Source organism: Mumia xiangluensis (assembly GCF_010994095.1).
Classification (GTDB): Bacteria; Actinomycetota; Actinomycetes; order Propionibacteriales; family Nocardioidaceae; genus Mumia; species Mumia xiangluensis.
The window spans coordinates 1-56,595 of the sequence record NZ_WJYO01000006.1 but is presented as its reverse complement, the minus strand read 5'-3'; the positions used below and the strand labels follow the sequence as shown (position 1 = coordinate 56,595).

The following is a 56,595-nucleotide window of genomic DNA, read 5'->3' as shown; positions in this document are numbered from 1 at the left end:
CAGCGCCGCGGTGTGCGCGACGACGCCCAGGTGGCTCGCACCGTGCGCGACGACTTCCGGCATCCGTGCGAGGTCACTCTCCGCCGACTCGCCCGCGAGCACGATGGCTGCCTTCATCCCCGCGAGGTTCCAGGCCTTCGAGGCGGACATCACCGAGAAGGCGTCCTCCGCTCCGTCGACCGACAGGTACGGGGTGAAGCTCGATCCGTCCAGCACGACCGGGGCATGGATCTCGTCCGCCACCACCCGGACCCCGAAGGCGCGCGCCAGCCGGGCGACGCCCGCCAGCTCGGCGGGCGTGTGGGCGACGCCCGTCGGGTTGTGCGGGTTGCACAGCAGGTACGCAGCGGGTCGGCCGGACGCGGCCGCGCGCTCGAACGCGTCGCCCAGGGTCTCGAGGTCGAGCCGCGCGTCGGCGCCCAGCGGGGCCTCCACCACATCGCGGTCCGCCGCGGCCATGAATCCGTAGAACGGCGGGTACACGGGCGGACTCACGACCACCGGGGATCCCGGCTCTGTCACGAGCCTGACCACCTCCGTCAGTCCCGTCATGACGTCCGCCACCATCGCCGTCCGGGCGACCGTGATCCCGTCCCAGGTCCACCGCTTCGACGCGAAGGCGGCGAGCGCCTCGGCGTACCCGGTCCCGCTCGGATACCCCGTGTCGCCACGGCGTACGGCGTCGGTCACCGCGCGCACGACGGGCTCCGCGAGGGGCACGTCCATCTCCGCCACGAACGAAGGAAGCACGTCAGGCGGGTAGACCCGCCACTTCGCGCTCGTCCGGGTGCGCAGGTCGTCCAGGGTCAGCTGCTCGAGCGGGTTCACGGTGTCCATCACCGCCCATCCTCGTACAGGCGTCCGACAACCCGCTCGACCACCAGCCGCGCCGTCGGTGTCGGGAGCCGGCCCTCGCGCTCCCCCGCGCTCGCTCGATCAGGAAAGTCGAACACCCCGAGGATCAGCTGCATCGGGTAGGCAGGAGCCTGGGCGACCGTCCTCGCCACAGCGCCGTCGAGGAGGAAGTCGACGGCACCGGGCCGCCAGTCGACCCCGTACGTGTGACTCTGCGCGACGTCGAGCGCGACCGGCTCCGTCCGGAACTCCTCGACGAGCGCAGGGTCGCGGAACGCGTGGATCCCGGCGCCGTACGCGACCACGGGTCGCCCGTCCTCTCCCACGGTCACCGCGTCTCCGAACACCTCGACCAGGCAGATCTCGCCGCACCGCTCAGGCTCGTCCTCGACGCCGACCATCCACGCGGAGAACATCGAGCGCGGACCGATCTCCGCACGGCAGGTCACCTCGACCACCCCGTACGTGGGAGTGAACCCGGCCAGCGTCGGCTGCGCCTCCCGGACAACGAGTCCCTCGCGGAACGGCTGCTGACCGCGCGTGCTCCCGACCGGGCCCGACCAGCTCCCCGACTGCACCGCCGAGACACGGAGCGGGCCGTCGTGCAGGTCGGGGCACCACAGCGGGTGCGCCGGCGGGATCGACAGCGTCAGCGCGCCGTCGGCCACCGCGTACGTCGCCGCGGCCGCAGCACGGGAGCTCCACGCCGGCAGGTAGCTGGCGATCCAGACCGTCGGGTCCAGGTCGGCCCCCGCGAAGTCCTCGACGAAGTCGCCGGGGCGGATGCGGTCGCCTCCGCCGGCCGTGTCACGCTGCATGAGGCCAGCATCGACGCATCCGGGTCGCGCCGCAGACGGCCACGAACGAGGCGACGCAGATGATCGCAGGAGCTGACACGCCGGACCGTCGGGGACGTACGGGCCTGCACCTGACCGGACTCGACCTCGACGGCAACCCCGACATCTCCGTCCGCGAGGTCGAGCTGCTCGCCAGCGACTGGTTCGTGCTGCGCGCGACCACGTACGACCGGCGGCGTCCGGATGGAACGGTCACGACAGAGCGCCGAGAGACGTACGACCGCGGGAACGGCGCGACGATCCTCCTGTACGACCTGGAGCGCCGTACCGTCCTCCTGACACGGCAGTTCCGCTACCCCGTCTACGTCAACGGGCACCCCGACGGGATGCTCCTCGAGGCCGCCGCCGGCCTCCTCGACGAGGACGACCCCAAGACCGCCATCCGGCGCGAGGCCGCCGAGGAGACCGGCGTGGAGGTCGGCGAGGTGACGCACGTGTTCGACGTCTACATGAGCCCCGGCTCAGTCACCGAGAAGCTGCACTTCTTCGCCGCCCCGTACGAGGGCGACCGCTGGGCGGGGACCAGCGCCGGCATCGCCGAGGAGGGCGAGGACATCGAGGTCGTCGAGCTCGGGATCGATGACGCGATCGCGCGGATCGGACACGACGTCGTCGACGCCAAGACCATCATGCTTCTTCAGTGGGCGGTCCTGAGCGGCCCGTTCGCGCGCTGACGCGTCCCCGTTCGCTGCCACGGCTGTCGGCGCTCGAGGCAGCGCTCTGCCAGGGTCGAAAGATGGCCTCCACCGATAGCGCGACCGATCTCACCTCGAGCGAGACACGGCTCGACCGCCGGATCACGGGGCCGCTCCTGTTCGCCTTCATCCTCGGCGACGTCCTCGGAGCAGGGATCTACGCCCTCATCGGGGTGCTCGCGGGAGACGTGGGAGGGGTGGTGTGGCTGCCGCTCCTTGTCGCTCTCCTGCTCGCTCTTCTGACGGCCGGGTCGTACGCAGAGCTGGTGACCAAGTACCCCCGAGCGGGCGGTGCGGCGATCTACGCAGAGCGGGCCTTCGGGTCTCCATTGCTCGCGTTCCTCGTCGGGTTCTGCATGCTGGCCGCGGGTGTGACCAGCGCCGCAGGGCTCGCGCTCGCCTTCTCGGGTGACTACCTCGGCACCTTCGCCGACGTGCCGACGACGCTCGCCGCGATCGTCTTTCTCGCGGTCGTGGCCGCGCTGAACGCCCGCGGCATCCGTGAGTCCATGGGCACCAACCTGGTGATGACCGTGATCGAGGTGAGTGGCCTGGTCCTCGTGGTGGTCGCCGTCGCCATCATGGTCGGCGACGGCAGGGGCGACGCAGAACGGGTGCTCGAGTTTCCCGACGGCGCGACCCCGGTCACGGTGACGCTGAGCGCGGCGATCATCGCGTACTACTCCTTCGTCGGCTTCGAGACGTCGGCGAACATCGCCGAGGAGATCCGTGACCCTTCGCGTGTCTATCCGCGGGCGCTCTTCGGTGCACTCGTCGTCGCCGGCCTCGTGTACGTCGCCGTGGGCGTCGCGAGCGCGATCGCGCTGCCGCCTTCGGAGCTCGCCGCCTCGTCCGGCCCGCTGACGGCCGTGGTCGAGGCGACCGACCTGGGCATCCCCGACGAGCTCTTCAGCGCGATCGCGCTCGTGGCGGTCGCGAACGGCGCCTTGCTGACGATGATCATGGCGAGCCGCCTGACGTACGGGATGGCGGAACGAGGCCTGCTGCCGGCAGCGCTCGGAGCGGTCCTGCCGAACCGCCGTACGCCGTGGGCGGCGATCCTCGCCACGACGCTCGTCGCGATGGGACTCACCCTCGTCGGTGACCTCGGCACGCTGGCCGAGACGGTTGTGCTGCTCCTCCTGCTCGTCTTCATCAGCACCAACGTTGCGGTGCTGGTGCTTCGGCGAGACGAGGTGGGGCACGAGCACTTCCGCGTCTGGACCTTCGTCCCGGTCCTCGGTGTGCTGTCGTGCGTCCTCCTCCTCACGCAGCAGTCGTGGGAGGTGTGGCTGTACGGCGCCGGGCTTCTCCTCGTCGGTGTCGGCCTGCACCTGGTCGCCGGTGGTGTGACCAGGGACCCGCACGAGGGCGCCGGGGAGTGAACGGCTCTCGATCGCGCCGCACGCCGACGGTCAGACGACCTGGAGCCCCGCCACGCGACGCGGGTTGACGGCAGACCGGTACGACCCGCGTGCCGGTCGCACCTCCAGGTGCAGGTGAGGTCCGTCCGGCGCCCCGCGAGCTCCGCTCCGACCGATCAGGTCACCCTTGCGGACGCGGTCCCCGTGCTTCACGGCCCGCGAGCGCAGGTGACCGACGAGGACGTCACGGCCGCGGGACCTGATGATCACCGCCCGGCTGCCGTACGCCGTGCCGATCCCCCGCGTGACGATCCGGCCGGACACCCCCGCGTAGACAGGGGTGCGCCTCGGCATGTCGATGTCGAGCCCGTGGTGGAACCCCCTGCCGCCCGTGCAGCGCGACGAGGGCGCGTACCAAGGCGCGCGCGTGCATCCGTACGGGATCATCCGCCGGTGAGCGCCGGCGAACCAGACCGAGGTGTAGCAGCGCTTGTCCTTCGTCCAGAACCGCTTCACCCCTGACGGCGTACGGCGCGGCCCGACCTTGCACGCCGCTGCACGCGCCGTCGCGGACCCTGCTTCCCACGGCCCGACGCGCACGCGGGTACCGTTCCCGATGTCGAGGGACTCGGTGGTCCCCGCCACGACCGGCCGCTGCCCTCGCGCGAGCTGAAGGGCGAGGCCCGTGATCCGCTCGGTCTCCGCGCCGGCGAGCGCACCGCCCCACTCGACGTTCGCGTACGCCTCCCCCGCCGGCCGCAACGAGACCACAGCGACCTGGGTGGGCTCCCCCGTACGTTGCTGCTGCTCCGCCCTGAAGGCGAGCGGGTCGCCGCTCTCGCCGCGACCGCCGACACCGGGATAGCCCTCGACCGTGCAGGGCGCGGCCGAGACGTTGCGGAGCGACACCCGGGAGTAGCGGTGCCCGAGTGCCGCCTCGATCGGGGTGAGCGAGAGCGTCACGTCCTCCGGTCCGCACGAGCGCGTCGTCGGCCGCTGTGTCGCGCGGACGCGCAGCACCGACGCATCCACGGCGGACGGCGCCGTCGTCGGTGCCGTCGTCGAGGCGGGCGGAGTGGCTGCGCTCGGGACGGCCGCGCTCGGCACCGTCACGCTCGGGGAGTCAGAGCCCTCGGAGTCCGTGCCGTCGACGGTCGAGGACGCGCACGCGGACAGCAGCACCAGCGCGCTCACGAGGAGCGGGGCGTACGCACGTCGCATCCCAGCAACCTACGCCACCGCGTGCTCACCCCGGCGCGTCGAGCCGGACGATCAGCCGACCCTCACCACGACCTTGCCGCGCGTGTGGCCGGTCTCGACGGCGCGGTACGCGTCGGCGGCGTGCTCGAGGTCGAACACCTCCGCGACCTCGACCCGCAGGACGCCGTCGTCGACCAGCCGCGCGAGCTCGGCCAGATCGGCGGCGTCGGGACGGACCCACGCGTAGTCGCCTCCGAGCTCCGAACGAGCGCGTGGGTCGGTGATGGAGACGATCCTGCCGCCGGGCTTCAGCAGCGCTGCGGCCGTGTCGATCGCGTCGCCGCCGACGTAGTCGAGGATCACGTCGAACCCGTCCGGCGCGACGCGCAGCGCACGCTCGACGAGGCCGTCGTCGTACTCCACCGCCTCGGCGCCGAGCGAGCGTACGTAGTCGTGGTTGCCCTCGGAGGCGGTGCCGACCACGCGGGCACCGGCATGCACGGCGAGCTGGACGGCGAACGAGCCGACGCCACCGGCGGCGGCGTGCACCAGGACGGTCGACCCCTCGTCGAGTCCGGAGCGCCGGACGGTCTGGAGCGCCGTCAGCCCGGCCAGCGGGACCGCCGCTGCCTGCTCGAACGACACCGATTCCGGTTTCTTGGCAGCGGTCCGCACGGGGACCGCGACGTACTCGGCGAGCGTCCCTCCGCCGACCACGTCCTTGCGGGCGTACGCGAAGACCTCGTCACCGACCTCCAGCTCGGGCGTGTCGAGCCCGGCCTTCTCGACCACACCGGCGACGTCCCAGCCGGGGACCACCGGGAAGTCGACGTCGATCAGCCCCTGCAGGTAGCCCTCGCGGATCTTGTAGTCGACCGGGTTGACCCCGGCGGCGACGACCCTCACGACCACCGTGTCAGGGCCGATGTGCGGCTCGGGGAGGTCGCGGACCTCCAGGACGTCGGCGTTCCCGAACTTCTCGTACGCAACAGCTCTCATACCGGTCCAAACCGACCGCCGCCGGCGTGCATTCCGCGGGGTGGCCGGTGTGGGCGGCGCCACGCGAGGTCACACTTCGTACTGCGCGACCAGCTCGGCACCGATCCGCGTTAGCTCGGCGCGTACGGCGTCGCCCTCGACCACGCGCACGCGTGCCCCCCAACCCGCGAGCTGCTCGGCGACCGAGACCGCCGTGTGAGCCGCGACCCGCACCCGCACCACACCGTCGGAGCCGCTGGACGGCTCGGGGGTGCAGTGCCGCCCGAAGTGGTCGCGCAGGATCGGTACGAACCGTGCGTCCGCGAGCACCACCGCCGAGACCGGCGAACGCCGCTGCTCCATCGTGTCGACGACCTCCGCCCACGCCGTCTCCAGCGCCAGGTCGTCCGGGCGATCGAACGGCTCCTCGGTGATCTCGACCGCGCGCACACGGTCCACGCGGAAGGTCCGCCGCCCGGCCTCCGTCCCCGCGATCAGGTACCAGCGGTCGTCCTTGTCGACGAGGCCCCACGGATCGACGAGCCGCTCGCTCGTCCCGGTGCGTCCCGCGTACGACAGCCTCACCCGACGTCGGCGTACGACAGCGTCCTGGATCTCGTCGACCAGTGGCGGCCGCGGACGGTCGGCGCCGCCCCACGGCGTCGCGTCGACGTGCACCGCCTCTGCCGCGGCCTCAGCCTCGGACCGGAAGGTCTGAGGAAGGGCACGGACGAGCTTGCGCAGCGCCGACCGCAGCTCAGGTGTCCTCGCCGCCGCCGGCCCGGCGAGCAGGAACAGCGCGCGAGCCTCGGTCGAGGTCAGGCCGGAGAGGTCGGTGCGTGCGCCTCCGACCAGCGACCAACCGCCGTTGCGTCCGGGCTGCGGATAGACCGGCACGCCTGCTGCCGACAGCGCCTCGAGGTCTCGCCGCGCCGTCGCGACCGAGACCTCGAGCTCACCGGCGAGCTCGGCGGCCGTGACACGCCCGCGTGACTGCATGAGCAGGAGGGTGGCGACGAGCCGGTCTGCGCGCATGTCCCGAGTCTCGCAAAGAAAGTGATCAGTTGGTGAGCACTTTGAAGGGAATGATGGATCTCACCAACCCCACGAGAGGAACACGACATGCTTCGCGGACTGACCACCCTCAGCTTCTACGCCGACGACCTCACCGCCGCGCGATCCTGGTACGCCGAGGTTCTCGGCATCGACGCGTACTACGCCTTTCCCGCCGAGGGCACCCCGGCGTACGTCGAGTTCCGGATCGGCGACTACGAGCACGAGCTCGGGATCATCGACAGCCGGTACGCCCCCGCCGACCGTCCTGACCAGCCGGGCGGCGTCGTCGCCTACTGGCACGTCGACGACCTGCAGGCCTCGCTCGACCGGCTTCTCGCCCTCGGCGCCACGCTCCACCTCCCGGTCACCGAGCAGGGCGACGACTCCGGGTTCGTGACGGCGTCCGTGGTCGACCCGTTCGGCAACATCCTCGGGATCATGTCCAACCCGCACTACCTCGAGATCCTGGCGGCAAGGACGCAGGCAAGGACCGAGGCAACGGCACAGCACACGTCGTAGATTGCGGACCATGTCGTTCGACGTCGCTGCCACGTCGTACCAGCGGTTCATGGGCCGGTTCTCCGAGCCGCTCGCCGACGAGTTCGTCCGGCTCGCCGACCTCGAGAGAGGTCGGCGGGCGCTGGACGTCGGATGCGGACCGGGCGCGCTCACCTCCCGGCTCGCGGCGGTCGTCGGAGCGGCGTCGGTCGCCGCCGTGGACCCGTCGGCGCCGTTCATCGCGGCCGTCCGCGCGCGGCTTCCCGAGGTCGACGTGCGACGCGCCTCCGCGGAGAACCTCCCGTTCCCCGACGGCACCTTCGACGCGGTCCTCGCCCAGCTCGTCGTCCACTTCATGGCCGACCCGGTCGAGGGCCTGCGCGAGATGCGGCGGGTTGCGGCGCCGTACGCGTGGGTGGCCGCGTGCGTGTGGGACCACGAGGGCGGGACCGGTCCGCTCTCGCCGTTCTGGAGCGCCGTGCACGACGTCGACCCACATGCCCCGGACGAGTCCGGTCTCGCGGGCAGCCGCGAGGGCCACCTCGCCGAGCTGTTCGCTCAGGCCGGCTTCACCGACCCCGAGACGTCGGTCCTCACGGTCGCAGTGCCGTTCTCGACGTTCGAGGAGTGGTGGGAGCCGTTCACCCTCGGCGTGGGACCTGCAGGAGCGTACGTCGCGGGTCGTGACCCCGCGGGCGTCGCCGCGGTGCGCGAACGCTGTCGCGCGCGGCTCCCGGACGCACCGTTCACCCTCAGGGCCAGCGCGTGGGCAGCACGCGGGCGCGCACCCTCGTGACGTGTCCTCAGCGCAACGGCCGGTAGAACTCCCGGACGTCGTCGACCCACAGGTCCGGCACCTCCATCGCGGGGAAGTGTCCGCCGCGGTCGAAGTTCGACCAGTGCGCGATCTCCCCTGCCGGGTCGGCGAGCGAGCGCACCGTGGTGTCTGCCGCGAACACCGCGTACCCGGTGGGCGGCGCCTCGGGCGACTCCCACCCCTCGGATCCGTGACCCGAGTCCCCGGCCTGCGCCATCATCTGCTTCCACGCCTGGATGCCCTCGTAGGTGCCGTGCGCCGACGTGGCACCCGCCTGCCGGAACCAGCTCAACGACACGTTCGTGAGGAGTTGGTCACGGTCGACGGCCTCGTCGGGCAGCTCCACGGCGGGATCGGTCCACTCGTGGAACTTCTCGACGATCCACGCGAGCTGGCCCACGGGCGAGTCGGTCAACGCGTACGCGATCGTCTGCGGCCGCGTCGCCTGCAGCTGGAAGTAGCCGAGACCGTCGTCGCGGTACTCGTTGAACCGTACGATGCGGTCGCGGTCCTCACCCTCGAAGTCGTCGGGGTCCAGGGGTGGCCCGAACGGCGTCCCCGCGGCCGTGCCGGTCAGGTGCATGCCGATGACCTGCTGGGGAGCGACCATCGCGACCATCCCGGCGACGCCGGCGCCAGCATCGGTCGCCTGCAGGCCGTAGCGGTCGTAGCCGAGGCGCCGCATGAGCTCCGTCCACGCCTGCGCGACCTGGAAGAGGTTGCCCCACCCCGCGTGGAACGGTGTGGACAAGCCGTAGCCGGGCAGCGTCGGCACGACGACGTCGAACGCGTCCGCGGACTCGCCGCCCGAGGCCTTGGGGTCGGTCAGCGGGCCGATCACTTGGAGGAACTCGACAGAGGAGCTCGGCCAGCCGTGCGTCAGCACCAGCGGCATCGCGCCGGGCTCGGCCGCGCGCACGTGGAAGAAGTGCACGTCCTGCCCGTCGACGGTCGTGACGAACTGCGGGATCTCGTTGAGCCGGGCCTCCTGGGCCCGCCAGTCAAAGCCGTCGAGCCAGTAGTCGGCGAGCCCGTGGAGGTAGTCGGGCGGCACTCCCCTGCTCCAGTCGGAGCCCGCCGAGAAGTCGGGCCACCGCGTACGCCTCAGCCTGTCGTGGAGGTCGTCGAGGTCGCTCTGCGGGATGTCGAGACGGTACGGCCGGATTGCTGTGTTGTCGTCCATGTCGCGACCGTAGGAGGCCTTGCGGAAGGCTTGCTTCCGCGATCCGAGGCAGGATGGTGGGGTGCTCTCGACGTCGGCACGCCTGCTCCGCCTCCTGTCCCTGCTGCAGTCGCAGCGTGACTGGAACGGCCCCGCGCTGGCCGAGCGGCTCGAGGTCAGCACCCGCACGATCCGCAGCGACGTCGGGAGGCTGCGCAGCCTCGGCTATCCCGTGGAGGCAGCGCCGGGCGTCGCGGGCGGCTACCGCCTCGGTCACGGCGCCGCGATCCCGCCGCTGCTGCTCGACGACGAGGAGGCGCTCGCGGTCGCGATCGGGCTGCGGACGGCGGCTGCCGGCGTCGCCGGGTTCGAGGAGACGGCGCTGCGCGCACTCGTCAAGCTCGAGCAGTCCCTTCCCGCTCCGCTGCGCCACCGCCTCGAGGACCTCGTCGCTGCCACGGTGGCGATGCCGACGGAGTGCTCCGCCGTCCCGGTCGAGCGGCTCACCGCCATCGCCGACGCCGTCCGCTGCCGCGAGGGTGTGCGGTTCAGCTACGAGGCGGGTGACGGCACCTCCACCCGCCGTACGGCCGAGCCGCACCGGCTGGTGCACACCCGCGGCCGCTGGTACCTCGCCGCATGGGACGTCGAGCGGCACGCGTGGCGGACGTTCCGGGTCGACAGGATGCGTCTCCGCACCCCCAACGGGCCACGTTTCGTCCCCCGCGACGAGCCCGAGGGCGATCTGATCGGCTTCGTCGAGCGCTCGGTCGGCACGGCGACCTGGCAGGTCAGGGCACGTGCGTACGTCGACGCACCCGCGGCGGACATCATCGCCCGGGTGCCCCCGGCGGTGATCGTCGAGGAGGTCGACGCGACGCGCTGCGTCGCGCACGTGGGATCGGACTCCCCTGACCAGCTCGCCCTGTGGATCGGCCTGCTCGACGCCGACTTCACCGTCGACGGGCCTCCCGAGCTGGCGGCCGCGTTCCGTCGGATCAGCGGGAGGTACGCGCGCGCGGCGCACGCGCTTGACAGACTCGAGGAATGAGACGCGACGGAGAGTTCTCGTGGCAGGGACGGCGGATCGCCTGGCGTACTGCCGGAAGCGGACCGCCGGTGGTGATGTGCCACGGGACGCCTTGGTCCTCGTCGCTCTGGCGGCCGTACGCCGACGCGCTCGCGGCCGACTTCACGGTGCACCTGTGGGACATGCCGGGCTACGGCGCATCGTCGAAGGACGCCGGGCACGCCGTCGACCTCGGCGTTCAGGGCGAGGTCTTCGCCGCGCTGCTCCAGCACTGGAGCCTCGAACCGCCCGCACGTCGTCGCGCACGACTTCGGGGGCGCCGTGGCGCTGCGCGGGCACCTCCTGCACGGCGTGCCGTACGGGTCCCTCTGCCTGGTCGACGTCGTGGCGCTGCGCCCGTGGGGCTCGCCCTTCTTCCGACTGGTCAAGGAGCACGCCGACGTGTTCGCCCAGCTGCCTGCGGCCGTCCACCGTGGAGCGCTCGAGGCGTACGTCGCGACCGCCAGTCAGGTCGGACTGACGCCGGAAGCGCTGGCGATGCTCACCGACCCCTGGCTCGGTCCCATCGGCCAGGCCGCGTTCTACCGCCAGATCGCCCAGGCCGACGAGCGCTTCACGGCCGACCTCGAGCCGCTCCTGGGCGACGTTGCAGCCCCGACGCACATCGTGTGGGGAGCCGAGGACACCTGGATCCCGCCCGACCGCGCGGAGCGGCTCCACGCGGCGATCCCCGGGAGCACGGTGACCGTCGTCCCGGACGCCGGGCACCTCATCCAGCTCGACGCTCCGGTGGCGCTGGCGACGGAGCTCCGCCGCTGGCTCGACGACGCCGTGGGCCAGCGGACGGCGTGAGGCTCGGACATACTCCGAGCATGGATGCGAGGGCAGCGACGCACGATCGCACCGACTGGCGTGAGCTCGTCACCGTGCTCCTCCTCTCCGTCACCGCCATCCTCACCGCGTGGACCGGCTTCCAGGCGAGCAAGTGGGGCGGCGCGATGTCGATCTCGTTCAGCCAGGCGTCGTCGGCTCGGATCGAGGCCGCCCGCCTGGATGCGGACGCCAACCGCCGCCAGACCATCCAGGTCGGCCTGTTCACGCAGTGGCTCGCGGCCTACCAGGACGACGACCAGACGCTCACCGCCTTCCTGCAGGAGCGCTTTCCCGAGCCGCTCGCGACGGTGTTCCCGGAGTGGCTGGCGAGCCGGCCGCTCCAGGACCCGTCGGCGCCCGCCAGCCCGTTCGAGATGCCCGGGTACGTGATCCCGGAGGCCACCGAGTCCGCAGCGGCCGACGGTCGTGCTGACGCGAAGTTCCGCGAGGCGCTGCGCAACAACCAGCGTGGCGACAACTACACGATGATGACGATCGCGTTCGCGGTCGTGCTCTTCTTCGGAGCTCTCTCCGGACGGATGCGCGATCCGCGCAGCCAGTGGGCACTCCTCGGCCTCGGCATCGTGGGATGCATCATCCTCAGCGGGATCCTGCTGTCTTTCCCGAAGCTCGTCTGACAACCGCTCGCGACGGATCGTATATTCTCGCGTCCGTGGCGATGACCTTGAGCGAGAAGCTGTGGGACGAGCACGTCGTACGACGCGGCGAGGGCGAGGAGCCCGACCTGCTCTACGTCGATCTCCACCTCCTCCACGAGGTCACGTCCCCGCAGGCGTTCGAGGGCCTGCGGCTCGCAGGACGGCCGGTCCGACGTCCCGACCTGACGCTGGCCACGGAGGACCACAACGTCCCGACGCACGACCTCGACAAGCCCATCGCCGACCTGCTGTCACGGACGCAGGTCGAGACCCTGCGCCGCAACTGCGCCGACTTCGGCGTACGCCTCCACCCGATGGGCGACGTCGAGCAGGGCATCGTGCACGTCGTCGGCCCCCAGCTCGGACTCTCCCAGCCGGGCATGACGATCGTCTGCGGCGACTCCCACACCTCGACCCACGGCGCGTTCGGGGCGCTCGCCTTCGGCATCGGCACGAGCGAGGTCGAGCACGTGCTGGCCACTCAGACCGTGCCCCAGGCCCGCCCGCGGACGATGGCCGTGACCGTGACTGGTGCACTGCCGCCGGGGGTCACCGCGAAGGACCTCGCCCTCGGTCTCATCGCCCGCACCGGCACCGGCGGCGGGCAGGGCTACGTCGTCGAGTACCGGGGCCCGGTCGTCGAGGCGCTCTCGATGGAGGCGCGGATGACGCTGTGCAACATGTCGATCGAGTGGGGCGCGAAGGCGGGGATGATCGCCCCCGACGAGACCACGTTCGCCTACCTCCGCGGTCGTCCCGAGGCCCCGAGCGGCGAGGCGTGGGCGTCGGCGCTCGCCTACTGGCGGACGCTCAGGACCGACGACGGGGCAGTCTTCGACCGCGAGATCGTCGTGGACGCCTCCGAGCTGACGCCCTTCGTCACGTGGGGCACCAACCCCGCGCACGGCGTACCCCTCGGGTCCGTCGTGCCCTCCCCCGGCGACTTCGCCGACGCCGCCGCGCAGGCGGCTGCCGCTCGCGCGCTCGACTACATGGGCCTGGCAGCGGGCACGCCGTTGAGGGACATCGTGATCGACACGGTGTTCGTGGGCTCGTGCACCAACGGCCGGCTCGAGGACCTGCGCGCCGCGGCCGCCGTCCTGGACGGGCGCCGGGTCGCCGACGGGACCCGCCTCCTCGTGGTCCCCGGCTCCACCCGCATCCGGCTGGAGGCGGAGGCGGAGGGGCTCGACCGGGTGTTCACCGCGGCGGGTGGCGAGTGGCGTGGCGCGGGCTGCTCGATGTGCCAGGGGCTCAACGCCGACCGGCTCGCCCCCGGGGAGCGCAGCGCCTCGACGTCCAACCGCAACTTCGAGGGCCGGCAGGGCAAGGGCGGGCGCACCCACCTCGTGTCGCCGCTCGTCGCGGCGGCGACCGCCGTCGCCGGACGCCTGGCCTCACCCGCCGACCTGACTCCGCGCTGACTCCGCCCCGCCCTCGAAGGTCGAGGCGCGAAGCGGTCGAGGCCGCGTCACCGTGGCGGCAGGGTCACCCGTGCCACCGTCTCGTCGCCCTCGCGCACCAGCGCGATCGTCCCCCGGTGGCGCTCCTCCACGATCCGCCGCGCGATGTCGAGGCCGAGGCCGGTCCCCTTGCCGACGTCCTTCGTCGTGTAGAACGCGTCGAAGGCCCGCGCGAGCACCGCCTCCGGTGCGCCCGGTCCCGAGTCCGCGACCGCCACCTCGACGCCGCCGTCGTCCGTGGCGCGGGTGGAGATCCGCAGACTCCCGGCGCCGTCCATCGCATCGACGGCGTTGTCGACGAGGTTCGTCCAGACCTGGTTGAGCTCGCCGGCGTTCGCCTCGATCGTCGGGAGGTCGGCCGCGAAGTCCCGTGTCACGACGACGCCGGCGCGCAGCTGGTGACCGAGCACGAGCAGGCTGCTCTCGATGCCCTCGGTGACGTCGATCGCTCGCGTCTCGCCGCGGTCGACCTGCGAGTAGGACTTCACCGCCTTGACCAGAGCAGAGACACGACCCGTCGCGACCTTCACCTCGTTCAGCAGCTGAGCCGTCTCGGCGGTGGCCGCGAGCCAGGCGATGCCGGGCCCGAGTGCGGACGGCGCCACGGATCCCGCGACCCGCTCGCACCACGCGACGTCGGCGCCCGCAGCAGCCAGCGTCGTCGCGAGCCGCCATCTCCGCTCGACGTCGTGCGCCTCGAGCCAGTCGGTGAGCGCCTCCTCGGTGTCGGCGAGGTCGATCGGGTCAGCACCCGCCCCGAGGGGTGTGATCTCCCGTCGCAGCGCCTCGAGGGTGGCGACGTCCTGGGAGGAGACCTGCTGGTCGGCGAGCCCACCGACCGAGGCGAGGACGTTCGAGGCGGACGTCTCGAGGGCGTCGACGGCGCGTACGGCGGCAGCCGCGGGATTGTTGATCTCGTGGGCGAGCCCCGCTGCGAGCGTGCCGAGCGTGACGAGCGACTCGCGCTGCCTGACGGTCGACTCGATGCTCCGGGCGGTGCTGTACAGGCCTTCGATGAGGCGCACCGCGAACGGGAACCACTCCTGGGACAGGTCCCGCAGCGCCGGAGCCGGCACCCGCAGGAGCCGTCCGGGCCGCGCCCCACGTCCGGAGGCGAGGTAGCGGCCGTGCTCGTCCCACGCCCGGAACCCGCCCGCCCACTGCCCGGGCTGGTCCATCTGGCGTACAACGGTGTCCTCCCGCCCCACGTGGCGCAGGAGATCGAGCGCGCCGTCGATGAGCAGCCACCAGGCGTCGGCATCGTCGCCCTCGTGGAAGAGCTCCGCGCCGGGCTCGATCGCGACCTCCTCACCGACGGCGACGAGGTCGGCCAGCTGGTCGTCGCGCATCCCGTCGAACAACGGGAGGGCGCGCAGGTCATCGACGGTGATCACGTCGCCGCCAGGTAGCGGTGCACGAGCGCGACGGCCATCGCGCCCTCGCCGACCGCCGAGGCGACCCGCTTCATCGAGTCGTGGCGCGCGTCGCCGGCGGCGAACACGCCTGGGACGCTGGTCTCGAGTGCGTACGGGGCACGGGCGAGCGGCCACCCGCGTGACTCCTCGTCGCGCTGCAACCATCGCCCCGTCAGCAGATAGCCCTCGTCGTCGCGGACGACCTCGCCGCCGAGCCAGTCGGTGTGCGGCGTGGCGCCGATGAACACGAACAGCCAGCTGCTCGCCACCACCTCGCGGTCCCCGGTGTCGCGGTCGCCGATGACGAGCGACTCGACGTGGCCCTCTCCTTTCACCTCGAGCACCTCGGCGCGATACCGGACCTCGACGTTCGGTGCGGCCTCGATCCGCTCGACGAGGTAGCGCGACATCGAGTCGTCGAGCGATGTGCCGCGCGCCAGGACGACCACCCGTTTCGCGTACCGGGCGAGGTTGAGCACCGCCTGGCCCGCGGAGTTGGCGGCACCGACGACGTGCACGACATCGCCCTCGCACTGCGACGCCTCCCCTGCCCCGACGCCGTAGTAGAGACCCCTCCCGGTGAGGTCCGGGACGCCCTTCGCGGGCAGGAGCCGGTACGACATGCCGGTCGCGACGACGATCGCGCGCGCCTCGACGGAACCGCCGCCCGCGAGCGTCAGCGCGCGCACAGGTCCGCGGCGCTCGAGGCCGACGACGTCGCGCGCCACCACGAGCTCGGCACCGAAGCGGCCCACCTGGGCGATGGCGCGCTGCGCGAGATCCCCGCCGGTCAGGCCGCGCGGGAACCCGAGGTAGTTCTCGATCGCCGCGCTCTGACCCGCCTGTCCGCCAGGCGCCTCGCCCTCGATGACGACGGTGCTGAGTCCCTCGGACGCCGCGTACACGGCGGCCGCCAGACCTGCCGGACCGGCACCGACGATCGCGAGGTCGTACACGGGCTGCTCCGCCTGGGTGCGAAGGCCGAGCGCTGTCGCCAGGTCGTACGTCGACGGCGAGCGCAGCGTCACGCCCTCCGGCGTCAGGACGACCGGCACGTCGGCGACCGCCGCGCCGCCCAGCCCGAGCAGCCGGGCGGCCTCGTCGGCGTCGTCCTCGACGTCGTACCAGTGGTACGGGATGTGGTTGCGCGCGAGGAAGGTCTTGATGTCGTGCGTGCGGTCCGACCACCGGTGCCCGACCACGCGGATGTCGCTCGTGTGGTCGGGGTTGGCGCGCAGCCAGTCGTCGAGGAGCTCGTCGACCGCCGGATAGAGCCGTTCCTGGGGTGGGTCCCATGGTTTCAGGAGGAACTGGTCGAGCCCGATGTCGTTGATCCCGGCGATCGCGGCGTCCATGTCGGCGTATGCGGTGAGCAGCAGCAGCTTCGCGGTCGGCGCGTACTCACGCACCTGCGAGAGCATCTGGATGCCTGTCATTCCGGGCATCCGCTCGTCGGCGGCGACAAGCGCGACCGGCTGACCACGGCGCGCGAGCCGGCGCAGGACGTCGAGACCTCCGGCTCCCGACGTCGCCCGCACGACGCGGTAGTCGTCGCCGTATCGGGTCCGCAGGTCGCGAGCGATCGCGGTGGACACGCTCTCGTCGTCGTCGACGGTCACGATGGTGGGCTTGGCCATCAGCGCGACCCGCTCACCACCGCGGACTGAGCCCGCTCCGGAGCCACCGCCGCGTCCGCCGCGAGGAGCGAGGACGGGCCCTCACGCCGACGTCGTACGAGCTTGCCGACCTCGACGACCAGCGGGAGCAGCGCAGCGAGACCGAAGCAGACGAGCCACTCCCTCGGCGTCAGCGGCGTCGTCCCCAGGCCCTCGCGCAAGGTCGGCAGCTCGGTCGCGAGCAGCACCGCCACGAACGTCACGGACGCGATGCCCACAGCCTTCAGGACCGGCGGCTCGAGGCCGCTCGCCGGGTCGCGCCGGTTCACGACCGCGTTGAAGGCCGTCCCGAGACCCATCACGACGAACGTCATCGTCATCGACACCGACGCGGCGTCCGTACGCGGCTCGTCGGGGCCGGCGACGAGAGGAATGAGTCCGGCGACGAACAGCGCAGCGGCGTACACGAGCCACTGGATCACAGCCTTGCGGTTGGAGATCGTCAGCGCGGGGTCGCGTGGTGGGCGGTGCATCACGTCGGGATCGCCCGGGTCGACCGCGATCACGACGACACCGACGGCGGTCGCGAAGAACAGCAGGAACAGCACCATGGTCGGCTGCATGGCGACGCCGTCGTTGATGTCGAACACGGTCGCGGCAAGGAACAGGAGGACGAGCCCGAGCAGCTGGGTCATCTGGAACCGCACGTAGGCGACCACCTTGTCGTACGCGCGCCGCCCGATCTCGACGGCATGGACGAGCGTGCCGAAGTTGTCGTCGGTGAGGATCATCCGCCCGGCCTGCTTCGTGACCTCGCTGCCGCTACCCATCGCCACGCCGATGTCGGCCTGCTTGAGGGCGGCGGCGTCGTTCACCGCGTCGCCGGTCATCGCGACGATGAGGCCCTCCTCCTGCATCGCGCGGGCGAGCCGCAGCTTGTCCTCCGGGGTCACGCGCCCGAAGACGTGCAGCTGCGGGAGGCGCTCCTTCAGCTCGGTGTCGGTCATCGCCTGGAGCTCCGTACCGCTGATCGCTCCGGCGCCTAGGCCGAGATCCTCGCCGATCGCCCGTGCGGTCACGGCGTGGTCGCCGGTGATCATGCGTACGTCGATGCCGGCGGTCAGCGCGACGCGTACGGCGTCCTTGGCCTCGGCGCGCAGCGGGTCGATGATGCCGGCGAGCGCCACGAAGCCCAGATCCGTCACGAGCGACATCGGGTCGTCGGTCATCCGCTGCAGGTCGGCATCGTCGATGATCCTTGCGGCGAACGCGAGGACGCGCAGCCCCTTCTCGCCCATCCGCTCGTTCGCGGCGTCGATCCCCGCCTCCGCCTCCGCGATGGGGACGACCGATCTGCTCAGCGGCCCGCCGGCGCTGCTGCATCGGGCGAGGACGACGTCCGGCCCACCTTTCACGAGCGCCATCACGTGCTCGGCGCCGTCGACGTGGACGCGGTGGAACGTCGCCATGAACTTGTAGTCGGAGTCGAACGGGACCTCGGCCAGCCGCGGGTACGCACGCCGGGTCTCCTCGGCGTCGATCCCCAGCTTCGCGGCGAGGACGACGAGTGCCGCCTCGGTCGGGTCTCCGATCACCGTCTGGTCGTCGCCGACCACGGCGTCGCTGTCCAGGACGAGACCCAGCCCGAGCCTGGTGAAGTCCGGGGCCGGCGCACCGGCGACGGCACGGATCTCTCCCGTCTTGCGGTAGCCCTCGCCCTCGACGGTGAACCACTCGCCGGACGCGTACAGCATCGACACCATCATCTGGTTGAGCGTGAGGGTGCCGGTCTTGTCGGTGTTGATCGCGCTGGTGGCGCCGAGGGTCTCGACGTCGGTGAGGTTCTTCACGACCGCCTTCGCCTCCGCGAGCTGCTTCGCTCCGAGCGACAGCAGGCCCGACACGAAGGCGGGCATGCCGGTCGGGATCGCGGAGATCGCCATCGCCGTCCCCAGCAGCAGGAGGTCCTTCCCCGGGATGCCGCGGAGGAGACCGACGACCACGATGATCGCCACCGCCCCCCAGGCGACGAGGCCGAGCACCTTCGTCAGCGCGTCGAGCTCCTTCTGCAGCGGCGACCGGCTGCGGGTCACCGAGGTCAGCATCGTCGCGATCTGGCCCATCTGCGTCTGCATGCCCGTGGCGGTCACCACGAGCGCCCCGGTCCCGCGGGTCACCGACGTGTTCTGGAAGAGCATGTTCGTGCGGTCCCCCAGCGGCACCTCGGCCGACGGCAGCGCGTGCGCATCCTTCGGGATCGGCGCGCTCTCGCCGGTCAGCGCCGCCTCCTGCGCCTCGAGCGTCGCGGACCGGAGGATGCGGCCGTCGGCGGCGACGATGTCGCCGGCCTCGACCTGCAGCACGTCTCCGGGGACCACCTCGGTCGCGGGCACGAGCCGCTGCTCGCCGTCGCGGACCACGCGTGCCTGCGGGACCTGGATCTTCGCCAGGGCGTCGACGCTCGCCCGCGCGGTCAGCTCCTGGCGGGTCCCGAGCACGACGTTGAGGAGGATCAGGAAGGCGACGACGACACCGGTCGAGACCTCGCCGATGACCAGGCTGACGACGGCGACCGCGACGAGCATGATGTTCATCGGGTCGCGGAGCTGGAGCGCCGCGATCGCCCAGGCGGTCGGTGGTTTCTCGGCAGCGATCTGGTTGGGCCCGTACGACGCGAGCCGGGCTGCTGCCTCGGCGGCGGTGAGGCCTGTGGAGGCGTCCGACCCACCGGCGGCGACGGCCTCCTCGGCAGTGAGTGCGTACGGGGGTGGTGGTTCGTCGCTCACGGGTGCTCCCTTCGGCGGACGCGAGGTCCTCGGAGAGAACGTATGCCCTGGGGACCCTCGCCGCAGGACTCTTTCCCGCGGTTCGCGGCGCGAGGCGATCCCGACGTGGGCGCAGTAGCGTGACGGGTGACCGCCGCCCTCGAGCGAAGGAGTCCCCGTGTCGAAGCCACCGCTGCCGGACGAGGCCGTCACCATGCTGCGACGGCCGAACCCTGCCGTCATCGCCACCCTGCGCAAGGACGGCTCACCGGTCACCGCAGCCACCTGGTACCTCTGGGACGACGGCCGCGTGCTGGTCAACATGGACGAAGGACGCGTACGCCTCGCGCACCTCCGCCGTGACCCGCGCGTCAGCCTCACCGCTCTCGCGGAGGACGGCTGGTCGACGCACCTGACGGTGATCGGCCGGGTCGTCGAGCTGTACGACGACGACGGGCTCGCCGACATCGACCGGCTCTCGACCCACTACACCGGGCACGCGTACACGAACCGTGACCGTGCCCGGGTGAGCGCCTGGATCGAGGTCGACCGGTGGCACGGCTGGGGTGCGATGAAGGACTCCGGCCAGACCGGGTGAACGGAGAGCCCCGACCCCTCCGTTAGCGTGTGCGCATGACCGACGTCGCCGCTGTCCGGCATCCTGCCCCCGCGCTCGTGCGACGTCTCGACATCGCAGGCAAGGCCCTGCTGGTGCTGATGCTCGGCACCGCGCTCGCGTTCCCTGAGCTCGGCAACCTCGAGGGCAAGGGCGCCGTGGCACGCGCCGTCGCCTACCCGGCGCTCGCGTTCACGGTCCCGGTGGTGTGGCACGTGTGGTGGCGCGAGCGCGCGTCCTTCCCGTGGCTCGCGGACCTTCTCATCACGATCACCTGCTTCACGGACATCCTGGGCAACCGCATCGACCTGTACGACACCGTCGTGTGGTTCGACGACTGGATGCACTTCATGAACACCGGCCTCCTCGCGGCTGCGGTGATCCTCCTGACGCTGCCGCGCAGCGCGGGCCTCGGCGCAACGCTCGAGCGGGCTCTCGCCTTCGGTGCGACCGCCGCGATCGGGTGGGAGCTCGCCGAGTACTTCGCCTTCATCAGCGAGTCCACCGAGCGCCGCAGCGCCTACACGGACACCTTGGGCGATCTCACGCTCGGGCTGCTGGGGTGCGTCGTCGCCGCGCTCGCGATCCACACCGCCTGGCGTCGCGGGAAGCTCCGGACGACGGCGCCTCAGCTCGAGGGCACCGTCGTCACGACCTGACGTCGCCGGCCGCAGGGACGTCGATCTTTCCCGCCCCGGTTGGGACATCTGCACCATGCGCGGGCGCGGCTCGCGCATCGATCCTCGTGTCATGACCGACACCACGCTCTCCACCGTAGGGACCGTACGCCCCGTCCCGCCCCTGTCCCGAGCGATCCAGCTCGGAGTCGCGACCTGCCTGATCCTGGGCGGTCTTCTCAACGGCGGTCTCCAGTACGCCGACCATCTCCTCGCCGGCGACCCGGAGCGGCGCGAGCTGCTCGTCTGGGGACTCGAGCACCACGCCGTCTACCAGGCGGTGTGGTTCGGCGTGATGCTCTCGAGCGTCTGCCTCCTGCTCGGCCTCCTCGGCCTCGCACAGATCACGCGATGGCGCGCGCCCCGGCTCACCGCCGTCGCGACCGTTCTCACCGTCCTCGGGATGTGGGGCTTCGGCAACGTCCTGGCAGGGACGTACGTCGCTCATGTCGTCGTGCCGGACGTGCTCGGCGTCGACGCTGCCGTCACCCTGGTCGAGGACGGCTACCTGAAGGACTGGGGCATGGTGGCTGGATCGCTCGTGCCTCACCTGGTCGGTTCGTTCTTCGGCGTGCTCCTGCTCGCCGTCGCCTGCTGGCGGGCTGGGCTCCCCAAGGTTCCGGCCGTCCTCCTGATCGTCTTCCTCGTCTGGGACTTCGCCCTCTCACCGATCGGGATCGTCGAACCGCATGTGCTCCTCCTCGTCGCGCTCGTGTGGCTCGGGGTGGCCGTGGCACGGATGCCTCAGCGGGAGTGGCTCGGTCAATCCGCGCTGCCTGCCGACCCGCTCCGGTGATACTGGGACCGTGAGAGCACGCACCGCTCCCGCCATGCGTCGCCGACCCTCGTGGGTCGCATGGTCGCTCGCCGCGACGTCGGTCGCCTCGGCGGCGCTCGCCGTCGTCATCGGTGCGGGCGAGACGGTCGCCTCCGGTGCGGTGGCCTTCGCGATGGTGTTCGGGCCTCCCGGAGGCCTCATCGCCGCCCGACTGCCTCGTAACCCTGTCGGGTGGCTGATGGTGCTTGTCGGCGTCGCGTTCGGTGGGACCGCTCTGGCCCTCGCCTGGCTCTCGGCGGGCGGTGGATGGGGCGCACCGTGGGCCGCGTGGTGGGTGGATCGCGGCAGCGCCGTGATCGTCCCTGCGACGTTCCTGCTCGTGGTGCTCCTCCCTGACGGACGGCTGCCGTCGGTGCGCTGGCGACCGCTCGTCGCGACGGTGGTCGCCGCCCAGCTGCTCGTGATCGCCGGCTGGTGCCTGGTCAGCGGTTCCGCGACCGTCGGGAGCCCGTCGAGCGGCAGCCTCGAGAACCCGATCGGCGTGTTGCCCGAGACCTGGGCCACTGCCTTCGAGGCCCTCGAGCCTGTCCTCGTCGTCCCCTTCGTGCTCGGCCTCCCGGCTGTCGTCCACCGCCTCAGAGTCCCGCAGGAGCGGGCACCAGCGGTGAGCATTCTGGCCGGGGTCGTGGTCTTCGTCCTGATGCTGACGGTTCCCGACCTGGTGTGGCCCGCTGCCGCTGAGTGGTTCCACCTCGCCGGTGCGCTGATTCTCACCGGATCGATCGTGGCAGCGGTGCTGCGCGGCAGGGTCGACCACGTCCAGGTCGTCGTCTCGCACGCCGTGGTCTACAGCCTCCTCACCGTGACGCTTCTCGTGGCCTACGCGTCTCTCGTCGCTGCGTCGACCGCGGTCGGAGCGTCGGAGCAGCTGACGGCGCTCCTGACCGCTGGCGTCGCGTTGGCGCTGCTGCCCGCCCGATCGCTCCTCCAGCGGATGCTGAGCAGGGCGATGTACGGCGACGGCTCGGAGCCGCAGCGCGCGCTCCGTCGCCTCAGCGCGTCAGTGGCGACGTCGGACGATCTCGACGGGCTCCTCCAGGGCCTCGCGCACACGGTGCGGTTGTCGGTCCGTGCGCGGTGGGTGGTCGTCGAGTTCCGGGGCAGCACCGTGCTCGACGGCCGGCCGCCCACGCCGGCCACCCCCGCCGAGGTCGTCGTGCTGGACGGCGGCGAAGGAGACGCGGGAAGCCTGTCCGTGGGGCTCGCGCCCGGGCGATCGCTGCGGACGAGCGAGCGCGAGCTGGTCCACGACCTCGCGGAGCACGGCGCCAGGGCGGCTCGGGTGATGTGCATGGCAGCCGACCTGGCAGCGGCGCGCCAGACGTTGGTGGCGAGCCGCGAGGACGAACGCGCGCGCCTTCGCCAGGAGCTCCACGACGACCTGGGCCCGATTCTTGCGGGGCTCGCGATGCAGCTCGGATCGTTGCCAGCCCTCGTCGCCACCGATTCCGACCTGGCAAGCACGCGGCTCCAGCGCCTCGAGGCAGAGGCCCGGACCGCACTGGAACGGACCCGCAGGATCAGCCGGGACCTGCGACCACCGGCGCTCGACGAGCTCGGCTTCATCGGTGCCCTCGTCGATGCCGGCCGGTCGCTCGGAGTCCGGGTGCAGGTCACCGGCGACCGACCCGCCCTGCTGTCCGCTGCGGTCGAGGTGGCGGCGTACCGGATCGCGTGCGAGGCGATCCTGAATGCCCGACGGCACGCCGGTAGCGAGCAGGTCGACGTGGTTCTCCGTCACGAGGTCGACGGGTTGGTCCTGGAGGTGAGCGACACCGGGCCCGGGATGTCGGGCACCGAGGCGGGCACCGGGCTCACCTCGATGCGTCAGCGGGCGGCTGAGCTCGGTGGCACCCTCGCGCTGTGTCCGACACCCGGCGGCGGCCTCACCGTCGTCGCCGTGCTCCCCGACGGGGACTCGTCGGTGGCGCCGCGATGATCCGGGTGCTCGTGGTGGACGACCATCCCTGGTTCCGTGAGGGCGTCGTGTTCGAGCTCGCCCGCGCCGAAGGGATCGCGGTCGTGGGCGAGGCGAGCGACGGTCGCGAGGCGCTCTCGCAGGCGCGAAGGCACAAGCCCGACGTCGTCCTCCTCGATCTCGCGATGCCGGTCGTGGACGGTGCGACGGCGCTCCCGGACCTGCTCGGCCTAGGAGCACGGGTCCTTGTCCTGACCCTCGCCGAGGAGGACGCCACGGTTCTGGCGTGCATCCGCGCCGGCGCCGACGGATACCTGGTCAAGGGGGTTCCGCCGACCGTCTCGTCAACGCCGTGCGTGCGGTGGCGGACGGCCACGCGGTGCTCGGTCCCGGGCTGGCAGCCCGGCTCCTCGCTCCCCACGAGGTAGACCTGCCCGAGCTCTCCGGCCGCGAGCGTGAGGTCCTCGAGTGCGTGGCTCGTGGGATGACCAATGCCGAGATCGCGGCGTCGCTGGTGATCTCGCCGGTCACGGTTCGCAACCACGTCAGCGCCATCTTGGCGAAGCTCCAGGTGAAGAACCGGACGCAGGCGGTGATCCGCTTCCGCGGCGAGGACGTCACCGGTTGACATCGGCTACGGGAGCGGCTGGCTGGTCTCGCGCCCAGCGGCGGCGGCTGCGTCACGCAGCGCGTCGGCGACCGCAGCGACCGCCGCCGTACGACTCCGTCGGGTGAGCATGAACACCTCGCGGCCGACCAGGCCCTCAGCGGGACGGCGTACGGCGACTCCGGGGGCCCCGTGGTGGAGCACCAGATCAGGCAGGAGCGCCGCGGCACCCGCGGTTCTGACCAGCTCCAGCAGGATCAGGAAGTCGTCGGAGCTGTAGCGCAGGTCCGGCTCGAACCCGCCGAGCTCGCGGCAGACCCGCACCTGCATCTCACGGTGCCCGGTGCCCGGTTGGCACGCCGCCCACGCGATGTCGGACAACCGCGCCACCGGCACCGGGTCCACCGCCGCCGCCGGATGGTCGAGCGGCAGCAGGACGTAGATGTCCTCGCGGAGCAGGTGCTCGCGCTCGAGGTCCGCGTGGACGGCGCGGGGCTGGCCGTCGTACTCGTCCCCGACGACGACATCCAGCTGGTGCAGGCGTAGCGCGGGTGCCGCCTGCTCGACCTCGAGCTCGGTCGCCTCGACCCGGACGGCGGGATGGCTGGTGGCCAGCGACCGGATCGCCGGTGCCACGACGCTCAGGAACGCCGACTGGAACGACGCGATCCGTACGACCCCGGCAGCGCGTCCGGCGGCGACCATCGCGAGCTCGGCCTCGGCGGCCTCCATGCCGTCGAGGAGGCGGGTCGCGTGCTCCACGAGGACCTGCCCGGCCTCGGTGAGGCGGACGTTGCGCCCGATCCGTTCCAGGAGCGGGGTCCCCGCCTCCCGCTCGAGCACGGCGAGCTGCTGCGAGATAGCGCTCGGTGTGTATCCGAGCGCACGCGCGGCGGCGTGCACCGTGCCACGGCTGTCCACCTCGCGGAGGAGGCGCAGGCGGTGTAGATCCAGCATCTGTTCAGAATACCTACACGATGATGTGCGAGAAGTCGTGATAGACGTGAACGGTTCCCTGACCCGACGATGGACGGGTGGGTCGCCTCTTCTGCATGCTCTCCGCCACCGCCTTCGGCGCGATGGCTGTCTTCGGCAAGCTCGCGTACGAGTCCGGCGTGACCGTCGACGCGCTCCTGCTGGTCCGTTTCGGGTTGGCGGCCGCGGTGCTGGTGCCTGTCGCCCTGGCGCGCGGGGCGCTTCGCGGCCTCCCGCGCCGTGCCGTGCTGACCGGTCTGGGCATGGGTGTGTTCGGCTACGCCCTGCAGTCGGGCCTGTACTTCTCAGCCCTCACCCGGATCGACGCCTCGCTGGTCGCCCTGCTCCTCTACGTGTATCCGGTGCTCGTCATGGTCGGAGCTGTGGCGCTACGACGTGAACGCGCCTCCGCGCGCCGGGTCTTCGCGCTCGTCACCGCTCTGGCGGGGATCGGGCTGGTGCTCGGCGGCGCGACGTCGGGACACCTCGACCTGCTCGGGGTGCTCCTCGGCCTCGGCGCCGGGGTCACGTACACCGTCTACATCCTCGTCGGCGACCGCGTCACCGGCGACGTTCCGCCGCTCGCCCTTGCCGCGCTGGTGTGCACAGGCGCCACCGGGACGTTCCTGGTCACCGGCGCCGTACGCGGAGGCACCGATCTCGACATCGCGCCCGCGGGATGGCTGTGGCTCGCGGCGATCGCCCTCGTGAGCACCGTCGGCGGGATCCTCTTCTTCTTCGCCGGGATGGCTCGCGTCGGTCCGTCGATGGCGGCGATCCTCTCGATCCTCGAACCCGTCGTCACCGTCGGAGCCGCCGCGCTGGTGTTCGGCGAGACGCTCAGCGTGGTCCAGTGGCTCGGCGGGCTGCTCGTGCTGTCGGCGGTCGTAGCCGTCCAGTGGCCGACGCGGACGCTGCCCGCTGCGCCCCCGCTCGAGCAGGCCGACGAACCCGAGCGTGAACAAATCCGGCTCCAAGCGGTCTAGGCGAGGCGATTGCGGGTACAACCATCGCGCCACCTCAGTGGGTGGCAGAGGTTAGGGCACCCGCACGGGCGCTCACATGACGAAGCGGAGACAACAGATGACCGGCACCATCCCGCAGGGCGAGCTCGACGAGTCCTCGTTCTCCATCACGACCGAACAGCGCCCCGGGGCCATCGTCGTGACGTATCGCGGAGAGCTGGAGCTGCTGTCCCTCGCGCCGGCGCGAATCGCGCTGGACGAGTTCCTGGTCGAGGGTGTGCCAGCGCTCGTCGTCGACCTCTCCGCACTCGAGTTCATCGACTCCATCGGTCTCGGCCTCCTGGTCCGCGCTCACAAGAAGGCGTGGGTGCTGCGGACGCCGTTCATCCTCGTCTGCCCGAAAGACGGCCCTGCACACCGCCTGCTCGCTCTCACCGGCCTCCTGCAGGCGTTGCGAGTCCATCCCACTCTCGAGGAGGCGCTCGCAGACCTCGAGGCGTGAGCGTCTGCCGACGAGCCTGCCGACGGACCGTGCCCCCTCCTGCTTCGCGCGCTGTGTATCGTGACTCCACAGCCGTGTTGACTGCGCGGATGTCGGATCCGGCGCAGAACGGTGCTAACAGAGTGCAAGAAACCTCCACGCCGGAGTCCCCCGGCGGCCGAGACCTCGGGCTGGTGACCCGCTCGGCGCTCGGCGGCCTCCTCCACGATCGCCGCGAGCCTGTCGTGCTCCTCGTCGAGGACGATCCGGGCGACGCGCTGCTCGTCGAGGAGCTGGTCGCCGACTGCCGCCCGCGGATGTCTCTGCGGTGGGCGCGGTCGATCGAGGAGGCCATGGCAGCGCTCCAGTCCGAGCCGGTCGACTGCGTGCTCCTCGACCTGCACCTTCCCGACGCACACGGGCTCGACGCCCTGGAGGCCCTCCGGGAATGGACCGGTGGCACCGCCGTTGTCGTGCTCACCGGGCTCGCGGAGGAGGAGTCCGGTCTGGCCGCGGTGGCCGCCGGGGCGCAGGACTACCTCGTCAAGGGGCGGGTCGACCCGGAGTGGCTCGGTCGCGCGATCCGGTACGCCGTCCAACGCACGCAGACGGAGCAGTCGGCTGCCGCGCTGCAAGCCAGTCAGCTGCGCGCCGAGGAGAATGCCCGCCTGGAGCGTGGACTCCTGCCCACACCGCTTCTCGAGGGGATCGACGCACCCGAGATCGTCGCCCGATATCACCCCGGGCGAGCGCAGTCGCTGCTCGGCGGTGACTTCTACGACGTCGTCCAGCTCCCCGACGGGACGGTGGAGGTGCTCATCGGTGACGTGTCAGGGCACGGCCCCGACGAGGCGGCGCTCGGCGTCGCGCTCCGGATCGCGTGGCGCACCCTGGTGCTCAGCGGTATCTCGGGCACCGAGCGACTGCGTCGGCTCGACCAGATCCTTGCTGCCGAGCGCGCCCAGGACCACACCTTCGCGACGCTGACCTGCGTCTCGCTGCTCGCCGACCGCCGGACGGCCTTCATCGTCCGCGCCGGCCACCCCGGCGTGATGGTGCGCTCCGGAAGCGACGTCGCGTGGCTGGAGGTTCCCGGTGGGCCGGCACTGGGCATCCTTCCCGATGCAGACTGGCCTCGCTATGAGCTCGCTCTGCCCGAGCGTGGGGCGCTGGTCCTGTTCACCGACGGGCTGTTCGAGGGCCGCATCGCCGCCAGCGGCGCGCGACTCGGCGAGGAGCGCCTGCTCGCCGCCGCACGGGCTCTCGGTAGCCTGCCCGGCGCGTCGTTCGTGGACGAGCTGATCGGGCACGCGCAGGGGCTGGCCGAGGGATTCGGCGGACTCGACGACGACGTCGCCGTTCTGCACGTGACATGGAGGCAGGACCGATGACCACCAGGGCGCGCCGCGCACGGCGCTGGGTCTACTCCGCCATGGCCCGGGTGACGGTCCAGGGCTGGTTCTTCGTCGTGCTGGCGATCATGGTGCTCCTCGTCGCCGTCGGCACCGTCGTCGGAGCGCAGCTGCTCGGGCGCACAGCATCGGCCTCGGACCAGCTCATCGACCAGATCCAGCCCGCGCGGTCCGAGGCGTACCGCTTTCAGAAAGCGCTCCTCGATCAGGAGACCGGAGCCCGCGGCTACGTTCTCACCGCCGATCCCGAGTTCTCCAGGCCTTACACCGAGGGTATGGAGACAGAACAGGACGCGGCGGCAGCGCTCCGACGCCTGCTGCCCGACGATCCCACGGTCACGAGCGATCTCGACCGGATCCAGGACGCGGCGGAGACGTGGCGGCGCGACTACGCCGAGCCGATGATGGCCACCGTCGGGGCCGGTGGCGCGCAGGCGTTCGATCCGGCGGTCTCGCGACAGGCGAAGGTGGCCTTCGACGAGCTCCGGACCATGTTCGACGAGCAGAACGCGAATCTGCTCGCGACGCGCAACACCAGCAAGCAGAACCTCGACGATGCCCGCGATCTGCAGACCTGGGTCTTCGTCACCCTGATCTGCGCCTTCTTCGTGGCGGGAGCGTTGATGACGCTGCTGGTCCGCATGCTGGTGACTCGCCCCCTCGCCATTCTCCAGTCGTCCTCGCGGACGATCGCGGACGGAGACTTCAGCCACACCATCTCCCAGAACGGGCCGAGCGACATCCGTGCTGTGGCCAACGACGTCGAGCTGATGCGACACCGGATCGTCGAGGCGCTCGACGCCTCCCTCGCCCAGGAACGGCTCCTCCAGGCGCAGTCAGCAGAGCTCGACGCCCAGGCCGCCGACCTGCGCCGATCGAACGCCGAGCTCGAGCAGTTCGCCTACGTCGCCTCGCACGATCTCCAGGAGCCGCTACGCAAGGTTGCCTCGTTCTGCCAGCTGCTGGAGAAACGGTACGCCGACAGCCTCGACGAACGCGGCAAGCAGTACATCGACTTCGCCGTCGATGGCGCCAAGCGGATGCAGGTGCTCATCACCGACCTGCTCACGTTCTCCCGCGTCGGCCGCCTCAACGACCAGACTGAACAGGTCGCCCTCGACAGCGCGCTCGACGAGGCTGTCGCCAATCTCGCGACCGCGTTGGAGGAGGCGCATGCTCGGGTGGAGCGGCCCGCGGTGCTGCCGACCATCGACGGCGACCCCACCCTGCTGACGATGCTGTGGCAGAACCTCCTCGCCAACGCCGTCAAGTTCCGAGCACCCGACCGAGCGCCCGTCATCACCATCACGTGCGTCCCCGCACCGGAGCACGACGACAGCGGTTCTCTGCTGGTCACCGTCACCGACAACGGCATCGGCATCCCGCCGGAGTTCGCCGAGAAGGTGTTCGTCATCTTCCAGCGCCTGCACAGCCGCGAGGCCTATGCGGGCACCGGGATCGGCTTGTCACTGTGCAAGAAGATCGTCGACCACCACGGCGGTCGGATCTGGGTCGACACCGAGCACGTCGACGGCGCCCGGATCTGCTTCACTCTCCCCCGCCGTGCGAGCTCCGCTCGCGCACACGCCGAAGCCCTCGCGAGCGCCACCGCGTCCGCGACCCCCACAGCCCTCACCGGCAGCGAAGGAAGTCACCCATGAACGCCGCAGCGAAGCCGATCGAGGTCCTGCTTGTCGAGGACGACGCCGGCGACGAGCTGATGACGCGGGAGGCGTTCGAGGACAACAAGATCGCCAACACGCTCCACGTGGTGCGTGACGGCGAGGAAGCGCTCGACTTCCTGTACCGTCGCGGCGCGCACACGGCGGCGCCGCGGCCGGACCTGATCCTGCTCGACCTCAACCTGCCCAAGTACGACGGTCGGGAGGTCCTGCAGGTCATCAAGTCCGACGCGGAGCTTTCCGTGATCCCGGTGGTCGTGCTCACGACGTCCTCGGCCGAGGAGGACATCCTGCGCAGCTACAAGCTCCATGCCAACGCCTATGTGACCAAGCCGGTCGATCTGGACCAGTTCATCGCCGCGGTCCGTCAGATCGACGAGTTCTTCGTCACCGTCGTGCGGCTGCCCGGACGCTGATTCGAGCCGGCGCCGGCGGGTCTCACCCCGGAGAAGGACTCGCGGGACTCACTCGCCCATGTGACCGCGCAGGCGTTCGAGCGTGCGTCGAAGCAGCCGTGACACCTGGACCTGGGACACCCCGAGCTCCGCTGCGATCTGGCTCTGCGACATCTCCTCGTCGAAACGGCGTACGAGCAGGTGTCGCTCGTCGTCGGTGAGCCGCTCGAGGGCGGCCTTCAGGTCGAGCGAGTTCTCGGTGTGGGCGAATCCGCGCTCCTCGACGCTGATCGCCGCTTCGATGGCGAGGTCCGGCGCCCCATCGGGGTTGACGGAGTCGAGCGAGTTCGCCGAACGGAGCCGGAAGCTCTCGACCGCCCCGACGACGTCCTCCGGCGAGGCGCCAAGGCGTTCCGCGATCTCGGAGATGGCGGGACTACGGCCGAGCTCGTGCGTGAGGTCGTCGCGCGCCTTGGCGACGGCGCCCTGCAGCTCCTGGGCCCGCCGTGGCACACGGACGATCCAGTTCGAGTCGCGGAGAAAGTGTCGAATCTCGCCCACGATCTTGGGGACTGCGTACGACGAGAACGCATGTCCGAGCGTCGGATCGAAGGAGTCGACCGCCTTGATCAGGCCGACGGACCCGATCTGGACGGCATCGTCCAGCGGGAAGTTCCACGACGCGTATCTCCGCGCGACCTGCCGTACCAGCGACACGTTGAGCTCGATCAGTCGCGTCCGCAGAGCGGCACGCTCGTCGTCGGAGGTGCTCGGCAGGGCGGAGAGCGCGTCGAAGAGTGCGTCAGTCTCGTCGCGCGGTCCAGTCGGACCGTCGTCGGTCTGGGGCACGTCAGGTGGTCGTCCGCCGGCGGACGATCGTGATCGCGACGAAGGCGCCGTCCTCGGTCACGGCGACATCCGGGTCGATGGCGGTCAGCATCATCCAGGCGAGCCCGGAACGGTCCAGCCGGGCCCCGTCACGGGCGACGAGGTCGAGCGTGATGACGACGCCGCCGGGGTCGATCTCGAACCGGGCCCGTAGCCACGTGCCCTCGGTGTCGACCAGCGGCAGCAGGAGGGCTGCCGCCTCGTCGACTCCGATCTGGAGCTCCTCGACGTCGTCCAACGACAGGTCGGCCAGCACGGCTGCGGACCTCGCGACCGACCGGATCGAGGCCACGAAGTCGGGATGTGCCGGGACCGTGATCACGGTCGAGTTCGGCGGCCAGGACACGTCCGCGGAAGCGCCCTCAGGGAGACCCTTCGGGCCGGTGTTCGTCACTCCTGGCCGCCGGCCGGCTCGGCGAAGAGCGACGTGAGTCCTGCCAGAGCCAGCACGCGCTCCACCGCAGCGGACGCCGCGCAGAGCTCGACCGCGCGTCCGGCCGCGAGTGCGATGGACCGAGTCTCGATCAGCGCACCGAGACCGGTGGAGTCGAGGAACGTGACTCCGGAGAGATCAAGCTGGATCGACCCCTGCGGACCCGTGTCCGCAGGAACCTCCGCGGCCCACTCTTTCGCTCGAGTCACGACGTGGTGCGCAGTCGCCAGATCGAGTTCACCGCGGACGACGAGGGTCGTCCGACCGTCCTGACCGGCGTGACGGAATGCTTCGAAGGGGGTCACGGTTCGCTTCCTAGTCGTGGTGGGGGGTGGGGGTACGGGGCAGCAGTTCAGGCGCGTGGTCGACCATCAAACCACCTCGGTGCCTCACGTCGTTCGTGCGCTTTCCAGTGGCGTGGGGCCCGGGCTCCGCGCGTCATCGACAGCCATCGTGAACCACACTCTCTTGCCGGCGCGGTCCGGTACCTGCGCGACGCCCCACGAGTCGGCGACCTGCGCGACCAGCTGCAGCCCGCGACCCGAGACGGCCTCCATCGGGACCTCGCGGTCGCCGACCTGCGGAAGCGCCTCGCCGTCGTCGTGAACGGTCACGGTCAGGCAGTTCGCCGCGAGGACCACTTCCAGGTCGATCTGAGAGCCGCCGTGCCGGATCGCGTTGGTCACCAGCTCCGAGGTCAAGAGCTCGACATCACCAGCCACGCGCACGTCCATACCGGCCACCACGGCCCGCACCGTCGAGCGGGCGATCCCGATGGACTCTGGGACGGGAGCAAGGGGCACCTGCCGCTGCACGTCACGCATATGCTCACGTTCTCCTGACTCCGGGCACGTTCGTTCCGGGCGGTTCGTACCCAGGTTCAGGGGAACCTATACAAGAGTTCCCGGCTCGGTTAACGCAGAACCGGCTCTGATCTCGCTTCCGCAGATCAGAGCCGGTCTTCGGTCGGGCTGACAGGATTTGAACCTGCGACCCCTTGACCCCCAGTCAAGTGCGCTACCAAGCTGCGCCACAGCCCGAAGCTCGGAGAAACCGCCTCCGAACCCGCGAAGCAACCCTAGCAGTCGCCGTTCACGCGACAGTCACCGCCATGCCCGTTCGATGTGGTCGGATGAGGCCGTGGAGGATGCACGGCTCGAGCGCAGGCTCGGCGTCCGCGACGCCGTCGGCATCGGCCTCGCCGCGATGGTCGGCGCCGGCATCTTCGCGGCGCTCTCCCCCGCCGCCGAGGCCGCTGGCGAGGCTCTCCTGGTGTCTCTCGCGCTCGCCGCGGCGGTCGCGTACGCCAACGCCACGTCGTCCGCGCACCTCGCCATGCGCTATCCCGCGTCCGGCGGCACGTACGTGTACGGCCGGGAGCGCCTCGGCCCGTTCTGGGGATACCTCGCAGGCTGGGCGTTCGTCGTCGGGAAGACCGCCTCGTGCGCGGCGATGGCGCTCACCGTCGGTGCGTACGCGTGGCCGGAGCACTCCCGCGCGGTCGCGGTGGCCGTCGTCGTCGCGGTCACGGTCGTGGACGCCCTCGGCGTGCAGCGGTCGTCGGCGGTCGCTCAGGTCGTCGTCGGCGTGGTCCTCCTCGTACTCGTCGTCGTGGTGGTCGTGTGTCTCGCCAGCGGGTCTGCGGACGCCGGCACCCTGAGGCTCGAGGGCGTGACCGCGGCCGGTGTCCTCCAGGGTGCCGGTCTGCTGTTCTTCGCGTTCGCCGGCTTCGCCCGCATCGCGACCCTCGGCGAGGAGGTGCGGGACCCTGTCCGCACCCTCGGGCGCGCGGTCCCTCTCGCGCTCGGCATCGCGGTCGTCACCTACGCCGCCGTCGCCTACGCCGCGCTCGCGGTCCTCGGCGCCGACGGACTGGCCGCGTCCACAGACCCCGTCGCCGCCGCGGTCGCGGCGGCTGGTGCTCCCGCCCTCGTCCCGGCGGTGCGCGTGACCGCCTGCGTCGCAGCGGCGGGCTCGCTCCTCGCCCTGGTCCTCGGCATCTCCCGCACCGTCCTCGCGATGTCCCGCGACGGACACCTTCCGCGCACGCTTTCAGCGGTGCACCCGCGTGCCAGGGTCCCGCACCACGCGACCATCGGGGTCGGGGCTGTGGTCGCGGTGCTCGCCGTCGCGTCCGACCTGCGCGGATCGATCGGCTTCTCGTCGTTCGGGGTGCTGGTCTACTACGCGATCGCCAACGCGTCGGCGCTGACGCTCGGCGCGGACGACCGCCGTCCGCCCCCGGCCCTCGCCTGGTTCGGACTCGCGGGCTGCCTCGTGCTCGCCCTCGCGCTCCCGCTCGCGTCGGTGCTCATGGGGGTCGCCGTCCTCGCCGTCGGCGCGACGGTCTACCTCGTACGCCGCCGATGACGCCGCTCGGCGTACGGTCGGGTCATGGCCGTCCCGATCGTCCTGCTGCCGGCGCTGGGTGAGACGCGCGCGGACTGGGACGGCGTCGTGCCGGCACTCGCCGACGGCCGTGAGGTCCTCGCCGTCGATCTCCGCGGCCATGGTGAGGCCGCCTGGGAACCGCCGTACACGTTCGCGCAGATGCGCGACGACGTCGCCGCGCTCCTCGACGAGCGCGGCTGGCAGCAGGTCGACCTCGTCGGCCACTCGTGGGGTGGGGCGGTCGCCTGCCACGTCGCCTCGTCCTACCCGGACCGCGTGCGTCGGCTCGTGCTCGAGGACGTCGGCGCGCTACGACGACGGACGCCGAGCACCCCCCAGCGGCCGCCCGGCCCGCTGCTCTTCGACTGGGACATGGTCCTGGCCGTACGGCGCCAGATCGACTCGCCCGATCCGCGCTGGCGCGACGCGCTCGCACGCATCGAGGCGCCGACGCTCGTGCTCGCCGGAGGACCCACCAGTCACGTTCCGGACGAGACCATCGACGAGCTCGTCAGCCGGGTCCCCGATGCCCGTCGCATCACGATCCCTGTCGGCCACCTCATCCACGCCACGGCGCCGCGGGCATGGCTCGACGCAGTTCTGCCCTTCCTGGCCGCATCCGGACACACCTCTTCTTCGTGACGGACATCACTTATACGGTGGCTGCTGAATGAAACGTTTCATCCGGACGACCACCCATCGACGCCGCCAGCCCCGCACATCCGCAGGGGCACCGGCGCCGCCTGACCGGAAGGCACCATGCATTCCCCATCACCACGTCCCCGCCGCCGGACCACGCTCGCGGTCGCCGCGCTCGCGGCCTCGACCCTCGCGCTCTGCCTGAGCTCGCCGGCCGCCTCCGCTCCCGAGCGTGACACCACCATCGCGCAGCCCTGGGAGAAGTACATCCTCGCCCCTGAGTCGCGGACCGTCCGCGCCGACGACGTGTACGCCTCCACCGGCGCCGTCCAGAACGCCGAGGGCGCGTTCGGCGACGGTGCCCTGGTCCTGGGGCAGGGCTCACAGGTCACCTTGGACTTCGGGGTGAACATCGCCGGCCTCCTCAACCTCGACTTCGGCGCGGTCACGGGCTCCCCCGCCCGGGTCGGCATCGCGTTCTCCGAGACCACCAAGTACGTCGGTCGCGAGTCCGAGGCGTCGACCGGAGGTCCTCGCGGCCGCGACGGCACCATCTGGGTGGACGCCCAGGCCGACGGATCGTGGTCCGCGCCCAAGGAGCTCCTGCGCGGCGCGTTCCGCTACGTGACGCTCTTCGTCGACGACGCGGCCTCGGTGGCGATCGACGACGTCGTCGTGGACTACACCGCGGCCCCGCTGATGGAGGACCTGCGCGACTACCAGAACCACTTCTACTCGTCGTCGGACCTCCTCAACCGGCTCTGGTACGCCGGTGCGTACACGACCCAGATCAACACCATCGACCCGACGACCGGACGCAGCTGGCCGGCCCCCGGCGCGCTGTGGGACAACAGCGCGGTGACCGGAGTCGGCTCCTCGATCCTCGTCGACGGCGCGAAGCGGGACCGTACGGTCTGGCCGGGCGACCTCGGCATCTCGCAGGGCACGGCGTTCGTGTCGACCGGTGACACGACGTCGGTCCGCAACTCGATCATGACCGCCTACGCGAACCAGAAGTCCACGGGCGAGCTGCCGTACGCAGGGCCGGAGCTGAGCTTCTACCGGTCGGACACGTACCACATGTGGACTCTGCTGGCGACGGCCGAGAACTACGAGAACACCGGCGATCTCGACTGGGTCGAGCAGGTGTGGCCGGAGTACACCGCCGGTCTCGACTACATCCGCGCGAAGACCAGCGACCGAGGACTGCTGTTCATCGACGAGACCAACGACACCACTCACGAGTCGCGGATCCCCGACGGCGAGGAGTCGATGGCGAACGTCATGTACTGGCGGTTGCTCGGGACGGGCGCGACGCTGGCCGAGCGCGTGGGCGACGCTGCTCTCGCCGCCGAGCTCCGCGCTGAGGCCGACACGGTCGCGAAGGCGATCGACACCTACCTGTGGGACGACGAGGCCGGCGCGCTCGCCTGGTACCCCGACCGTCGCGACGTCCACCCGCAGAGCGCGAACTCCCTCGCTGTGTGGTGGGGCCTGCTCGACGAGGCGCGCGCCGACCGGGCGATGGAGCAGCTGCGGACCACCAACTGGGTCGAGCGAGGTGCCCGTACCCCCGAGCGCGACGACGACCTCCAGCTGCTGTTCGGCTCCTTCGAGCTGCAGGCCCAGCTCGCCGCCGGCGACCCGGAGGCCCAGGAGGCGGCCGTCGACCTGATGGAGCGGCAGTGGGGCTGGATGCTCGAGAGCCCGCAGGGCCCGCAGAGCACCTTCTGGGAGTCGCTGCGCGAGTCCGGCGAGGTCGTCAGCTCGTACCAGTCGTACGCCCATGGCTGGTCGACCGGTCCCACCCGCGCGCTGACCGAGCAGGTCCTCGGCATCCAGCCCACCGAGGGCGGCGCTCGCTGGGAGGTCGATCCTCACATCGCCGGTCTCGAGCACGCCGAAGGACGTCTGGTCACCGCCGAGGGTCCGATCGACGTGTCCTGGACCGACGAGGGCAAGGACCTGACGATCGACTTCACGACACCGGAGGGCACACAGGGCTCGGTCGGCGTCCCGGTCGACGGCAAGCACGTGCTCGTCAAGCTCGACGGCAAGCTGGTCTGGAACTCAGCCTCCGGCAAGGCGTACGGCGGGTTCGAGGTCCGGCGTACCGGTGAACGCCTCTACGTCGACGGCGTCGGCGGCGGTACGCACACCGTGACCGTCCGCACCACGCGCTGACGTCACCGAACGACGACGGACTCGACATTCCTGCTGCTCGCGCAGCGGGAATGTCGAGTCCGTCGTGCGTACGGCGTCAGCGGCGCTTGCGCTTCTCGCGCACGCGCTGCGTCAGGTGGATCGGCGAGCCCTCGAAGCCGAACTCCTCGCGCAGGCGGCGCTCGACGAACCGCAGGTACTGGTCCTCGAGCTTGCCCGACGTGAACAGCACGAACGTCGGCGGAGCGACGCTGGCCTGCGTCCCGAACATGATCTTCGGCTGCTTGCCGCTGCGCACCGGGTGCGGGTGCTCGGCGACGAGCCGGCCGAGGAAGGAGTTGAGGAGCCCGGTCGGGACCCGCGTGTACCAGCCGTCGAGGGCGGTGTTGAGCGCGCGGACGATCCGGTCGACGTGCCAGCCCGTGAGCGCGGTGATGTTGACCCGCGGAGCCCACTGCACCTGGACGAGCTCGCGGGTGATCTCGCGGTCGAGGTAGTAGCGGCGCTCGTCGTCGACGAGGTCCCACTTGTTGAACGCGATGACCAGCGCGCGGCCGGCCTCCTCGACCTGGCGGATGATCCGCAGGTCCTGCTCCGAGATCGACTCGCTGGAGTCGAGGACGACGACCGCGACCTCGGCACGCTCGATGGCGGCAGCCGTACGAAGGCTCGCGTAGTACTCGTGCCCGGACGCCTCCTTCACCCGTCGACGGATCCCCGCGGTGTCGATGAACCGCCAGACGTCACCGCCGAACTCGACGAGCTCGTCGACAGGATCCACGGTCGTGCCGGCGACGCTGTCCACGACGACACGCTCCGCTCCGGCGAGCTTGTTGAGCAGGCTCGACTTGCCGGCGTTGGGCTTGCCGACCAGAGCGATGCGGTGCGGCCCCTCGTCCTCCTCGTCGGTCTCGAGCGGGGCCTCGGGGAGCACGTCGAGAATGATGTCGAGCAGGTCGCCGGCTCCGCGGCCGTGCAGCGCCGACACCGGGAACGGCTCCCCGAGTCCGAGGTTCCACAGCGACGCGGCCTCGAGCTCGCCGCGCTCGTCGTCGACCTTGTTCGCGACCAGGACGACCGGGTTGCCCGAGCGTCGCAGGACCTTCACGACCTCCTCGTCGGCGTCGGTGATGCCCACCGTCGCGTCGACGACGAACAGCACGGCGTCCGCGGCGGCGACGGCGACCTCGGCCTGCGCGGCGATCCGCTCGGCCAGGCCCTTCGCGTCGGGATCCCAGCCGCCGGTGTCGACGACGGTGAACTCGCGTCCGTTCCACTCCGCCTCGTACGACACACGGTCGCGAGTCACGCCGGGCACGTCCTGCACGACGGCCTCGCGGCGTCCGAGGATGCGGTTGACGAGGGTGGACTTGCCGACGTTGGGTCGTCCGACGACGGCGAGGACGGGCAGGCGTACGCTGCCGGGCTCGGTGACGGGTTCGGTCATGATGCGGGTCCTCCGAGATCGGGTACGGCCTTGACGGCGAGGCGTACGACCTCGTCGACCACCTCGTCGAGCGTGAGGTGGGTGGTGTCGAGCTCGACCGCGTCGTCGGCCTTGGCGAGCGGGGACGTCGTACGGGACGAGTCGATCGCGTCGCGACGCTGCAGCGAGGCTGCGGTCGCCTCGACGTGGGCGGCCTCGTCCTGCCCCTGCTCAGCCGCTCGGCGGGCAGCGCGGGCGGCGGTGTCGGCGACGAGGTAGAGCTTCAGGGGAGCGTCCGGCGCGACGACGGTGCCGATGTCACGCCCCTCGAGGACGATCCCGTCCGCGTGCTCGGCGATGGTGAGCCGTTGGAGCGCGACGAGGCGCTCGCGCACTGCTGGGACGCGGCTGACCTGGCTGACGGCGTCGGTGACGGCCTGCTCGCGGATCGGTCCGGCGACGTCGACGCCGTCGGCGGTGATCGTCGGGGCCTGCGGGTCCGTACCAGACTCGATGACGACCTCGGCAGCAGCCGCAGCGACGGCGTCGGCATCCTCGACGTCCACACCGCGCTCCAGGACGGCCCAGGTCATGGCGCGGTACATCGCCCCGGTGTCGAGGTACGCGAGACCGAGGCGGCTCGCGACACCACGGGCCGTGCTCGACTTGCCGGACCCTGACGGGCCGTCGAGGGCGATGACGACAGGAGGCACGGAGCCGACCTTTCTCACAGAGCTGGAACCTTCTTCACTGGGCGGCGTTCTCACACGTAGGTGGTCCAGCCGCGTTCGGTGAGCGCGGAGGTGAGGTCCTCGGCGCGCTCGGGGCGTACGGCGATCTCGGCGATGCCGACAGGGCGGCCGAGGTCGTGATCGATACGCAGATCTTCGATGTTCACACCCGATTCTCCCGTATCGCGGAAAAGGCGGCCCAGCTCACCCGGTCGGTCGGGCACCTGGACGAAGACGACGGCCAGCTGCGGGGCGGCTTCCTCGCCGTGCTTGCCCGGGATCAGGCGGGTTCCGGACACCCCGCGATCGAGGACCTCCTCGATGACATGGGTGCGCTCGATGCCGTCGAGGAGCTCGTCGAGGTCGTCACGGACGTCCCTCAGGAGCTCGACGAGCGGGAGGCGGTTCGCGTGCAGGATCTGGCGCCACAGCCCGGGGTCGCTGGCCGCGATGCGGGTCACGTCCCGAAGCCCCTGCCCGGCGAGGGCGAGGTGGTCGGCGGGCCCGCCGTGCAGGCGTGCCGCGGTCAGGACGGACATCACCTGCGGCAGGTGCGAGACCCGCGCGACGGCGAAGTCGTGCTCGTCCGTCGGCATCTCGACCAGCGTCGCCCCGGTCGTACGCCCGAGCTCGCGGACGAGCTCGACGGCCTCCGGCGATGCCGTCGCGTGCGGCGTGACGGCCCACGCGCGGCCCTCGAACAGCGTCTCGGACGCAGCGGTCGGGCCCGAGCGTTCGCTGCCCGCCATCGGGTGGCTGCCGACGTACCGCTCGAGCCCGGGCGTCCCGGCGTCGGACAGGGCCTGCAGCGGCGGGTGCTTCACGCTGGCCACGTCCGTCACGACCGCGTCCGGCCACTCGTCCAGCGTGTCCGCGACCACCTCCGCGACGTAGTCGGGCGGCACGGCGACGACTGCCAGGGCGACCGTCGCCGGTGTCGCGAGCGTGCCTGCGCCGAGCATCTCCGCCGTACGCGCGTTCTGCGGGAGGACGTCGCGCAGGTGGACGGTGGCGCCGGCCCGGGTGAGGGCGAGCGCCACGGACGTGCCGACGAGCCCGCACCCGATCACGAGGACGGGGCCGGGGATCGCCGTGGGCCGGGGGGTGGTGCTCACAGCTTCACGCTATCCAACAGCACCCCGAGCTCGGCGGACGTGAGCTCACGCAGCTCGCCGGGCTTCATCCCGCCGAGGTGGACGCCGCCGAACGCGGTCCTGGTGAGGCGTACGACGGGGTGGCCGACGGCGTCCAGCATCCGGCGCACGATGCGGTTGCGGCCGAGGTGGATGTCGAGCTCGACGATGCTCCGGTCGTCCGAGGTCTGCTTGACGGCGAAGCGGTCGACCGACACCGGTCCGTCGTCGAGCTCGATGCCGTCGCGCAGCTGGCGGCCGAGGCCACGGGAGACCGTGCCCTCCACCTCGGCGACGTACGTCTTGGTGATCTCGAACGACGGGTGCGCCATCCGGTTGGCGAACTCCCCGTCGTTGGTGAGCAGCAGCAGTCCGCTGGTGTCGGTGTCGAGGCGGCCGACGTGGAAGAGCCGCTCGGGTCGACCGGCGACGTACTCGGTGAGGTCGCGCCTCCCCCGCTCGTCGCTCATCGAGGAGACGACGCCGCGCGGCTTGTTGAGGACCAGGTACGCGTGGTCCGAGGCGGGCGGGATGCGCTTGCCGTCCACGTGGATGACGGCGGTCTCCGGGTGCACGCGCAGACCCATCTGCGTCACCACCTCGCCGTCGACGGTGACGCGCCCGCGCTCCATCAGGTCCTCGCACGCTCGCCGCGAGCCGAGCCCTGCCTGGGCGAGCACCTTCTGAAGACGGATGCCGTCGGGGTGGTCGCTCATGCCTGCTCCTCGTCGGGTGCTCGGTCTGCCGGGGCATCGGCCGTGGGGTCGGCCGTGGGGTCGGCCGCCTGTACGTCGTCGGCCGACGCCGGCTCGGACGGCTCGGACGGCTCGGGCGCTGCCGGCTCCGGCGCCGCCACCACCTCAGGATCGTCCACGTCGTCCATGTCCGGGAGGAACGGGGCAAGATCCGGCAGGTCGTCGAGGCTCGACAGCCCCATGCGCTCCAGGAAGTACGGCGTGGTCGCGTACAGGACGGCCCCGGTCTCCACGTCCGTGCCCGCCTCGGCGACGAGCCCGCGGGTCACGAGGGTGCGCATGACGCCGTCGACGTTGACGCCGCGGATCGCCGACACGCGCGCGCGGGACACCGGCTGCCGGTACGCGACGACCGCCATCGTCTCCAGCGCGGCCTGGGTCAGACGCGCCTGCTGGCCTTCCAGCACGAAGCGCTCGACGGCCCCGGCGTACTCCGACCGTGTGTAGAAGCGCCAGCCGCCGGCGACCTGACGCAGCTCGAACCCGCGGTCCTCGTCGTCGTACGACCGGGCGAGCTCGACGAGCGCGATCTCGACCTGCGCCGGCGGGTGCGCCACGGCGGAGGCGAGGAGCAGGTGGTCCAACGGCTGGTCGGCGACCATCAGGATCGCCTCGAGCGCCGGACGGAGGGGGTACGACACCTCTGCGTCCGCCGACGGGTCCGTCGTCGTCTCGGGTGCATCGCCCGTCAGGTCACTGTCGCTCATCGCCACTCTCCGTCTCGTCGGGCCTGTCGTCCGTCGTGTCCGCTCCCACCAGCTGGTCCTCGTCGAACTCGGCGCTGACCTCCACGTCCTCGTCCTCGCCACCCGTCCACCGGATGGTGAGCTCGGCGAGCGGGGCCGCCTGGTCGAACGCCACCACGCCCTCCCGGAAGAGCTCGAGCAGGGCCAGGAAGCGCGCGACCTTCGTCAACGTGTCGGGCGCGTCCGCGACGAGCGAGCGGAAGGTCATCGACGAACCCCGCCGCAACCGCTCGACCACCACCACCGCCTGGTCGCGCACGCTCACCTGCGGCGCGTGGAGGTGGGTCAACGAGAGGATCTGCGGCACCTTGGGCTCCATCGCCTTCGCCGCGAGCAGCGCAAGCTCCTCGGGACCGACGGCGATCAGCACCTCGGGCAGCAACGTCGCGAAGCGAGGCTCGAGCGCCACCGCCCGTGGGAACCGGGTGGACTCGTCCGCGAGGCGCTCCTTCATCCGCGCCGCGACCAGCTTGAACGCGCGGTACTGGAGGAGGCGCGCGAACAGCAGGTCGCGTGCCTCGAGCAGCGCCAGGTCCTCCTCGTCCTCGACGTCGGTCTGCGGCAGCAGCCGCGCGGCCTTGAGGTCGAGCAGCGTCGACGCGACGAGCAGGAACTCCGTGGTCTGCTCCAGGTCACCCTCCGGGCCCATCGCCTTGAGGTGAGCGATGAACTCGACCGTGACCTTCGACAGCGCGATCTCGGTGATGTCGAGCTTGTGCTTCGCGATCAGCTGGAGGAGCAGGTCGAACGGGCCCTCGTACGCGTCGAGGTGGACGACGAAACCACCCTCGACGTTGCTCTCGCTGCCGGTGACCGGCTCCGTCACGATGCTCCGAGACGTCGTGCGAGCTCGCCACCGGCGCCGTTCTCGGCGTACTCGGCCAGCGCCATCGCGACGGCCTCGCGGATCAGCCGGCCGCGGTCCAGGCTCTGGCCGAGGTCGCGCCGCAGCTCGAGCCGGGCGTGCTCGAGGTCGAGGAGCTCGTCGGACGTCATGTAGACGGTGACCTTGCTGTCGTGCTTGACGCGACCGCTGGGCTTGGCCTCTGGCGCGGCGTCCCCGCTCTCCTGGGGCGCGGCCTCCGAGGCCGGTGCTTCGGGGAGGGTGGTCGGTCGGAACAGCTCGTCAGCGCCAGGCAGTCTCACACGCCGGGGCACCGGACGAGCACCTCCCGAGCAAGTTGGCGATAGGCGTCGGCGCCCTTGGAGTCGGGCGCGAAGTCGGTGATCGGCTCCCCCGCCACCGTGGCGTCGGAGAACTTCACCGTACGGCGGATCACCGTGTGGAAGACCTTGTCGCCCCACCCGTCGACGAGGGTCTGGAGCACCTCGCGGCTGTGCAGCGTGCGGCTGTCGTACATGGTGCCGAGCAGCCCGATGATCTCCAGGTCGAAGTTGGTCCGCTGGCGGACCTTCTCGATGGTCTCCTTGAGCAGGGCGACGCCGCGGAGCGCGAAGTACTCGCACTCGAGCGGGATCAGGACCCCGTCGCACGCCGTCAGGGCGTTGACCGCGAGCAGGCCGAGGGACGGCTGGCAGTCGATGAGGATCACGTCGTAGTCGTTGAGCACCGGCCGCAGCATCCGGGCGAGGGTCTGCTCGCGCCCCACCTCGTGGACGAGGTGCATCTCGGCGCCGGACAGGTCGATGCTCGCCGGGAGCAGGTGGAGGTTCGCGGTGCGCGTCTTCAGGAGGACGTCCGACACCTCGACGTCGTCGTGCATGAGCAGGTGGTAGACCGTCGCGTCGAGGTCGTGCGCCGGGAAACCGAGACCGACGGTCATCGACGCCTGCGGGTCGAAGTCGACGAGCAGCACACGGCGGCCGGCCTCGGCGAGCGCGGCGCCGAGGTTGATCGTGGTGGTCGTCTTGCCGACGCCGCCCTTCTGGTTGCAGAGAGCGATGACGTACGCGGGTCCCCCGCTCGGAGGCCGGACCGGAGGGAAGGTCGGCATCGGGCGTCCGGTCGGGCCGATCTCGGCGCGGGCCGATGGTCCGAGTTCGCCGAGCAGATCGCTGTGGTGGTTCATACGTTCTCGATCCGGTTGCTCTGCTGTCCCGTGCTGGGCTGTCCCGTGCGTTGGGCTGTCTGGACTGTACCAAGTCGACAAGTCTCCACCTCGACGCCGCGCGGAGTGTCCCCCTCCGTCCCCGATTTGTGGGATTCCGCAAGGAATTGTTGCCCTGATTCCTTGCGCAATCCCACAAATCGGGGACGGGAGGGGGCGGGTGGCTCACGCGAGGGCGCGGGGGTGCGCAGTGGCGTACACCTCGCGGAGCTTGTCGATCGTCACCAGCGTGTAGACCTGGGTCGTGGTCACCGACGCGTGGCCGAGCAGCTCCTGGACGACACGCACGTCGGCGCCGCCGTCGAGGAGGTGCGTCGCGTACGAGTGCCTGAGCGTGTGCGGCGACACGTCCACCGAGATCCCGGCACGGTCAGCCGCCTTCGCGAGCACAGCCCACGCGCTCTGCCGCGACAGCCGGCCGCCACGCGAGTTCAGGAACACCGCTCCCCCGGTCGTGCGAGCGCTCGTCAGCGCGGGGCGTACGGTGTCGAGGTACGCGCGGAGCGCCTCCTGCGCGTAGCGCCCGACCGGCACCACCCGCTGCTTGCCGCCCTTGCCGCGCAGCAGCACCTCACCGGTCTCGAGGTCGAGGTCGTCGACGTCGAGACCGACCGCCTCGGAGATCCGGGCACCGGTCCCGTAGAGCACCTCGAGCAGCGCCCGGTCCCGTACGGCGAGCGGCGTGCCGGCCGAGCCCGCGGCGTCGAGGAGGGCCTCGATCTGGTCGACCGCGAGCGCCTTCGGCAGACGTCGCGGCGGCGTCGGTGGCTTCACCTCCGCGGACACGTCGTGCTCGACGACGCCCTCGCGCAACGCGAACCGGTGCAGGCCCCGCGCCGACACGATGGTCCGTGCCGCACTGGGCGCGCTCAGGGGCGGATGGTCCTCGTCGCCCTCGCGCAACGCGGCCAGGAAGTCGGAGACGTCGCTCTCGGTCACGTCGCCGAGCGTCTCGATCCCTCGCGCGTCGAGGTACGCCGCGTACCGGCGCAGATCCCTGCGGTACGACGTCAGCGTGTTCGCGGCCAGACCGCGCTCGACCCCGAGGTGGCTGAGATAGTCCTCGACGAGCCGGCCGACCGCGCCGTGGCCCGCTGCGCTCACGTCAGCCCCACGACCTCGCCTGGTGAGACGTAGGGCAGCCCGTGCGCGTCGGCGACGCCCTCGTTGGTGACGTCGCCCGCGTGGACGTTGAGCCCAGCCGCGAGGGCCGGGTCACGCCGCAGCGCCTCCTCCCACCCGTGCTCCGCAAGCGCGAGGACGTACGGGAGGGTCACGTTCGTCAGCGCGTACGTCGAGGTGTGCGGCACGGCACCCGGCATGTTGGCGACGCAGTAGAACACCGACTGCTCGACGACGAACGTCGGGGCGTCGTGGGTGGTCGGGCGAGAGTCCTCGAAGCAGCCGCCCTGGTCGATCGCGATGTCGACGAGCACGCTGCCCGGTCGCATGGTCGCCACCATCTCGTGGCTGACCAGGTGAGGCGCCTTCGCGCCTGGGACGAGGACGGCGCCGATCACGAGGTCGGCCTGCGCCACCGCGCCCTCGATCTGGTAGCGGTTCGAGGCCACCGTCTGCAGCCGCCCACCGAACTCGTTGTCGAGCTGGCGCAGCCGTCCGATGTTGATGTCGAAGAGCGAGACACGTGCGCCCATCCCGAGCGCGATCACTGCAGCGTTGCGGCCCGACACTCCCCCGCCGAGAACGACCACGTCGGCGGGGTGCACGCCGGGGACGCCGCCCATCAGGACGCCGCGACCCTCGGGCGCGAGCAGGTGGTACGCGCCGACCTGCGACGCGAGGCGTCCGGCGACCTCGCTCATCGGAGCGAGCAGGGGCAGCGCTCGGTCAGCGGTCTGGACGGTCTCGTACGCGATCGCGGTCGTTCCCGATCGGACCAGCGCGTCCGTGCATTCGCGCGATGCGGCGAGGTGGAGGTACGTGAAGAGCACCTGGTCGCGCCGGAGGCGTGCGTACTCCTCGGGGATCGGTTCCTTGACCTTCAGCAGAAGGTCCGCCGCGGCCCAGACCTCGTCGGCCCCGGGCAGGATGTCGGCCCCTGCGCGGACGAACTCGTCGTCCGAGATCGACGAACCCGCACCCGCGCCAGTCTCGACGACCACCCTGTGGCCTGCCTCGCGGAGCTCGCGCACGCCTGCCGGGGTGATCGCCACGCGGTACTCGTGGACCTTGACCTCGCGCGGGACGCCGACCAACACGCTGTCGATCCTAGGCCGATGTGCCCTCGTTCGCGCGGATATGACACGCAAGCAGCCCCGCGACCGCCAGCGAGTTGGTGATCCGGCCGTCCAGGACGGCCGCCACCGCGTCCTCCAGCGGCACCCAGACCGCCGCCATGTCGGCCTCCTCGTCCTCCCGGTCGGTACGCGCGTCGGCCGCGACCGCCGACAGCCCGCGCGCCAGGAAGACCTCCACCCGCTCATCGGTGAACCCGGGCGACGACCGCAGGCTCACCAGTGGGTCCCACCGGGAGGCGACGAGGTCGGCCTCCTCGGCGAGCTCGCGTGCGGCGGCGTCCTGCGCGGGCTCCCCCGCGATGTCCAGCAGCCCGGCGGGCAGCTCGACCAGGCGGGCGCCGACGGGGTGCCGGTACTGCTCGAGCAGCAGCACCCTGCCGTCGTCGTCGAGGACGACCACGCCGACCGCGGCGTCGTGCCGGACGGTCGTACGCCGCATGGTGCCGCCGTGCGGCATCTCCACCTCGTCGACCACCACGTCGATGAACGGCGACGCGTACGGCGTGCTGCTGCCGCGGACCGGCCACGACTCGGGTCGGTCCGCCACGCGCTCGCCGGCGGCGACGACGTGTCCGGGCAGCGTCGGGTGCGGGCTCCGCCGGTGCTGGAGGTGCTCCGGGGAGGACGGCTCCGAGCCGCTCACGCGGGCGTGTCGGCCGTGTGGCGGCGCAGCCCGGAGTCGTCGACCGGCAGCCGCATCTCGCGCTGGCGGTCGAGCGCGGCGCCGATCAGCCCGGCGAACAGCGGGTGCGGGCGCGTCGGGCGGGAGCGCAGCTCCGGGTGCGCCTGCGTGCCGACGTAGTACGGGTGCACCTCGCGCGGCAGCTCGACGAACTCGACCAGGTGGTTGTCCGGCGAGACACCCGAGAACACGAGCCCGGCCTTCTCGAGTGCGTCGCGGTAGCCGTTGTTGACCTCGTAGCGGTGCCGGTGGCGCTCCTCGACCTCGGTCGAGCCGTACGCCTCCGCAGCGATCGAGCCCGCGGACAGCCGTGCCGTGTAGAGGCCGAGCCGCATCGTGCCGCCGAGGTCACCGGCACCCTCGACGTACGCCTCCTGCTCGGCCATCGTCGCGATGACCGGGTGCTCGGTCGCGGGATCGAACTCGGTCGAGCTCGCGTCGGGGATGTCACCGAGCTCGCGGGCGTACTCGATCACCATGCACTGCAGACCGAGGCACAGCCCCAGCGTGGGGACCTGGTGCTCGCGGGTCCAGGTCAGCGCACCGAGCTTGCCCTCGATGCCGCGGATGCCGAAGCCGCCCGGCACGCACACCGCGTCGACGTCGCCGAGCCACTGCTGCGCCCCGGCGGGGGTGGCGCACTCGTCGGACGGGACCCACTTGACGTGGACCTTCGCGTCGTTGGCGAAGCCGCCGGCGCGCAGGGCCTCGACGACGGAGAGGTACGCGTCGGGCAGGTCGACGTACTTGCCGACGAGGGCGACCGTGACCTCCTCCTCCGGCTCGTGGGCCCGACGGAGGAGCTGGTCCCACTGCGTCCAGTCGACGTCGCGGAACGGCAGGTCGAGACGGCGTACGACGTAGGCGTCGAGGCCCTCGGAGTGCAGGACCTTCGGGATGTCGTAGATCGACGGCGCGTCGGCGGCCGTGACGACGGCCTCGGCGTCGACGTCGCACATCAGCGAGATCTTGCGCTTGACCCCGGCCGGGATCTCGCGGTCCGAGCGGCACACGATCGCGTCGGGCTGGATGCCGATCGAGCGCAGGGCGGCGACCGAGTGCTGCGTCGGCTTCGTCTTGAGCTCTCCGGACGGCCCGATGTACGGGACGAGCGACACGTGCAGGAAGAAGCAGTTGCCGCGACCGATCTCGTGGCGCACCTGGCGCGCGGACTCGAGGAACGGCTGCGACTCGATGTCGCCGACCGTGCCGCCGATCTCGTGGATCACGACGTCGATGCTGGGACCGCCCATCGAGAGCATCCGGTCCTTGATCTCGTTCGTGATGTGCGGGATGACCTGCACGGTGTCGCCGAGGTAGTCGCCGCGTCGCTCGCGGGCGATGACGTCGGAGTAGACCTGGCCGGTGGTGACGTTGGCGCGCCCGACGAGATCCTCGTCGAGGAACCGCTCGTAGTGGCCGATGTCGAGGTCCGTCTCGGCCCCGTCGTTCGTGACGAACACCTCACCGTGCTGGAACGGGTTCATGGTGCCCGGGTCGACGTTCAGGTAGGGGTCGAGCTTCTGCATCGTGACCCGCAGGCCGCGGGACTTCAGGAGACGGCCCAGGCTCGACGCCGTGAGTCCCTTGCCGAGAGAGGAAGCCACGCCGCCGGTGACGAAGACGTGCTTGGTGGGCGCCGAGTTTGCCAAGAGAACTCCCGTGATCGTGTCGGTCGGCATGTCGTCGGGTTCGATCGGCACGCCGCTGGAACACAGGCGGAGAGCCGCACATGTTCACGGGATTTCACCCTATCAAGGCCTGGCAACCACGCGAGCCGCCACGCGGGACCTGCCGTGCGACCTGCGCCACGTCGCGTACGACGTGGGCGGGCATCGCACGCCGCCGCGCGTGACCCGTGGGCCGGTCTACGCGGCGGGCGGCACCGCGCCGTCGGCGGCGCCCGCCGTACCGTAGTGCCCTGCTGTGCCGGCGCGCTCCTTCTGCAGCGCCGTCACCAGCACGATGTCGCCGAAGGGGACGTCGACGACGTCGACGGTCGTGACCGTCTCCGCGGCTGCCGACGCGCGGACGGCCTCCACCGCGCCCTCCGCACTGCCGGAGCCGACCGGCCCCGCGACCACGGTGCCGACTCCTGCCGCATCGATCCCGGCCGCGAGGGTCGCCACGAGCTCGCCGCGTCCCCCGCTGTAGTCGCCGTCCTCCCCGGTCACCACGACCGTGAGCTGTGCTCGCGACGCCGGGGCCTTCTCGGTCGTGAGGAGCCCGGCCTCGCCGAGCGCCGACACGACCGTCTGTGCGGGGGCGTCGGGCGGCGTGGTCTCCTTGGCCGCGATCGCGCGACCCAGGGCCGCCCCGACGATCTCGTAGTTGCCGAGACCGTCGGTCGGCGTGTCCTTGACGTCCGCGAGCGACTGCTCGGCGACGCCGACGACGAACTGGCGGTCGGCAGGGTCGACCATGCGGTCGGTGAGCGCGAGCGTGCCCACGACGGTGGCACCGGCGGACGTCAACGTGGCGGTGACCCGGTCGACGGTGGTGGTGTCCGCGCCGGGCAGCGTGACGACGGACACCGACGAGCCGGTGAGCGTCCCGGCGAGCGGGGTCTCGCCGAGGCCCGCTCGGTACGCGTCGGCGACCGCACGCGCGGCGGTGTCCGCGGGCGTCTCCTGCGGCGCGACCCGCGCGGCGGAGGCCGGCTCGGGCTCGGCACCGTCGAGGACCCCTGCACCGAGCGCGATCCCGCCGGCCAGGGCCATCACCAGAGCGCCCGTGACGACGAGGGCGGAGCGTGTGGGCATCAACCTCGGATCTCCTGCGTCCGCGCGGAGATCCAGTCGCTCGCCGACTCGAACCAGTCGGAGCCCACCGGCGTCGTCGCGATCGCGGCGCCGAGGGCGACCACGGCGACCAGGAGGACGAGCAGCACCTGGAGCCACGTGAACCGTGGCCTGTGCAGCCCGGCCATCGCCTTCGCGTCGACGAGCTTCGCTCCGAGCCGCAAGCGGGTGAGGTAGCGCGTCGCGCCGCCGGATCGCGCAGAGTCCAAGAACTCCTCGAGCGTGCCGAAGCCCCCCACGGTGACGACGACGCGAGCTCCGCGGGCGTCGGCGAGCAGCAGGGCCGACTCCTCGGAGCCCGCTGCTCCGGGGAAGTCGACCGAGGTTCGTTGCAGGCGTTCGAGCCGCTCCTCGGACTCGACGTGACGTCGTGACGTCGTGACGACGATCTCGCCGGCGGCGCGCAGGGTCCGGTCGCTCATCTGGGCGATGTCGCCGACCACCACCGACGGCTCGTAGCCCTCGACCATCAGCGCGTCAGCGCCTGCGTCGACACCGATCAGGACGGGCTTGCGCTCCTTGAGGTAGCGCTTCATCCCCTTCAGCTCGCTACGCGCATCCGCTCCCGGCAGGACGACGACGACCTCGCGACCGTCGATGCTGGTCGCGAGCTCGGGGATGCCGACGCCTTCCAGGAGGAGGGCGTGCTCGCGGCGCAGGTACTCGCCGCTGTTCGCGGTCAGCGTCTCCAGCTGCACGGACATGCCGGTGCGTCCACGCACGAGCATCTCGTCGACGCGGGCCTCGTCGACCAGCACGCCCTCCGCGACCGGGGTGTCACCGCGCACGAGCGAGGCGCCGTCGAGCCCGACCCTGTCCCCGTCCTTCAGGACGGAGAGCACGTCGGTCCCGACGCCGTCGATGAGCGGGATGCCGGCCTGCACCAGCACCTGCGGCCCGAGGTTGGGATAGCGACCGCTGCTCGACGCGGCGACGTTCACGACAGCGACGGCACGACGCTCGCAGATCAGCTCGGCGGTGGCTCGGTCCAGGTCCGGGAGATCCACGACGGCGATGTCGCCGGCCCGGACTCGTCTCACGTCGTGCGGGTTGCGGACGACGCGCGCAGGTCCCGCGACATCGAGGTCGGTGTCGCGGGGGGTACGGCGCAGGTTAAGCAGGCTCACCGTCGCCATGCTGCCACCGCGGTAGCGACGATCCTCGGACCCGCGACGGGCTCGGCGTGTCAGGTCGGCGCGGGTTCACCGTCCCGCTGACCTGGCCCACGGCCTCACCGCAGGGCGCGGTCCTCCGCAGCGAGCGCCACCAGCTCCCGCGCGTGCGCCTCGGCGGTCGCGGATCCCTCGAGCCCGGCGAGCATGCGCGACAGCTCCGCGACACGTGCGTCGTCGTCCAGGAGGGCGACGCCACTGGTCGTCACGGTGCCGTCGTCGGACTTCAGCACGTGGTAGTGCCGGTCGCCGAACGCGGCGACCTGCGGCAGGTGCGTCACGACCAGCACCTGCGCGCCCGACGCGAGTCGCGCGAGGCGTCGACCGACCTCGATGGCCGCGCGACCACCGATGCCGGCGTCGACCTCGTCGAAGACGAACGTCGGGACGCTCGCCTTGTCCGCGAGGACCACCTCGAGCGCGAGCATCACCCGCGAGAGCTCGCCGCCGCTGGCTCCCTTGGCGAGAGGACGCGGTGCTGCACCGGCGTTGGCCGCGAGCAGGAGCTCGACCGTGTCGATGCCGTCCGGTCCGAGGTCGGAGGGTTCGGGGGCCTCGGGTGCGCGCACCGCCACGTCGATGCGAGCGTGCGGCATCGCCAGGGCCTCGAGCTCCGTGCCGACCTCCGCCGCCAGGCGTACGGCGGACTCGCGGCGACGCGCGGTGATGTCCGCCGCCTGCGCCAGCAGGTCGGCCTCGAGACGGGCGATCTCCTCGGTCAGCTCGGCGATCCGGCCGTCGTCGCCCTGCAGAGCGGTCGCACGTCTGCGCGCGTCCTCGGCCCAGGCGAGGACGTCGGACAGCTCCGGCCCGTACTTGCGGGTGAGTCCCGCCAGCGCCGCCCTGCGCTCCGAGACCGCCGCGAGGCGTGCAGGATCGACCTCCACCCCGTCGGCGTACGACGCCAGCTCCGCCGCCACGTCGCTGACGGTGAACCGGATCTCGTCGAGCCGACGCGCCTGTGCGTCGAGCGCGGGATCGTGCTCGCGAACGCCGTCGAGGACGCTGCCGGCGCGGCCCAGGAGGTCGAGCACGTCCGCGGCGTCGTCGGTGTCGGAGAGGAGGCCGTGGGCCTCGGCCGCCGCGAGAGCCAAGGACTCGGCGTGGGCGAGCCTGCTCTCCTCGACCCTGAGCGCGTCGTCCTCGCCCTCCTCGGGAGCGACCTCGGCGATCTCGTCGAGCCCGAACACCAGCACATCCAGCTCACGGGCGCGCTCCTGGCTCGCCGACGTGAGCTCCTCGAGCTCTCGCCGGCTCTCGATCAGGCGCGCGTAGCCCGGACGGTACGTCGCCAGTGCCGCCGTGAGATCACCGAACCGGTCGAGCGCGGCGCGCTGCGCACCGGCCTGCAGCAGGCGGTGCTGGTCGGACTGCCCGTGGACGGCGACCAGCTGCTCGCTCAGGCGCGCGAGCATCCCGGCCGGGACCGAGGCTCCGCCGAGGTAGGCGCGGGACCGCCCGTCCTTGCCGATCGTGCGTGCGAGCACCAGGTCGTCCCCGTCGGTCTCGGCCGGCGTCTCGTCGAGGAGGACCTTGACCTCCGGCAACGCGCCGACGTCCACGGTGGCCTCCACCCGCAGGCGGTCGGCGCCGTGGCGTACGAGCCCTGCGTCGGCGCGAGCGCCCCGAAGCAGGCCCAGCGCGGTCACGACCATCGTCTTGCCCGCACCGGTCTCGCCGGTGAGGACGGTCAGGCCCGGGCCGAGCTCGAGCTCGGCGTCGGCGATCACGCCCAGCGATGACAGCCGGATCTCGTGCCACACGGAGATCAGCCCTCCTCGGGACGGTCAGCGGACCGATCGGCGGAGCGCTCGGCGGAATCATCGGGGCGGCGGTCGCGGCCTTCGCTCATGCGCTGTGCCGCCGCGCCACGCCAGCCGGTGACCGGCAGATCGAACTTGCGGACGAGCCGATCGGTGAACGGCGCCTGGTGCAGACGTGCGAGCCGGATGTGCTTCTCGCCCTGCCGCACCTCGACGCGCGCGCCCGGCGGCAGGTCGTACGTCCTGCGACCGTCGCACCACAGGACTCCCGAGGCCGGTGCGTCGGGGATGACCTGGATCGCCAGCAGCGACGTCGGCGACACCACCATCGGGCGGGCGAAGAGGGCGTGCGCGCTGATCGGCACCATCAGCAGTGCCTGGACCTCGGGCCAGACCACGGGCCCGCCGGCGCTGAAGTTGTAGGCGGTCGAGCCGGTCGGCGTCGCGCAGACGATGCCGTCGCACCCCCACCGCGAGACGGGACGGTCGTCGATGGCCACCACGACCTCGAGCATCCGCTCACGCGACGCCTTCTCGACCGCGGCCTCGTTGAGGGCCCAGCTCCGGGCGACCTCCTGGTCGTCGACGAAGACACGCGCGTCGACGGTCATCCGCTCCTCGACCGTGTACTCGCGGTCGACGACCCGGCGCACCGTGTGGTCGAGGTCGTCGACGTCGGCCTCGGCGAGGAAACCGACGTGTCCGAGGTTGACACCGACCAGCGGTGTGCCGCACTCACGGACGAGCTCGGCGGCCCGGAGCAGGGTGCCGTCGCCACCGAACACGACGGCGATCTCGCAGCCCTCGCCGGCGCACGGGTCGACGGCCACGACCTCCGCCTCGGGGAGTCCCCAGCGCTCGAGGGCCGGCGCATCCTCCTCGACCACGCGCACGGCGAGGCCCTCGGCCACGATCGCGCGGGCGAACTCGGCGGCGATCTTGCTGGCCTCGTCGCGTCCGGTGTGGGCGAGGATCAGCACGCGCCGTCGGTTGCTCGGCGATGATGCAGCGGTGCTCACTGGTGCTCCCGTCCGCTCGGTGATCCCAACGGCCCCTCGGCGACGGCCGTGCGGACAGCGTCCTCGGCGACCGCAGGGGCATCCTGCCGGAACCACCCAAAGTACTCGACGTTGCCGGTCGGTCCGGGCAACGGGCTCGCGGCGACCGCGCGCGTCCCCCATCCGACCTGCTCGGCAGCGCGGCAGACCCCGAGGACGGCTTCGACGTGCAGCTCTGGGTCGCGTACGACGCCCTTCTTGCCGACCCGGTCCTTGCCGACCTCGAACTGCGGCTTGACCATCAGGACCATGTCGCCGGCGGCGTCGCAGACCCGGGCGAGCGCCGGCATCACGAGGGTGAGCGAGATGAAGGACAGGTCCGACACGACGAGGTCGACCGGACCGCCGATGGTCTCGAGCTCGAGCTCGCGCACGTTCGTCCGGTCGTGGACGGAGACACGAGGATCCTGCTGCAGGGCCCAGACGAGCTGCCCGTAGCCGACGTCGACGGCGACGACCTCACTCACGCCGCGGCGCAGGAGGACGTCGGTGAACCCGCCGGTCGATGCTCCGGCGTCGAGGCACCGCCGCCCGGCGACGCTCAGTCCGTGCGGTTCGAACGCCTCCAACGCCCCGAGCAGCTTGTACGCGCCGCGCGACGCGTAGCCGGGGTCCTTCTCGGCGTCGCGCACCACCACGGCCTGGTCGGTCGTGATCTGCGTCGCGGGCTTGGCCGCCCTGGCGCCGTCCACGGTGACTCGGCCCGCGGCGATCAGCGCAGCCGCCTGCTCGCGCGACCGCGCGAGCCCTCGGCGTACGAGCTCGGCGTCGAGACGGATCCGACGGCTCACGAGACGCTCGGGCGATCCTGGCCGGCCGACTGGAGGACCTCCCGCAGCTTGGCGTGGACCTGCTCGTAGACCGCGAGGTGCTCCGACACCGGGAGCTCCGCGAGCCGCTCGAGGTCGGACAGGACCGCCTCGACCCGAGGGTCGGCAGCGATGTCCTCGCCCGCCGGGTCCCCCGCTGCCGCCGGTGCGGGCGGCGCGACCGGTGGGCGCGGGCGCGGCGGGCCGGGGACCGGAGGCCTCGGGGCCGGCTGCTCGGGCACGGGTTCGGTCATCTGGCACTCCTTCGTGTCACCGGGTCGATCATCGCACTCCCCACGGCTCCAGCGCGGCACGGATCGCCCCGAGGTCGAGGCGTCGCGTCGACTCCCCCGACACGTGGTCGCGGCGGTGCCAGGCCAGCGCGACCGCCGCTCGCAGCACCTCGACGGCACCCTGGTGGTCGTCAGCACCCACCCCTGCGCCGTCGGCGACGACGGCCCCGTCGACCGCCAGGACCGAGTGGCGACCGCAGCGGGCCGCCTCCGGCCCGACCTCGACCGCCGGGTGCGGCCAGGCGAGCGCACGCAGGTCGGGCGCGACGTACGTCGGCCGCGTGGGCGGTGCGGCGGCGACCAGGGCGTCGAGGTCGGTCACCCCGGTCAGGACGAGGAGGCTGTCAGCGCCCACGTTGTTGGCGCCCTCGATGTCGGTGTCCAGCCGGTCGCCGACCACGAGCGGCTGCGACCCGCCGACGCGGAGCACGGTCTCGTCGAACAGCGGCGGGTACGGCTTGCCGGCCACTCGCGGCTCGCGCCCCGTCGCGGTCGCGATCGCGGCCACGAGAGTGCCGTTCCCCGGCGCGAACCCGCGGGCCGTGGGGATCGAGCCGTCGGTGTTGCTCGCCACCCAGGGGATGCCGCGCGCGACGGCGTACGACCCCTCGGCCAGCTGCGCCCAGCCGAGGTCCGGGGAGAAACCCTGCACGACCGCATCGGGGTCGTCCTCGGCGGACTCGACCGGTCGGAGACCGTGCTCCTCGACGGCGTGCACCAGCCCCGCGCCTCCCACGACCAGCACGCGCGCGCCGGGGCCGACGAGCCCGGCGACGAGCCGCCCCGCGGCCTGCGCCGACGTCACGACCGAGTCGTCGTCGGTCGGCATGCCGAGCCCGCGGAGCTTCGCGACGACGGCGTCGGGGGTGCGTGCGGCGTTGTTGGTGACGTAGGCGAGCCTCACGCCGGCGGCGATCGCGGCATCGAGTGCCTCCGCGACGTGATCGATGGCGTCCTCGCCCCGATAGACCACACCGTCGAGATCGAGCATCGCCACGTCGTAGCCGTCCCTCAGCGGACCGCTGCTGGCCTCGAGGCGCGAGACCGCGCGGCGACGCGCGTCGAAGGGGGACGAGGACATGGAAGCGTGGGGGTCGGTCGCGTGGTCAGGCATCACGACCAGCGTAGGGCCCGGAGACCTGGCCTACGATGCACCGGTGGACAACGGCGCGATCGTGCCCTTCCGGGCTGTGGGTTTCGACGGCGGTACGCCTGCCGTCTCGGCCCGCACCTACGTGCCGTCGGTCGGCTGGGCCAACCTCCCGTCGACGCTTCCCGAGCACCACGTCCTGCGGCTTCTCGAGCCCGCGTTCCGCGACGACGCTCCGGCGCGCGCTGCCGAGACCGCTCGGGCGTGGTTCGCGGACGGGGTGCTGACGACCGACGCGGAGCCGGCCTTCTACGCGTACCGCCTCACTCTCGAGGGGAGTGCGTCGGTCGGCGTCGTCGCGCTGGTCGACCTCGACGCCGGTCATCTCCGCCCGCACGAGGACGTGATCGCCTCGTACGCGATCCGCCAAGCCCGTCTCGCCGAGGCGACGCGGGCCCAGTGGGAGCCGATCACCGCCTACACGACCGGCGATCCCGTGGCCCCGCTGATCATGGACGAGCTCGACCGGCCCGCTGACCGCGTCGCGGTCGACGGCGACCGTACGGACGAGATCTGGGCGATCACGTCAGCGAGCTCCGTCGCACGCATCCGGGCGCATCTCGACGGCCAGCCGCTGGTCATCGCCGACGGTCACCACCGGTACGCCGCCTGGCGCACGTCGTACGAGCGCGAGGGCAGGCTCGCGCTGACCCTCGTCTTCGATCCGCCCGCGCTCGCCGTCGGCCCGATCCACCGCGTCGTCGGCTCGCTCGACCTCGACGAGGCGGTCAAGGGACTGCCTCTGCCGGCCGTGGACCTCAGCGGCGTCGACGCCGCAGCGCGCTTCGTGAGCGAGGGCGAGTCGCGATGCGTCCTCACCGACGGCGTCCGGTTCCTCGGCGTCGACCCCTACGAGTGCGCGCCGTGCTGGGTCGAGGACGTGTTCACCCCGCACCACGGCCTCGAGTCGGACGCGGTGTCGTACGAGCCGGACCTGCGTGCCGCGGCCCGCACCGTGGCCGAAGGCGGGGGTGTCGCACTGCTCCTGTCCACGCCGACCATCGCCACGATCACCCGTGCCGCCACGACCGGAAGGCTTCTCCCGCACAAGTCGTCGTGGTTCCGGCCGAAGCCGCGGGTCGGGATGGTCATGCGTTCCTGGGCCTGAGCCCGACGACGCAGGTGTCGATTCTTTTTGGGTCGACAGAATGGTCTGAGCGACGACGCGGAATCGTTCTGGGAATGACGAAATGACCGAAGGCCGTCACCTGGTGGTGACGGCCTTCGGCCTTAAAAGTATGTCCGGCGGCGTCCTACTCTCCCACACAGTCTCCCGTGCAGTACCATCGGCGCTGAAGGGCTTAACTTCCGGGTTCGGAATGTTACCGGGTGTTTCCCCTTCGCCATGGCCGCCGTAACCCTACGG

56 protein-coding genes, 1 tRNA gene, 1 rRNA gene and 1 pseudogene (1 of these 59 only partly in view) are annotated in these 56,595 nt (G+C 71.5%); 24 read left to right on the top strand and 35 right to left on the bottom strand.

Going from position 1 to position 56,595, the window contains the following annotated elements; translation table 11 throughout:
- Positions 1-837 carry the 5' portion of a MalY/PatB family protein gene (locus tag GH747_RS17865; protein WP_149770993.1) on the bottom strand. Its footprint begins 318 nt before the window's first position, so the window shows 837 of its 1,155 coding nt (coding positions 1-837); it begins with the start codon at positions 835-837; the stop codon falls past the left edge of the window.
- Positions 837-1,673, bottom strand: coding sequence for a glycoside hydrolase family 16 protein (locus GH747_RS17860; protein WP_149770992.1), 837 nt, complete (start codon positions 1,671-1,673; stop codon positions 837-839). The genes GH747_RS17865 and GH747_RS17860 overlap by 1 nt, the downstream gene beginning before the upstream one ends.
- A gap of 59 nt (positions 1,674-1,732) precedes the next feature.
- Between GH747_RS17860 and GH747_RS17855 the strand changes: the two genes are divergently transcribed.
- Both GH747_RS17855 and GH747_RS17850 read left to right on the top strand, forming a co-directional pair.
- A complete protein-coding gene (locus GH747_RS17855) occupies positions 1,733-2,386 on the top strand; it encodes an NUDIX domain-containing protein (RefSeq protein ID WP_149770991.1) in 654 nt (217 codons plus the stop codon).
- A gap of 62 nt (positions 2,387-2,448) precedes the next feature.
- Positions 2,449-3,792 carry an APC family permease gene (locus GH747_RS17850; protein WP_149770990.1) on the top strand — a complete coding sequence of 448 codons (1,344 nt, stop codon included), beginning with the start codon at positions 2,449-2,451 and terminating at the stop codon, positions 3,790-3,792.
- A gap of 30 nt (positions 3,793-3,822) precedes the next feature.
- On the opposite strand, the gene GH747_RS17845 is transcribed toward GH747_RS17850, so the two are convergent.
- The 3 genes from GH747_RS17845 to GH747_RS17835 all read right to left on the bottom strand — a co-directional run bounded on the left by GH747_RS17845 (position 3,823) and on the right by GH747_RS17835 (position 6,984).
- Positions 3,823-4,992 (bottom strand): peptidoglycan DD-metalloendopeptidase family protein, encoded by a 1,170-nt coding sequence (locus GH747_RS17845; RefSeq protein ID WP_149770989.1) that lies wholly within the window; start codon positions 4,990-4,992, stop codon positions 3,823-3,825.
- 51 nt (positions 4,993-5,043) lie between these two features.
- Positions 5,044-5,970 (bottom strand): NADP-dependent oxidoreductase, encoded by a 927-nt coding sequence (locus GH747_RS17840; RefSeq protein WP_149770988.1) that lies wholly within the window; start codon positions 5,968-5,970, stop codon positions 5,044-5,046.
- 69 nt (positions 5,971-6,039) lie between these two features.
- Positions 6,040-6,984, bottom strand: coding sequence for a helix-turn-helix transcriptional regulator (locus GH747_RS17835; protein WP_149770987.1), 945 nt, complete (start codon positions 6,982-6,984; stop codon positions 6,040-6,042).
- 87 nt (positions 6,985-7,071) lie between these two features.
- Between GH747_RS17835 and GH747_RS17830 the strand changes: the two genes are divergently transcribed.
- Both GH747_RS17830 and GH747_RS17825 read left to right on the top strand, forming a co-directional pair.
- Complete coding sequence (locus GH747_RS17830; RefSeq protein WP_149770986.1) at positions 7,072-7,524, top strand: VOC family protein; 453 nt, start codon at positions 7,072-7,074, stop codon at positions 7,522-7,524.
- 10 nt (positions 7,525-7,534) lie between these two features.
- Positions 7,535-8,299, top strand: a complete 765-nt coding sequence (locus GH747_RS17825; RefSeq protein ID WP_149770985.1) for a class I SAM-dependent methyltransferase — start codon at positions 7,535-7,537, stop codon at positions 8,297-8,299.
- A gap of 7 nt (positions 8,300-8,306) precedes the next feature.
- Here GH747_RS17825 and GH747_RS17820 read toward each other — a convergent pair whose 3' ends face one another.
- A complete protein-coding gene (locus GH747_RS17820; RefSeq protein ID WP_149770984.1) occupies positions 8,307-9,503 on the bottom strand; it encodes an epoxide hydrolase family protein in 1,197 nt (398 codons plus the stop codon).
- A 61-nt stretch (positions 9,504-9,564) separates the two neighbouring features.
- On the opposite strand from GH747_RS17820, the gene GH747_RS17815 reads away from it, so the two are divergent.
- The 5 genes and pseudogenes from GH747_RS17815 to leuC all read left to right on the top strand — a co-directional run bounded on the left by GH747_RS17815 (position 9,565) and on the right by leuC (position 13,468).
- Positions 9,565-10,533, top strand: coding sequence for a helix-turn-helix transcriptional regulator (locus GH747_RS17815; protein WP_149770983.1), 969 nt, complete (start codon positions 9,565-9,567; stop codon positions 10,531-10,533).
- Positions 10,530-10,736: pseudogene (locus GH747_RS22510) on the top strand (alpha/beta fold hydrolase); the annotation flags it as partial. The gene GH747_RS17815 and the pseudogene GH747_RS22510, both read left to right, overlap by 4 nt.
- Before the next feature lie 97 nt (positions 10,737-10,833).
- Positions 10,834-11,364 (top strand): alpha/beta fold hydrolase, encoded by a 531-nt coding sequence (locus tag GH747_RS22095; protein ID WP_205603029.1) that lies wholly within the window; start codon positions 10,834-10,836, stop codon positions 11,362-11,364.
- Between the two features lie 20 nt (positions 11,365-11,384).
- On the top strand, positions 11,385-12,023 hold the full coding sequence (locus tag GH747_RS17805) for a hypothetical protein (RefSeq protein ID WP_149770982.1): 639 nt from the start codon (positions 11,385-11,387) through the stop codon (positions 12,021-12,023).
- A gap of 35 nt (positions 12,024-12,058) precedes the next feature.
- Complete coding sequence (leuC, locus tag GH747_RS17800; protein WP_149770981.1) at positions 12,059-13,468, top strand: 3-isopropylmalate dehydratase large subunit; 1,410 nt, start codon at positions 12,059-12,061, stop codon at positions 13,466-13,468.
- Positions 13,469-13,515: 47 nt separating this feature from the next.
- Here the strand turns inward: leuC and GH747_RS17795 are convergent, their stop codons facing one another.
- The 3 genes from GH747_RS17795 to GH747_RS17785 are packed head-to-tail and all read right to left on the bottom strand — an operon-like array spanning position 13,516 to position 19,324.
- Complete coding sequence (locus tag GH747_RS17795) at positions 13,516-14,901, bottom strand: sensor histidine kinase (RefSeq protein ID WP_205603017.1); 1,386 nt, start codon at positions 14,899-14,901, stop codon at positions 13,516-13,518.
- Positions 14,898-16,559 carry an FAD-dependent oxidoreductase gene (locus tag GH747_RS17790; RefSeq protein WP_149770980.1) on the bottom strand — a complete coding sequence of 554 codons (1,662 nt, stop codon included), beginning with the start codon at positions 16,557-16,559 and terminating at the stop codon, positions 14,898-14,900. The genes GH747_RS17795 and GH747_RS17790 overlap by 4 nt, the downstream gene beginning before the upstream one ends.
- Positions 16,559-19,324 carry a cation-translocating P-type ATPase gene (locus GH747_RS17785; RefSeq protein ID WP_205603016.1) on the bottom strand — a complete coding sequence of 922 codons (2,766 nt, stop codon included), beginning with the start codon at positions 19,322-19,324 and terminating at the stop codon, positions 16,559-16,561. Before GH747_RS17785 ends, GH747_RS17790 begins: the two co-directional genes overlap by 1 nt.
- Before the next feature lie 157 nt (positions 19,325-19,481).
- On the opposite strand from GH747_RS17785, the gene GH747_RS17780 reads away from it, so the two are divergent.
- The 6 genes from GH747_RS17780 to GH747_RS22355 all read left to right on the top strand — a co-directional run bounded on the left by GH747_RS17780 (position 19,482) and on the right by GH747_RS22355 (position 23,980).
- Positions 19,482-19,901, top strand: coding sequence for a PPOX class F420-dependent oxidoreductase (locus GH747_RS17780; protein WP_149770978.1), 420 nt, complete (start codon positions 19,482-19,484; stop codon positions 19,899-19,901).
- A gap of 35 nt (positions 19,902-19,936) precedes the next feature.
- Positions 19,937-20,578 carry a DUF2238 domain-containing protein gene (locus tag GH747_RS17775; protein ID WP_149770977.1) on the top strand — a complete coding sequence of 214 codons (642 nt, stop codon included), beginning with the start codon at positions 19,937-19,939 and terminating at the stop codon, positions 20,576-20,578.
- Between the two features lie 91 nt (positions 20,579-20,669).
- Positions 20,670-21,392: a hypothetical protein gene (locus GH747_RS17770; RefSeq protein ID WP_149770976.1), complete on the top strand. Its 723-nt coding sequence runs from the start codon at positions 20,670-20,672 to the stop codon at positions 21,390-21,392.
- A gap of 10 nt (positions 21,393-21,402) precedes the next feature.
- The gene (locus GH747_RS17765; protein WP_149770975.1) at positions 21,403-23,373 is read left to right on the top strand and encodes a sensor histidine kinase; all 1,971 of its coding nucleotides are present in this window, start codon (positions 21,403-21,405) and stop codon (positions 23,371-23,373) included.
- On the top strand, positions 23,370-23,780 hold the full coding sequence (locus tag GH747_RS17760) for a response regulator (RefSeq protein WP_149770974.1): 411 nt from the start codon (positions 23,370-23,372) through the stop codon (positions 23,778-23,780). Before GH747_RS17765 ends, GH747_RS17760 begins: the two co-directional genes overlap by 4 nt.
- A 56-nt stretch (positions 23,781-23,836) precedes the next feature.
- Positions 23,837-23,980 carry a helix-turn-helix domain-containing protein gene (locus GH747_RS22355; protein WP_240466211.1) on the top strand — a complete coding sequence of 48 codons (144 nt, stop codon included), beginning with the start codon at positions 23,837-23,839 and terminating at the stop codon, positions 23,978-23,980.
- A 6-nt stretch (positions 23,981-23,986) separates the two neighbouring features.
- Here GH747_RS22355 and GH747_RS17750 read toward each other — a convergent pair whose 3' ends face one another.
- On the bottom strand, positions 23,987-24,916 hold the full coding sequence (locus GH747_RS17750; protein ID WP_149770973.1) for a LysR substrate-binding domain-containing protein: 930 nt from the start codon (positions 24,914-24,916) through the stop codon (positions 23,987-23,989).
- Between the two features lie 77 nt (positions 24,917-24,993).
- Here GH747_RS17750 and GH747_RS17745 point away from each other — a divergent pair, with 77 nt between their 5' ends.
- The 5 genes from GH747_RS17745 to GH747_RS17725 all read left to right on the top strand — a co-directional run bounded on the left by GH747_RS17745 (position 24,994) and on the right by GH747_RS17725 (position 29,890).
- On the top strand, positions 24,994-25,920 hold the full coding sequence (locus tag GH747_RS17745) for a DMT family transporter (protein ID WP_149770972.1): 927 nt from the start codon (positions 24,994-24,996) through the stop codon (positions 25,918-25,920).
- Positions 25,921-26,017: 97 nt separating this feature from the next.
- Positions 26,018-26,401: an STAS domain-containing protein gene (locus tag GH747_RS17740; RefSeq protein WP_163695756.1), complete on the top strand. Its 384-nt coding sequence runs from the start codon at positions 26,018-26,020 to the stop codon at positions 26,399-26,401.
- 122 nt (positions 26,402-26,523) lie between these two features.
- Positions 26,524-27,771 carry a PP2C family protein-serine/threonine phosphatase gene (locus GH747_RS17735; RefSeq protein ID WP_228552986.1) on the top strand — a complete coding sequence of 416 codons (1,248 nt, stop codon included), beginning with the start codon at positions 26,524-26,526 and terminating at the stop codon, positions 27,769-27,771.
- Complete coding sequence (locus GH747_RS17730; protein WP_205603015.1) at positions 27,768-29,453, top strand: sensor histidine kinase; 1,686 nt, start codon at positions 27,768-27,770, stop codon at positions 29,451-29,453. Before GH747_RS17735 ends, GH747_RS17730 begins: the two co-directional genes overlap by 4 nt.
- Positions 29,450-29,890, top strand: a complete 441-nt coding sequence (locus GH747_RS17725; RefSeq protein WP_149770969.1) for a response regulator — start codon at positions 29,450-29,452, stop codon at positions 29,888-29,890. Before GH747_RS17730 ends, GH747_RS17725 begins: the two co-directional genes overlap by 4 nt.
- Before the next feature lie 48 nt (positions 29,891-29,938).
- Here the strand turns inward: GH747_RS17725 and GH747_RS17720 are convergent, their stop codons facing one another.
- The 5 genes from GH747_RS17720 to GH747_RS17700 all read right to left on the bottom strand — a co-directional run bounded on the left by GH747_RS17720 (position 29,939) and on the right by GH747_RS17700 (position 32,230).
- Positions 29,939-30,718, bottom strand: coding sequence for a SigB/SigF/SigG family RNA polymerase sigma factor (locus tag GH747_RS17720; RefSeq protein WP_149770968.1), 780 nt, complete (start codon positions 30,716-30,718; stop codon positions 29,939-29,941).
- Between the two features lies 1 nt (position 30,719).
- The gene (locus GH747_RS17715; RefSeq protein WP_149770967.1) at positions 30,720-31,151 is read right to left on the bottom strand and encodes an ATP-binding protein; all 432 of its coding nucleotides are present in this window, start codon (positions 31,149-31,151) and stop codon (positions 30,720-30,722) included.
- Positions 31,148-31,495, bottom strand: coding sequence for an STAS domain-containing protein (locus GH747_RS17710; protein ID WP_163695753.1), 348 nt, complete (start codon positions 31,493-31,495; stop codon positions 31,148-31,150). Before GH747_RS17710 ends, GH747_RS17715 begins: the two co-directional genes overlap by 4 nt.
- A gap of 84 nt (positions 31,496-31,579) precedes the next feature.
- A complete protein-coding gene (locus GH747_RS17705) occupies positions 31,580-32,014 on the bottom strand; it encodes an ATP-binding protein (RefSeq protein ID WP_149770965.1) in 435 nt (144 codons plus the stop codon).
- A gap of 142 nt (positions 32,015-32,156) precedes the next feature.
- A tRNA-Pro gene (locus GH747_RS17700) sits at positions 32,157-32,230 on the bottom strand.
- A gap of 100 nt (positions 32,231-32,330) precedes the next feature.
- On the opposite strand from GH747_RS17700, the gene GH747_RS17695 reads away from it, so the two are divergent.
- From GH747_RS17695 to GH747_RS17685, 3 genes are all read left to right on the top strand, one after another.
- Complete coding sequence (locus GH747_RS17695; protein ID WP_163695750.1) at positions 32,331-33,560, top strand: APC family permease; 1,230 nt, start codon at positions 32,331-32,333, stop codon at positions 33,558-33,560.
- A gap of 24 nt (positions 33,561-33,584) precedes the next feature.
- Positions 33,585-34,223 (top strand): alpha/beta fold hydrolase, encoded by a 639-nt coding sequence (locus GH747_RS17690; RefSeq protein WP_149770963.1) that lies wholly within the window; start codon positions 33,585-33,587, stop codon positions 34,221-34,223.
- Positions 34,224-34,340: 117 nt separating this feature from the next.
- Positions 34,341-36,404 (top strand): alpha-L-rhamnosidase-related protein, encoded by a 2,064-nt coding sequence (locus tag GH747_RS17685; protein WP_149770962.1) that lies wholly within the window; start codon positions 34,341-34,343, stop codon positions 36,402-36,404.
- A 76-nt stretch (positions 36,405-36,480) separates the two neighbouring features.
- Here the strand turns inward: GH747_RS17685 and der are convergent, their stop codons facing one another.
- From der to GH747_RS17590, 19 genes are all read right to left on the bottom strand, one after another.
- Positions 36,481-37,830, bottom strand: a complete 1,350-nt coding sequence (gene der / locus GH747_RS17680) for a ribosome biogenesis GTPase Der (protein WP_149770961.1) — start codon at positions 37,828-37,830, stop codon at positions 36,481-36,483.
- Positions 37,827-38,522, bottom strand: coding sequence for a (d)CMP kinase (cmk, locus tag GH747_RS17675; protein ID WP_149770960.1), 696 nt, complete (start codon positions 38,520-38,522; stop codon positions 37,827-37,829). The genes der and cmk overlap by 4 nt, the downstream gene beginning before the upstream one ends.
- A gap of 50 nt (positions 38,523-38,572) precedes the next feature.
- Entirely contained in the window at positions 38,573-39,655 is a 1,083-nt protein-coding gene (locus GH747_RS17670) for a prephenate dehydrogenase (protein WP_149770959.1), read from the bottom strand.
- Positions 39,652-40,389, bottom strand: a complete 738-nt coding sequence (locus GH747_RS17665) for a pseudouridine synthase (RefSeq protein WP_149770958.1) — start codon at positions 40,387-40,389, stop codon at positions 39,652-39,654. The genes GH747_RS17670 and GH747_RS17665 overlap by 4 nt, the downstream gene beginning before the upstream one ends.
- A complete protein-coding gene (gene scpB / locus GH747_RS17660; RefSeq protein ID WP_149770957.1) occupies positions 40,386-41,135 on the bottom strand; it encodes an SMC-Scp complex subunit ScpB in 750 nt (249 codons plus the stop codon). The genes GH747_RS17665 and scpB overlap by 4 nt, the downstream gene beginning before the upstream one ends.
- The gene (locus GH747_RS17655; protein ID WP_228552985.1) at positions 41,122-42,000 is read right to left on the bottom strand and encodes a segregation and condensation protein A; all 879 of its coding nucleotides are present in this window, start codon (positions 41,998-42,000) and stop codon (positions 41,122-41,124) included. The genes scpB and GH747_RS17655 overlap by 14 nt, the downstream gene beginning before the upstream one ends.
- Positions 41,997-42,332 (bottom strand): hypothetical protein, encoded by a 336-nt coding sequence (locus GH747_RS17650; RefSeq protein WP_149770955.1) that lies wholly within the window; start codon positions 42,330-42,332, stop codon positions 41,997-41,999. The genes GH747_RS17655 and GH747_RS17650 overlap by 4 nt, the downstream gene beginning before the upstream one ends.
- Entirely contained in the window at positions 42,317-43,204 is an 888-nt protein-coding gene (locus tag GH747_RS17645) for a ParA family protein (protein WP_149770954.1), read from the bottom strand. Before GH747_RS17645 ends, GH747_RS17650 begins: the two co-directional genes overlap by 16 nt.
- A 204-nt stretch (positions 43,205-43,408) precedes the next feature.
- Positions 43,409-44,347, bottom strand: a complete 939-nt coding sequence (xerD, locus tag GH747_RS17640) for a site-specific tyrosine recombinase XerD (RefSeq protein WP_149770953.1) — start codon at positions 44,345-44,347, stop codon at positions 43,409-43,411.
- A complete protein-coding gene (ald, locus tag GH747_RS17635; RefSeq protein WP_149770952.1) occupies positions 44,344-45,462 on the bottom strand; it encodes an alanine dehydrogenase in 1,119 nt (372 codons plus the stop codon). The genes xerD and ald overlap by 4 nt, the downstream gene beginning before the upstream one ends.
- A gap of 10 nt (positions 45,463-45,472) precedes the next feature.
- Complete coding sequence (locus GH747_RS17630) at positions 45,473-46,144, bottom strand: NUDIX domain-containing protein (protein WP_205603014.1); 672 nt, start codon at positions 46,142-46,144, stop codon at positions 45,473-45,475.
- Positions 46,141-47,865: a CTP synthase gene (locus GH747_RS17625; protein ID WP_149771342.1), complete on the bottom strand. Its 1,725-nt coding sequence runs from the start codon at positions 47,863-47,865 to the stop codon at positions 46,141-46,143. The genes GH747_RS17630 and GH747_RS17625 overlap by 4 nt, the downstream gene beginning before the upstream one ends.
- A 186-nt stretch (positions 47,866-48,051) precedes the next feature.
- Positions 48,052-48,945, bottom strand: a complete 894-nt coding sequence (locus GH747_RS17620) for a copper transporter (protein WP_149770951.1) — start codon at positions 48,943-48,945, stop codon at positions 48,052-48,054.
- Positions 48,945-50,111 carry a putative cytokinetic ring protein SteA gene (gene steA / locus GH747_RS17615; protein WP_149770950.1) on the bottom strand — a complete coding sequence of 389 codons (1,167 nt, stop codon included), beginning with the start codon at positions 50,109-50,111 and terminating at the stop codon, positions 48,945-48,947. Before steA ends, GH747_RS17620 begins: the two co-directional genes overlap by 1 nt.
- Positions 50,112-50,215: 104 nt before the next feature.
- On the bottom strand, positions 50,216-51,919 hold the full coding sequence (recN, locus tag GH747_RS17610) for a DNA repair protein RecN (RefSeq protein ID WP_149770949.1): 1,704 nt from the start codon (positions 51,917-51,919) through the stop codon (positions 50,216-50,218).
- Positions 51,920-51,924: 5 nt separating this feature from the next.
- A complete protein-coding gene (locus GH747_RS17605) occupies positions 51,925-52,938 on the bottom strand; it encodes an NAD kinase (RefSeq protein ID WP_205603013.1) in 1,014 nt (337 codons plus the stop codon).
- Positions 52,935-53,768 carry a TlyA family RNA methyltransferase gene (locus tag GH747_RS17600; protein ID WP_149770948.1) on the bottom strand — a complete coding sequence of 278 codons (834 nt, stop codon included), beginning with the start codon at positions 53,766-53,768 and terminating at the stop codon, positions 52,935-52,937. Before GH747_RS17600 ends, GH747_RS17605 begins: the two co-directional genes overlap by 4 nt.
- Complete coding sequence (locus GH747_RS17595; protein WP_149770947.1) at positions 53,765-54,040, bottom strand: hypothetical protein; 276 nt, start codon at positions 54,038-54,040, stop codon at positions 53,765-53,767. The genes GH747_RS17600 and GH747_RS17595 overlap by 4 nt, the downstream gene beginning before the upstream one ends.
- A 28-nt stretch (positions 54,041-54,068) precedes the next feature.
- Entirely contained in the window at positions 54,069-55,193 is a 1,125-nt protein-coding gene (locus GH747_RS17590) for an HAD-IIA family hydrolase (RefSeq protein WP_205603012.1), read from the bottom strand.
- 43 nt (positions 55,194-55,236) lie between these two features.
- On the opposite strand from GH747_RS17590, the gene GH747_RS17585 reads away from it, so the two are divergent.
- The gene (locus GH747_RS17585) at positions 55,237-56,337 is read left to right on the top strand and encodes a DUF1015 family protein (protein ID WP_163695748.1); all 1,101 of its coding nucleotides are present in this window, start codon (positions 55,237-55,239) and stop codon (positions 56,335-56,337) included.
- A 132-nt stretch (positions 56,338-56,469) separates the two neighbouring features.
- Here GH747_RS17585 and rrf read toward each other — a convergent pair.
- Positions 56,470-56,586, bottom strand: a 5S ribosomal RNA gene (gene rrf, locus GH747_RS17580).
- Positions 56,587-56,595: the final 9 nt, after the last annotated feature.

Excerpts from the sequence above, each read along its gene's own strand:
- GH747_RS17860 (WP_149770992.1), bottom strand. The coding sequence starts at position 1,673 with ATGCAGCGTGACACGGCCGGCGGAGGCGACCGCATCCGCCCCGGCGAC.
- GH747_RS17855 (WP_149770991.1), top strand. The coding sequence starts at position 1,733 with ATGATCGCAGGAGCTGACACGCCGGACCGTCGGGGACGTACGGGCCTG.
- GH747_RS17850 (WP_149770990.1), top strand. The coding sequence starts at position 2,449 with ATGGCCTCCACCGATAGCGCGACCGATCTCACCTCGAGCGAGACACGG.
- GH747_RS17845 (WP_149770989.1), bottom strand. The coding sequence starts at position 4,992 with ATGCGACGTGCGTACGCCCCGCTCCTCGTGAGCGCGCTGGTGCTGCTG.
- GH747_RS17840 (WP_149770988.1), bottom strand. The coding sequence starts at position 5,970 with ATGAGAGCTGTTGCGTACGAGAAGTTCGGGAACGCCGACGTCCTGGAG.
- GH747_RS17835 (WP_149770987.1), bottom strand. The coding sequence starts at position 6,984 with ATGCGCGCAGACCGGCTCGTCGCCACCCTCCTGCTCATGCAGTCACGC.
- GH747_RS17830 (WP_149770986.1), top strand. The coding sequence starts at position 7,072 with ATGCTTCGCGGACTGACCACCCTCAGCTTCTACGCCGACGACCTCACC.
- GH747_RS17825 (WP_149770985.1), top strand. The coding sequence starts at position 7,535 with ATGTCGTTCGACGTCGCTGCCACGTCGTACCAGCGGTTCATGGGCCGG.
- GH747_RS17820 (WP_149770984.1), bottom strand. The coding sequence starts at position 9,503 with ATGGACGACAACACAGCAATCCGGCCGTACCGTCTCGACATCCCGCAG.
- GH747_RS17805 (WP_149770982.1), top strand. The coding sequence starts at position 11,385 with ATGGATGCGAGGGCAGCGACGCACGATCGCACCGACTGGCGTGAGCTC.
- GH747_RS17790 (WP_149770980.1), bottom strand. The coding sequence starts at position 16,559 with ATGGCCAAGCCCACCATCGTGACCGTCGACGACGACGAGAGCGTGTCC.
- GH747_RS17775 (WP_149770977.1), top strand. The coding sequence starts at position 19,937 with ATGACCGACGTCGCCGCTGTCCGGCATCCTGCCCCCGCGCTCGTGCGA.
- GH747_RS17770 (WP_149770976.1), top strand. The coding sequence starts at position 20,670 with ATGACCGACACCACGCTCTCCACCGTAGGGACCGTACGCCCCGTCCCG.
- GH747_RS17760 (WP_149770974.1), top strand. The coding sequence starts at position 23,370 with ATGATCCGGGTGCTCGTGGTGGACGACCATCCCTGGTTCCGTGAGGGC.
- GH747_RS22355 (WP_240466211.1), top strand. The coding sequence starts at position 23,837 with ATGACCAATGCCGAGATCGCGGCGTCGCTGGTGATCTCGCCGGTCACG.
- GH747_RS17750 (WP_149770973.1), bottom strand. The coding sequence starts at position 24,916 with ATGCTGGATCTACACCGCCTGCGCCTCCTCCGCGAGGTGGACAGCCGT.
- GH747_RS17740 (WP_163695756.1), top strand. The coding sequence starts at position 26,018 with ATGACCGGCACCATCCCGCAGGGCGAGCTCGACGAGTCCTCGTTCTCC.
- GH747_RS17730 (WP_205603015.1), top strand. The coding sequence starts at position 27,768 with ATGACCACCAGGGCGCGCCGCGCACGGCGCTGGGTCTACTCCGCCATG.
- GH747_RS17725 (WP_149770969.1), top strand. The coding sequence starts at position 29,450 with ATGAACGCCGCAGCGAAGCCGATCGAGGTCCTGCTTGTCGAGGACGAC.
- GH747_RS17705 (WP_149770965.1), bottom strand. The coding sequence starts at position 32,014 with ATGCGTGACGTGCAGCGGCAGGTGCCCCTTGCTCCCGTCCCAGAGTCC.
- GH747_RS17690 (WP_149770963.1), top strand. The coding sequence starts at position 33,585 with ATGGCCGTCCCGATCGTCCTGCTGCCGGCGCTGGGTGAGACGCGCGCG.
- GH747_RS17685 (WP_149770962.1), top strand. The coding sequence starts at position 34,341 with ATGCATTCCCCATCACCACGTCCCCGCCGCCGGACCACGCTCGCGGTC.
- der (WP_149770961.1), bottom strand. The coding sequence starts at position 37,830 with ATGACCGAACCCGTCACCGAGCCCGGCAGCGTACGCCTGCCCGTCCTC.
- GH747_RS17665 (WP_149770958.1), bottom strand. The coding sequence starts at position 40,389 with ATGAGCGACCACCCCGACGGCATCCGTCTTCAGAAGGTGCTCGCCCAG.
- scpB (WP_149770957.1), bottom strand. The coding sequence starts at position 41,135 with ATGAGCGACAGTGACCTGACGGGCGATGCACCCGAGACGACGACGGAC.
- GH747_RS17645 (WP_149770954.1), bottom strand. The coding sequence starts at position 43,204 with ATGAACCACCACAGCGATCTGCTCGGCGAACTCGGACCATCGGCCCGC.
- GH747_RS17625 (WP_149771342.1), bottom strand. The coding sequence starts at position 47,865 with ATGCCGACCGACACGATCACGGGAGTTCTCTTGGCAAACTCGGCGCCC.
- GH747_RS17620 (WP_149770951.1), bottom strand. The coding sequence starts at position 48,945 with ATGCCCACACGCTCCGCCCTCGTCGTCACGGGCGCTCTGGTGATGGCC.
- GH747_RS17595 (WP_149770947.1), bottom strand. The coding sequence starts at position 54,040 with ATGACCGAACCCGTGCCCGAGCAGCCGGCCCCGAGGCCTCCGGTCCCC.
- GH747_RS17590 (WP_205603012.1), bottom strand. The coding sequence starts at position 55,193 with ATGCCTGACCACGCGACCGACCCCCACGCTTCCATGTCCTCGTCCCCC.